The 57,671-nt window shown below is 32.7% G+C and carries 55 protein-coding genes and 3 tRNA genes (2 of these 58 running past the window's edge); 29 read left to right on the top strand and 29 right to left on the bottom strand.

The genetic code is table 11. From position 1 onward, the window contains the following. The 6 genes from ACZ2G2_RS00740 to guaB form a co-directional block, all read left to right on the top strand. Positions 1-636, top strand: partial view of a hydroxymethylglutaryl-CoA lyase gene (locus ACZ2G2_RS00740; RefSeq protein ID WP_090839406.1) — the 3' portion only. The gene continues 228 nt to the left of window position 1, outside the view; 636 of the gene's 864 nt are visible here — the last part of the coding sequence; its start codon lies beyond the left edge, outside the window; its stop codon occupies positions 634-636. 211 nt (positions 637-847) lie between these two features. Then, positions 848-2,056, top strand: coding sequence for a DUF4856 domain-containing protein (locus tag ACZ2G2_RS00735; protein ID WP_470393432.1), 1,209 nt, complete (start codon positions 848-850; stop codon positions 2,054-2,056). Positions 2,057-2,142: 86 nt separating this feature from the next. Beyond that, positions 2,143-3,237, top strand: a complete 1,095-nt coding sequence (locus ACZ2G2_RS00730; protein WP_470393431.1) for an imelysin family protein — start codon at positions 2,143-2,145, stop codon at positions 3,235-3,237. A gap of 60 nt (positions 3,238-3,297) precedes the next feature. Then, positions 3,298-4,662, top strand: coding sequence for an HTTM domain-containing protein (locus tag ACZ2G2_RS00725; RefSeq protein ID WP_470393429.1), 1,365 nt, complete (start codon positions 3,298-3,300; stop codon positions 4,660-4,662). Beyond that, positions 4,643-7,069, top strand: coding sequence for a TonB-dependent receptor domain-containing protein (locus ACZ2G2_RS00720; protein WP_470393428.1), 2,427 nt, complete (start codon positions 4,643-4,645; stop codon positions 7,067-7,069). Before ACZ2G2_RS00725 ends, ACZ2G2_RS00720 begins: the two co-directional genes overlap by 20 nt. 73 nt (positions 7,070-7,142) lie before the next feature. Further along, entirely contained in the window at positions 7,143-8,612 is a 1,470-nt protein-coding gene (guaB, locus tag ACZ2G2_RS00715) for an IMP dehydrogenase (protein ID WP_090839414.1), read from the top strand. 74 nt (positions 8,613-8,686) lie between these two features. On the opposite strand, the gene ACZ2G2_RS00710 is transcribed toward guaB, so the two are convergent. After that, a complete protein-coding gene (locus ACZ2G2_RS00710; protein ID WP_470393426.1) occupies positions 8,687-9,361 on the bottom strand; it encodes a TapB family protein in 675 nt (224 codons plus the stop codon). Between the two features lie 315 nt (positions 9,362-9,676). Here ACZ2G2_RS00710 and ACZ2G2_RS00705 point away from each other — a divergent pair, with 315 nt between their 5' ends. Then, a complete protein-coding gene (locus ACZ2G2_RS00705; protein ID WP_470393424.1) occupies positions 9,677-11,200 on the top strand; it encodes a GH3 family acyl-acid amido synthetase in 1,524 nt (507 codons plus the stop codon). Here ACZ2G2_RS00705 and ACZ2G2_RS00700 read toward each other — a convergent pair. The 9 genes from ACZ2G2_RS00700 to ACZ2G2_RS00660 all read right to left on the bottom strand — a co-directional run bounded on the left by ACZ2G2_RS00700 (position 11,197) and on the right by ACZ2G2_RS00660 (position 17,020). After that, positions 11,197-11,805, bottom strand: a complete 609-nt coding sequence (locus ACZ2G2_RS00700; RefSeq protein WP_470393422.1) for a hypothetical protein — start codon at positions 11,803-11,805, stop codon at positions 11,197-11,199. The genes ACZ2G2_RS00705 and ACZ2G2_RS00700 overlap by 4 nt on opposite strands. Positions 11,806-11,927: 122 nt before the next feature. Beyond that, the gene (locus tag ACZ2G2_RS00695; protein WP_470393420.1) at positions 11,928-12,908 is read right to left on the bottom strand and encodes an alpha/beta fold hydrolase; all 981 of its coding nucleotides are present in this window, start codon (positions 12,906-12,908) and stop codon (positions 11,928-11,930) included. A 67-nt stretch (positions 12,909-12,975) separates the two neighbouring features. Next, complete coding sequence (locus ACZ2G2_RS00690) at positions 12,976-13,722, bottom strand: SDR family NAD(P)-dependent oxidoreductase (RefSeq protein WP_090839422.1); 747 nt, start codon at positions 13,720-13,722, stop codon at positions 12,976-12,978. Positions 13,723-13,801: 79 nt separating this feature from the next. Further along, positions 13,802-14,365, bottom strand: a complete 564-nt coding sequence (locus ACZ2G2_RS00685; protein WP_470393419.1) for a TetR/AcrR family transcriptional regulator — start codon at positions 14,363-14,365, stop codon at positions 13,802-13,804. Between the two features lie 72 nt (positions 14,366-14,437). Beyond that, entirely contained in the window at positions 14,438-15,283 is an 846-nt protein-coding gene (locus ACZ2G2_RS00680; RefSeq protein WP_470393417.1) for an aldo/keto reductase, read from the bottom strand. 118 nt (positions 15,284-15,401) lie between these two features. After that, positions 15,402-15,740, bottom strand: coding sequence for a hypothetical protein (locus ACZ2G2_RS00675; RefSeq protein WP_470393415.1), 339 nt, complete (start codon positions 15,738-15,740; stop codon positions 15,402-15,404). 114 nt (positions 15,741-15,854) lie between these two features. Further along, positions 15,855-16,097 carry a hypothetical protein gene (locus ACZ2G2_RS00670; protein WP_090839430.1) on the bottom strand — a complete coding sequence of 81 codons (243 nt, stop codon included), beginning with the start codon at positions 16,095-16,097 and terminating at the stop codon, positions 15,855-15,857. Further along, a complete protein-coding gene (locus tag ACZ2G2_RS00665) occupies positions 16,084-16,551 on the bottom strand; it encodes an SRPBCC family protein (protein WP_101202918.1) in 468 nt (155 codons plus the stop codon). The genes ACZ2G2_RS00670 and ACZ2G2_RS00665 overlap by 14 nt, the downstream gene beginning before the upstream one ends. Positions 16,552-16,648: 97 nt before the next feature. Continuing rightward, positions 16,649-17,020 (bottom strand): hypothetical protein, encoded by a 372-nt coding sequence (locus ACZ2G2_RS00660; protein ID WP_470393412.1) that lies wholly within the window; start codon positions 17,018-17,020, stop codon positions 16,649-16,651. A gap of 221 nt (positions 17,021-17,241) precedes the next feature. Here ACZ2G2_RS00660 and ACZ2G2_RS00655 point away from each other — a divergent pair, with 221 nt between their 5' ends. The 11 genes from ACZ2G2_RS00655 (at position 17,242) to ACZ2G2_RS00605 (ending at position 32,011) form a co-directional block, all read left to right on the top strand. Further along, complete coding sequence (locus ACZ2G2_RS00655; protein WP_470393410.1) at positions 17,242-19,182, top strand: peptidylprolyl isomerase; 1,941 nt, start codon at positions 17,242-17,244, stop codon at positions 19,180-19,182. Position 19,183: 1 nt separating this feature from the next. Continuing rightward, positions 19,184-20,035 (top strand): peptidyl-prolyl cis-trans isomerase, encoded by an 852-nt coding sequence (locus ACZ2G2_RS00650; protein ID WP_245741121.1) that lies wholly within the window; start codon positions 19,184-19,186, stop codon positions 20,033-20,035. Beyond that, a complete protein-coding gene (locus ACZ2G2_RS00645) occupies positions 20,019-21,449 on the top strand; it encodes a peptidylprolyl isomerase (protein ID WP_345741050.1) in 1,431 nt (476 codons plus the stop codon). The genes ACZ2G2_RS00650 and ACZ2G2_RS00645 overlap by 17 nt, the downstream gene beginning before the upstream one ends. A gap of 6 nt (positions 21,450-21,455) precedes the next feature. Further along, positions 21,456-22,409, top strand: a complete 954-nt coding sequence (locus ACZ2G2_RS00640; RefSeq protein ID WP_090839440.1) for an AAA family ATPase — start codon at positions 21,456-21,458, stop codon at positions 22,407-22,409. A 1-nt stretch (position 22,410) separates the two neighbouring features. Next, positions 22,411-22,599, top strand: coding sequence for a GldL-related protein (locus tag ACZ2G2_RS00635; protein ID WP_090839442.1), 189 nt, complete (start codon positions 22,411-22,413; stop codon positions 22,597-22,599). Between the two features lie 18 nt (positions 22,600-22,617). After that, a complete protein-coding gene (locus tag ACZ2G2_RS00630) occupies positions 22,618-23,763 on the top strand; it encodes an acyltransferase family protein (RefSeq protein ID WP_470393407.1) in 1,146 nt (381 codons plus the stop codon). Positions 23,764-23,995: 232 nt separating this feature from the next. Beyond that, the gene (locus ACZ2G2_RS00625) at positions 23,996-26,776 is read left to right on the top strand and encodes a bifunctional aconitate hydratase 2/2-methylisocitrate dehydratase (RefSeq protein WP_281847457.1); all 2,781 of its coding nucleotides are present in this window, start codon (positions 23,996-23,998) and stop codon (positions 26,774-26,776) included. Positions 26,777-26,962: 186 nt separating this feature from the next. Beyond that, positions 26,963-29,233 carry an aconitate hydratase gene (locus ACZ2G2_RS00620; protein ID WP_281847456.1) on the top strand — a complete coding sequence of 757 codons (2,271 nt, stop codon included), beginning with the start codon at positions 26,963-26,965 and terminating at the stop codon, positions 29,231-29,233. Between the two features lie 133 nt (positions 29,234-29,366). Then, a complete protein-coding gene (locus ACZ2G2_RS00615; protein WP_470393404.1) occupies positions 29,367-30,278 on the top strand; it encodes an anti-sigma factor domain-containing protein in 912 nt (303 codons plus the stop codon). Positions 30,279-30,504: 226 nt separating this feature from the next. Continuing rightward, the gene (locus ACZ2G2_RS00610) at positions 30,505-31,380 is read left to right on the top strand and encodes an anti-sigma factor (RefSeq protein ID WP_470393402.1); all 876 of its coding nucleotides are present in this window, start codon (positions 30,505-30,507) and stop codon (positions 31,378-31,380) included. A gap of 67 nt (positions 31,381-31,447) precedes the next feature. Then, positions 31,448-32,011, top strand: a complete 564-nt coding sequence (locus ACZ2G2_RS00605) for a TlpA family protein disulfide reductase (protein WP_470393400.1) — start codon at positions 31,448-31,450, stop codon at positions 32,009-32,011. Here the strand turns inward: ACZ2G2_RS00605 and ACZ2G2_RS00600 are convergent. The 9 genes from ACZ2G2_RS00600 to ACZ2G2_RS00560 all read right to left on the bottom strand — a co-directional run bounded on the left by ACZ2G2_RS00600 (position 32,008) and on the right by ACZ2G2_RS00560 (position 39,484). Then, entirely contained in the window at positions 32,008-34,209 is a 2,202-nt protein-coding gene (locus ACZ2G2_RS00600) for a prolyl oligopeptidase family serine peptidase (RefSeq protein WP_470393398.1), read from the bottom strand. The two genes, ACZ2G2_RS00605 and ACZ2G2_RS00600, sit on opposite strands and share 4 nt — an antisense overlap. Before the next feature lie 17 nt (positions 34,210-34,226). Continuing rightward, positions 34,227-35,369, bottom strand: coding sequence for a lycopene cyclase family protein (locus ACZ2G2_RS00595; protein ID WP_470393396.1), 1,143 nt, complete (start codon positions 35,367-35,369; stop codon positions 34,227-34,229). Positions 35,370-35,381: 12 nt separating this feature from the next. After that, positions 35,382-35,831 carry a sterol desaturase family protein gene (locus tag ACZ2G2_RS00590; RefSeq protein ID WP_090839456.1) on the bottom strand — a complete coding sequence of 150 codons (450 nt, stop codon included), beginning with the start codon at positions 35,829-35,831 and terminating at the stop codon, positions 35,382-35,384. A gap of 2 nt (positions 35,832-35,833) precedes the next feature. After that, entirely contained in the window at positions 35,834-36,673 is an 840-nt protein-coding gene (locus tag ACZ2G2_RS00585; protein ID WP_101202907.1) for a phytoene/squalene synthase family protein, read from the bottom strand. 2 nt (positions 36,674-36,675) lie between these two features. Next, positions 36,676-38,139: a phytoene desaturase family protein gene (locus tag ACZ2G2_RS00580; RefSeq protein WP_470393395.1), complete on the bottom strand. Its 1,464-nt coding sequence runs from the start codon at positions 38,137-38,139 to the stop codon at positions 36,676-36,678. A 13-nt stretch (positions 38,140-38,152) separates the two neighbouring features. Next, complete coding sequence (locus ACZ2G2_RS00575) at positions 38,153-39,052, bottom strand: MerR family transcriptional regulator (RefSeq protein WP_470393394.1); 900 nt, start codon at positions 39,050-39,052, stop codon at positions 38,153-38,155. Between the two features lie 92 nt (positions 39,053-39,144). After that, a tRNA-Leu gene (locus ACZ2G2_RS00570) sits at positions 39,145-39,229 on the bottom strand. Between the two features lie 53 nt (positions 39,230-39,282). Further along, positions 39,283-39,355 (bottom strand) — tRNA-Lys (locus ACZ2G2_RS00565). A 56-nt stretch (positions 39,356-39,411) separates the two neighbouring features. Further along, a tRNA-Lys gene (locus ACZ2G2_RS00560) sits at positions 39,412-39,484 on the bottom strand. A gap of 124 nt (positions 39,485-39,608) precedes the next feature. Between ACZ2G2_RS00560 and ACZ2G2_RS00555 the strand changes: the two genes are divergently transcribed. Beyond that, positions 39,609-40,124: a shikimate kinase gene (locus ACZ2G2_RS00555; RefSeq protein WP_470393392.1), complete on the top strand. Its 516-nt coding sequence runs from the start codon at positions 39,609-39,611 to the stop codon at positions 40,122-40,124. On the opposite strand, the gene ACZ2G2_RS00550 is transcribed toward ACZ2G2_RS00555, so the two are convergent. Both ACZ2G2_RS00550 and ACZ2G2_RS00545 read right to left on the bottom strand, forming a co-directional pair. Then, positions 40,116-40,619, bottom strand: a complete 504-nt coding sequence (locus ACZ2G2_RS00550; protein ID WP_470393391.1) for a phosphoribosyltransferase family protein — start codon at positions 40,617-40,619, stop codon at positions 40,116-40,118. The genes ACZ2G2_RS00555 and ACZ2G2_RS00550 overlap by 9 nt on opposite strands. Before the next feature lies 1 nt (position 40,620). Then, positions 40,621-40,995 carry an RNA-binding S4 domain-containing protein gene (locus ACZ2G2_RS00545; protein WP_090839464.1) on the bottom strand — a complete coding sequence of 125 codons (375 nt, stop codon included), beginning with the start codon at positions 40,993-40,995 and terminating at the stop codon, positions 40,621-40,623. Between the two features lie 80 nt (positions 40,996-41,075). Between ACZ2G2_RS00545 and ACZ2G2_RS00540 the strand changes: the two genes are divergently transcribed. Then, positions 41,076-42,119 (top strand): FKBP-type peptidyl-prolyl cis-trans isomerase, encoded by a 1,044-nt coding sequence (locus tag ACZ2G2_RS00540; RefSeq protein ID WP_470393389.1) that lies wholly within the window; start codon positions 41,076-41,078, stop codon positions 42,117-42,119. Between the two features lie 69 nt (positions 42,120-42,188). On the opposite strand, the gene ACZ2G2_RS00535 is transcribed toward ACZ2G2_RS00540, so the two are convergent. From ACZ2G2_RS00535 to ACZ2G2_RS00525, 3 genes are all read right to left on the bottom strand, one after another. Continuing rightward, the gene (locus tag ACZ2G2_RS00535; protein ID WP_090839468.1) at positions 42,189-42,779 is read right to left on the bottom strand and encodes a porin family protein; all 591 of its coding nucleotides are present in this window, start codon (positions 42,777-42,779) and stop codon (positions 42,189-42,191) included. Between the two features lie 145 nt (positions 42,780-42,924). After that, positions 42,925-43,878, bottom strand: a complete 954-nt coding sequence (locus tag ACZ2G2_RS00530; RefSeq protein WP_470393388.1) for a transketolase family protein — start codon at positions 43,876-43,878, stop codon at positions 42,925-42,927. Positions 43,879-43,898: 20 nt separating this feature from the next. Next, entirely contained in the window at positions 43,899-44,744 is an 846-nt protein-coding gene (locus ACZ2G2_RS00525; protein ID WP_470393386.1) for a transketolase, read from the bottom strand. A gap of 202 nt (positions 44,745-44,946) precedes the next feature. Here ACZ2G2_RS00525 and tgt point away from each other — a divergent pair, with 202 nt between their 5' ends. From tgt to ACZ2G2_RS00480, 9 genes are all read left to right on the top strand, one after another. Continuing rightward, positions 44,947-46,077: a tRNA guanosine(34) transglycosylase Tgt gene (gene tgt, locus ACZ2G2_RS00520; RefSeq protein ID WP_470393384.1), complete on the top strand. Its 1,131-nt coding sequence runs from the start codon at positions 44,947-44,949 to the stop codon at positions 46,075-46,077. Then, on the top strand, positions 46,078-47,151 hold the full coding sequence (locus ACZ2G2_RS00515) for an LptF/LptG family permease (RefSeq protein ID WP_470393382.1): 1,074 nt from the start codon (positions 46,078-46,080) through the stop codon (positions 47,149-47,151). Continuing rightward, positions 47,138-48,046, top strand: a complete 909-nt coding sequence (locus ACZ2G2_RS00510) for a DMT family transporter (protein ID WP_101202899.1) — start codon at positions 47,138-47,140, stop codon at positions 48,044-48,046. The genes ACZ2G2_RS00515 and ACZ2G2_RS00510 overlap by 14 nt, the downstream gene beginning before the upstream one ends. A gap of 109 nt (positions 48,047-48,155) precedes the next feature. Beyond that, positions 48,156-49,109: an acetyl-CoA carboxylase carboxyltransferase subunit alpha gene (locus tag ACZ2G2_RS00505; RefSeq protein ID WP_090839478.1), complete on the top strand. Its 954-nt coding sequence runs from the start codon at positions 48,156-48,158 to the stop codon at positions 49,107-49,109. Between the two features lie 256 nt (positions 49,110-49,365). Further along, positions 49,366-50,898 (top strand): replicative DNA helicase, encoded by a 1,533-nt coding sequence (gene dnaB / locus ACZ2G2_RS00500; protein ID WP_090839479.1) that lies wholly within the window; start codon positions 49,366-49,368, stop codon positions 50,896-50,898. Positions 50,899-50,919: 21 nt separating this feature from the next. Then, entirely contained in the window at positions 50,920-51,954 is a 1,035-nt protein-coding gene (locus ACZ2G2_RS00495) for an AI-2E family transporter (protein ID WP_090839481.1), read from the top strand. 145 nt (positions 51,955-52,099) lie between these two features. Next, positions 52,100-53,284, top strand: a complete 1,185-nt coding sequence (locus ACZ2G2_RS00490; RefSeq protein WP_090839483.1) for an asparagine synthetase B — start codon at positions 52,100-52,102, stop codon at positions 53,282-53,284. 140 nt (positions 53,285-53,424) lie between these two features. Beyond that, positions 53,425-53,694, top strand: coding sequence for an EF-hand domain-containing protein (locus tag ACZ2G2_RS00485; RefSeq protein WP_090839487.1), 270 nt, complete (start codon positions 53,425-53,427; stop codon positions 53,692-53,694). Between the two features lie 112 nt (positions 53,695-53,806). Further along, entirely contained in the window at positions 53,807-54,802 is a 996-nt protein-coding gene (locus ACZ2G2_RS00480; RefSeq protein ID WP_470393378.1) for an adenylate/guanylate cyclase domain-containing protein, read from the top strand. Between the two features lie 2 nt (positions 54,803-54,804). Here the strand turns inward: ACZ2G2_RS00480 and ACZ2G2_RS00475 are convergent, their stop codons facing one another. The 5 genes from ACZ2G2_RS00475 to thrS all read right to left on the bottom strand — a co-directional run. Next, positions 54,805-55,608: an HAD family hydrolase gene (locus tag ACZ2G2_RS00475; protein ID WP_470393376.1), complete on the bottom strand. Its 804-nt coding sequence runs from the start codon at positions 55,606-55,608 to the stop codon at positions 54,805-54,807. Positions 55,609-55,771: 163 nt separating this feature from the next. Continuing rightward, a complete protein-coding gene (rplT, locus tag ACZ2G2_RS00470) occupies positions 55,772-56,116 on the bottom strand; it encodes a 50S ribosomal protein L20 (RefSeq protein ID WP_090839493.1) in 345 nt (114 codons plus the stop codon). 100 nt (positions 56,117-56,216) lie between these two features. Continuing rightward, positions 56,217-56,414, bottom strand: coding sequence for a 50S ribosomal protein L35 (gene rpmI / locus ACZ2G2_RS00465; RefSeq protein ID WP_090839495.1), 198 nt, complete (start codon positions 56,412-56,414; stop codon positions 56,217-56,219). A gap of 93 nt (positions 56,415-56,507) precedes the next feature. Beyond that, positions 56,508-57,017, bottom strand: a complete 510-nt coding sequence (gene infC, locus ACZ2G2_RS00460; RefSeq protein WP_262496857.1) for a translation initiation factor IF-3 — start codon at positions 57,015-57,017, stop codon at positions 56,508-56,510. Positions 57,018-57,087: 70 nt separating this feature from the next. Further along, a protein-coding gene (gene thrS / locus ACZ2G2_RS00455) for a threonine--tRNA ligase (RefSeq protein WP_090839499.1) crosses the window boundary here: on the bottom strand, positions 57,088-57,671 show its 3' end. The gene runs 1,351 nt beyond the window's last position; only the last 584 of its 1,935 coding nucleotides appear in the window; its start codon lies beyond the right edge, outside the window; its stop codon occupies positions 57,088-57,090.

The raw sequence follows: 57,671 nt of genomic DNA, 5'->3' as shown, positions 1-57,671 counted from the left end.
TCTATTGTAGCAAATTCTCGTGGCGCAGCAGAAGCTTGTAAACATCCCGAAATTGACTATTTAGGCTATCCATTTTCTATCTCAGAAAATTTTCAAATGCGTAATACGCATAAAACTATAGCACAGTCTATAGTATTACTTCAAGATATTTTAAACCAAGCAGATGCAGCTAATAAAGAGGTTGTTGTCTATATATCTATGGGCTTTGGTAATCCTTACGGGGATCCTTGGAATGTTGATATTGTTGGAGAGTGGACTGAGCGTTTAAGCAAAATGGGTGTTAAAATCTTATCTTTAAGTGATACCGTTGGGACTTCTAATCCAGAAAATATAAAGTATTTATTTTCTAATTTAATACCCCATTACAAAGACATCGAGTTTGGAGCACACCTGCATACAACACCAGATACGTGGTTTGAAAAAGTAGATGCAGCATATTTGGCAGGTTGTAAACGTTTTGATGGTGCAATCCAAGGTTTTGGAGGGTGTCCTATGGCAAAAGACGATCTTACAGGTAATATGCCAACAGAGAAAGTATTATCTTATTTAACAGCTAAAAAGGTTAATAATTTAAATGCAATGTCTTTTGAAAGTGCTTATAATGAAGCCTCTAAGATCTTCAAAGCTTACCATTAATTTTTCTTTTATTGTTTCTTTCAATTAAATTGAAAGAATTTTAACGTTACTTAACTTGTAGTCAGTCAATGTGTTAAGTAACTTTTGTGTTTTTTATTTAAATTTAGTCTAAATAAACTTGCGTAAATTAGTTTTGGTTTTTAAATTTGCATCAAAATTACAAACCTATTTGTAATTAGTCTAAATAACAATAAGAACAAAAATACAAAACATGAAAAAATTTGCATTCGGATTAGCAGCATTAGCCACATTAGCTTTAACCTCTTGCTCAAGTGATGATGATGGTGGAAGTACAGTAATAGTAGATAGCGTTACAGCTCCAGATACTTATGTATTTGAAAGAGACGCAGCAAGTACTGTTAGTTTTGGAGGACAAACAACACGTATACAAATGGCTCAAGAAATTGTGTCTGGTTTAGTTAATACTAATAATACAGAATTAGTTTTAGATAATATGTTTGCACATGTAGCTGATGCTAACGATTTTACTGATTCAGATCTTAATGCTTCAGATAAAAGCGTTAGAAGTAAAGTAGCAGCATCAACAGATTATTTTGCAGCTAATACAACAGATGCAAATACAATCAAATCAACAATGGATGGTTATATCCAATCTCAGGTAAATGATGTATTTCCAAATTGGGCAACAACTGCAACATCAGGTGTAGCAGGTCAAATACAACAAGCAGGTGGTGGATCTATCCGTTACGTTAACGCAAAAGGTTTAGAGTATAACCAAGCATTTGCTAAAAGTTTAATTGGCGCTTTAATGGTAGATCAAATTTTAAACAACTATTTAAGTACAGCAGTTTTAGATGCAGGAGATAATGTTGCAAATAACGATGCTGATGTTTTAGATGGTACAAATAGTTATACAACAATGGAACACAAGTGGGATGAAGCTTATGGTTATTTATATGGTAACGAAGACAACCCAGCTGTACCAGTATACGAAGCAGATAAGTTTTTAAGCGAGTATGTTGCTAAAGTAGACGGAGATTCAGATTTTTCTGGAATTGCAATGGATATTTACAACGCATTTAAATTAGGTCGTGCTGCAATTGTTGCTAAAAACTATGACGTACGTGATGCACAAGCTGAAATTATTAAAGCTAAAATTTCTGAAGTAATTGCAGTAAGAGGTATCTACTACTTACAACAAGGTAAAGCTAATTTAGGTACAGATATGGCATCAGCTTTTCATGCTTTATCAGAAGCTTATGGGTTTATCTATAGCTTACAGTTTACAAGAAAGCCAGGTACAACACAACCTTACTTAACAAAAACAGAAGTAGAAGCACTTACAAGTCAGTTAATGACAGGAAATGGTTTCTGGGATGTTACACCAGCAACATTAGATGCTATTTCTGATACAATTTCTGCAGAGTTTGACTTTACAACAGCTCAAGCAGGAAGTTAATAATTAACATATATTTAAATAGAAGACGTTGTGCATTAAACGTCTTCTATTGTTATTTTTGCACATTGAAAAGAAAATTGATAATTATGAAAAAGTTAGTTTACATTTTTACATTAATGTTAGTCGTAGTGGCTTGTACAGAATCTGATGATACAGGTAGTGGTACAAGTAACTCTGATGACTATAATAGGGTTGCAATGCAAACCAATTTAGCAGATAATATAATTATTCCAAGACTTCAAGACTTAAAATCAAGTTTAGAAACCTTGACTACTGTTGGTACTTCTTTTACAGCTGCACCAGATCAGACTAGTTTAGATAATTTAAGAGCTGCTTTTGTTAGTGCTTATAAAGATTGGCAATTAGTGGAGCCTTTTAATATCGGTCAAGCCGAAGTTATGCTTTACGGTTTTCAAATGAATGTGTATCCAACAACAACTGAAGATATTGAAGCAAATATTGCTAATGGTACTTATGATTTGTCAGCGGTTGGAAATAATGATGCAGTAGGTTTTCCTGCGGTAGATTATATGTTACATGGTATAGCTGCTACAGATGCAGATATCTTAATTAAGTATGCGGATGCAAATTACAAAACATACTTAACAGATTTAATTGCACAAATGAATAGTTTAACACAAACCGTGTTATCTGATTGGACTGGTAATTATAGAGATGTATTTGTTAACAGTACAGAAAACACTGTGTCAAGTGCCGTAAATAAGTTTATTAATGACTATATTTTCTATTTTGAAAAAGGGTTACGTGCTAATAAATTTGGTATCCCTGCAGGTGTATTTTCTTCAGGCCCTTTAGCGGATAAAGCAGAAGCTATTTATAACGGAACCATCTCTAGAGATTTAGCAATTATTGCGCTAGATAATGTTCAGAATATCTTTAATGGTCAGGCAACAAATGCGTCTGCAACAGGAGAAGGTTTTTATAAATACCTAGTAGCTTTAGACAGAACAGATTTAGCAACATTAATTAATACAAGAATTGATGATGCTAGACAAAAAATACAAGTTTTAAATGCGGATTTAAAAACGCAAGTAGAAACTGACAATACAAAAATGACTGAAGCTTACGATGCGTTACAACTAGTAGTTGTGTCTTTTAAAGTAGACATGTTACAAGCGTTTAATGTAAGTGTGGATTACGTAGATGCAGACGGAGATTAATATTAAATAACACTAATTTATTAAAGGTTGATTTAAAAGAGTCAACCTTTTTTTTGTATTATGGATTTTAGCTTAAAAACATATCTTAACAAAACTACGGATGCAGCACCTTTAGCTGTGTTCAGGATTGGATTTGGAATAATGATGTGTTATGGTATGATCCGTTATTGGTTAAAAGGATGGATTGAAACGGTATATATCCAACCAAAATTTCATTTTAAATATTACGGTTTTGAATGGGTTAATACCTTAGGTAATTACACTTATTTATTATTTTTAATTTGTGGTGTGTCTGCATTATTTGTAGCTATAGGTTTTAAATACAGACTAGCCATAATTACCTTTTTTATTAGCTTTACTTATATAGAGTTAATGGATAAAACCACCTATTTAAATCATTATTATTTTATAAGCATTCTTAGCTTTTTAATGATTTTTTTACCAGCTAACAAATACTTTTCTATAGATACTTATCGCTCTAAAGTAAGTTATAATACCATCCCTAAATGGACTATTGATGGTATTAAACTACTACTAGGTATTGTTTACTTTTATGCAGGATTGGCAAAAATAAATAGTGATTGGTTATTAAAAGCACAACCTTTAAAAATATGGTTACGCTCTAAATACGATTTGCCACTTATTGGCGAGACTATTATGCAACAAGATTGGTTTCATTATGCTATGAGCTGGTCCGGAATGTTATATGATTTACTAATTCCGTTTTTCTTACTGTACAAACGCACACGATTTGTAGCCTTTATAATGGTTATTTTCTTTCATGTGTTTACCCGTATTTTGTTTCCTATCGGTATGTTTCCGTTTGTTATGATTGTAAGTGCATTAATCTTCTTTGATGCCCCGTTTCATCATAAAATTATAAACAAATTCAAGTCGCTAACCGGCTTTATTTCCGCGAAAGCGAAACCCATAAACTACAAATCCACTTATAAAGTAAGGTTTAGTAAAGTAATACTACCAATACTAGGTGTGTTTTTTGTGCTTCAATTAGTATTACCGTTTAGATATCTATTATATCCAGGGGAGTTGTTTTGGACAGAAGAAGGCTACCGCTTATCATGGCGTGTGATGTTGATGGAGAAAATGGGAAACACAACGTTTAAGATTAAGGATGAAGAAGGACATATGTTTTTAGTAAATAACGCAGACTTTTTAACCCCATTACAGGAAAAACAAATGAGTTTTCAACCTGATTTTATATTAGAATATGCACATTATTTAGGAGACCATTTTACAAAGCAAGGACATAAAGGTGTGCAAGTGTATACTAAAAGTTATGTGGCTTTAAATGGTCGATTAAGTCAATTATTTATTGATGAAAGCGTAAATTTGTACCAAGAAAAAGAATCGTTTAAACATAAACACTGGATTTTACCATTTACAGATGAAATTAAAGGACTATAATCTATTACTATTATTGATGTTATCTGCTTTTAGCATGTTAGCACAACAGCAAATTTCTGGAACGATTACTAATCTTCAGGGCAGTGCGCTGGAAGATGTTGGGGTGTACGATAAAACATCTGGCTTATTAACTAAGTCTGATGCTAACGGTTTTTTTACTTTTGAAACAGAAAAGGAGACTTTAGAGTTAACCTTTTTTGATTACGAATATCAAGTGTTTGAACAAACAGTACTGTCTACCAATGCTAAAAGTTTAAAAATAAAATTAGCGCCTTTAGCAGAAACAACGTTGTCTGAGGTCGAAATTACATTAAGAAAGGCAAAACTGTTTAGTTTAAAACAACTGAATGATGTGGAAGAAACAGCTATTTACGCAGGTAAAAAAACGGAGGTTGTTTTAATAGATCAGTCTATGGCTAACCTTGGGGCAAATAATGCTAGACAATTATATAGTCAAGTAGCTGGATTAAACATTTACCAAAATGATGATGCTGGTTTACAATTAAATATTGGAGGTCGTGGATTAGATCCAAACAGAACAGCTAACTTTAATACGCGTCAAAATGGGTACGATATTAGTGCAGATGTTTTAGGGTATCCAGAGAGTTACTACACACCAACAGCAGAGGCGTTACAAGAAATACAAATAGTTAGAGGTGCCGCATCGTTACAGTACGGAACACAATTTGGTGGTTTGGTTAATTTTAAAATGAAAACGCCAAATAAAGAAAAACCTTTAGAGCTAATTACTAGAAATACCATTGGAAGTAATGGGTTGTACACCAACTTTACTAGCGCTAGTGGTACTAAAGGCAAATTTAGTTATTACACGTTTTTTAACTATAAAAAAGGCGATGGATTTAGAGATAACTCTAATTTCGAGTCTAAAAATTTTTATGCGCATTTAGGGTATCAGTTTAATGATAAAACAAAGCTAGAAGGAGAGGTGACGTACTTAAGGTATTTAGCTAAGCAAGGTGGTGGTTTATCGGATGCTGCTTTTAAGGAAGATCCATACCAAAGTAACAGAGCACGTAACTGGTTTCAGGTAGATTGGTTATTGTATAATTTAAAATTGTCTCATAAATTTTCTGAAAACACAAACTTTACATTTAATGCCTTTGGATTAAATGCGTCTAGAGATGCTTTAGGGTTTAGAACTAACCGTGTGGATCAAGCAGATGATAACGGTGTTAGAGATTTAATTAAGGGACAGTTTGATAATTTTGGTTTTGAAACTAGAGTTTTGACTAACTATAATTTGTTTAATAAAAAAGCAATTGGTCTTTTGGGGGCTAAGTTTTATAAGTCAGAGAACACAGCAGAACAAGGTCCAGGAAGTGATGGTATTGATCCAAATTTTGATTTTCAGTATGATACCTTTCCTAACTATTCTAACCAATCGGATTTTACTTACCCCAATTTAAACGTTGCCATTTTTGGAGAAAACATAGTGTATTTAAATCATGAGGTATCTATAACTCCTGGTTTTAGATTTGAATATATTAACACACAAAGTGATGGTTATTTTAGACGTATAAATACAGATGCTGCTGGAAATGTTATTTTAAATGAAAAAATTGAGGATGACTTAACAAGAGAACGTTCTTTTGTGCTATTAGGTTTAGGTGCAAGTTATAAGCCAAGCACATCTTTTGAGTTATACGGAAACGTGTCTCAAAACTACAGATCAGTAACATTTACAGATATTAGTATTACCAATCCTGCATTTGTAATTAGTCCTGATATTGATGACGAAAGTGGTTTTACTGTAGATGCCGGAGTAAGAGGGCGTGTGTCTAACAAAATATCTTATGATGTTAGTGCGTTTAGTTTATTTTATAACGACCGTATTGGGTTTATACAACGTGGTTTTGCTGATGGAAGTGTTAAGAGCGAAAGAGGTAATGTAGGTGATGCTATGATGTATGGTGTGGAGAGTTTAGTCGAATTTAATTTAGAAAATCTATTACTTAACAATGAAGACTATATTTTTAACTATTATGTTAATATGTCTTTTGTAGACTCTGAGTATACTAAATCTGATGAAAACGGAGTAGAAGGTAATAAGGTAGAATTTATACCTAACTATAATTTTAAAACAGGGATTCGTTTAGGATATAAAGACTTTTTATCTAACATACAATACACATATTTATCGTCTCAATTTACAGATGCTACAAACTCGACAGAAGGAAACTTAAGTGGTGTTACAGGAGAGATTCCCGCATATGATGTTTTAGATGTATCGTTTTCTTACAAGTACAAGCAGTTTAAGTTAGAAGCCGGAGTAAATAACCTTTTAGATAACGCGTATTTTACAAGACGCGCTACAGGATATCCTGGTCCAGGAATTATTCCATCGGCTAACAGAAACTTTTATACAACGTTAGAGATTAAATTTTAACTAACTATACGTTAATTATGCTTTTTGATTAATATTTAAAACGTATCTTTACTCGCAATTAATTCTAATTGCAATGACAGCACACGAAAATAAAATAGTAGGCGAAGGATTAACTTACGACGACGTCCTTTTAGTACCTGCTTTTTCTGAAGTTCTTCCTCGCGAAGTCAACATTCAATCAAAACTTACACGCAACATTACTATCAACGTTCCAATAGTTTCCGCAGCTATGGATACTGTTACAGAAAGTCAAATGGCAATTGCTATGGCTAGAGAAGGTGGTATAGGTGTATTACATAAAAACATGACTATAGAGCAGCAAGCTACTAAAGTGCGTAAAGTAAAACGTGCAGAAAGTGGTATGATCATAGATCCTGTAACGTTACCAATGACTGCAGTAGTTGCAGATGCTAATAACGCAATGCGAGAGCATGGTATTGGAGGTATCCCGATAGTAGACGATAACGGACTGCTAAAAGGAATTGTAACAAATCGTGACTTACGTTTCGAACATGAAAAAAACAGACCAATTGTTGAGGTAATGACTAGCGAGAATCTAGTTACTGCTCCAGTTGGAACGTCTTTAAAAGATGCCGAAAAAATATTACAACAACATAAAATTGAAAAGCTTTTAATTGTTGAAGGCGATAAATTAGAAGGTTTAATAACCTTTAGAGATATTACTAAACTAACGCAAAAGCCAATAGCAAATAAAGATACTTTTGGACGTTTACGTGTTGCAGCAGCAATAGGTGTTACAGGAGACGCAGTAGCGCGTGCCGAAGCATTAGTAAATGCAGGTGTTGATGCCATAGTAATTGATACAGCGCATGGACATACTAAAGGTGTGGTAAATGTGTTAAAAGAAATCAAGAAAAAATTCCCACAATTAGACGTCATTGTTGGTAACATAGCAACAGGAGCAGCAGCTAAGTATTTAGTTGAAGCAGGAGCAGATGCAGTAAAAGTTGGTATTGGACCAGGTTCTATATGTACAACTCGTGTAGTTGCAGGTGTTGGTTTTCCTCAATTTAGTGCAGTGCTAGAAGTCGCAGCAGCAATTAAAGGAAGTGGTGTACCAGTAATAGCAGATGGTGGAATTAGATATACAGGGGATATTCCTAAAGCATTAGCAGCAGGAGCAGACACAGTTATGTTAGGGTCTCTGTTAGCAGGAACAAAAGAAAGTCCTGGTGAAACTATTATATACGAAGGGCGTAAGTTTAAATCGTATAGAGGTATGGGATCAGTAGAAGCTATGAAGCAAGGTAGTAAAGACCGTTACTTCCAAGATGTAGAAGACGACATTAAAAAACTAGTGCCAGAAGGTATTGTTGGACGTGTACCTTACAAAGGAGAACTATATGAAAGCTTACACCAATTTATAGGAGGTTTAAGAGCAGGTATGGGATATTGTGGAGCAAAAGACGTTGCCACTTTACAAGAGACAGGACGCTTTGTTAAAATTACCGCTTCAGGTATTAACGAGAGTCACCCTCATGATGTTACTATTACTAAAGAATCGCCTAACTATTCTAGATAGGTCTTAGGTTTATATAATATAAAAAAAGCACAACCATTGGTTGTGCTTTTTTGGTTTGAACTAAAATCAAACTCTTAATTATTAGTGATTTTTGTTAATTCTCTAGACGATCGTAGTTTTCCTTTTTTGCTATAGTTTTCACTTTTAACAATTCCAATACCTTTAACGTACCATTCTATTCCAGAACCTCTAAATTTTATAATTCCCATTTGAAAAACATAATCAAAGGATACTTTGTAACCATCAAATGTCCCTGCTTTAATCGTTAGAGAATCTTTTGCTAAAATCTTTCGGTTAAGTACTGACATGGTTGCAATGGAAGCCGAATTGTCTTCATCTCCAATAGCTAAATCAATGTTTCCATCTTTTAAAACAGTACCAACTTCCATATTATCCGGAAACTCTAAGAAGTCTCCTGTAGCTTTGATCTTAAAAGCACTATTGTTATCCTTACTTTGAAGTGCTGTATAATTAGACATGTCAACATAAAAATCACCATTAATACATTTTAAAATGTAGTCCTTAGCTTCTTTGTCTTCTACAGATTTGATGTATATAGTTAGATTACCATCTTCGTTTGCTACAGACTCTATAGAATGGCTTTCAACAGATAATTCCTTACCTTTTTTATTATAGTTAGTATATTCTAATGTCATACCTTCTTTATAAGGAGAGGTTTCTTCACACGTTTGTGAAAAGCCATGCTGAGTAAATATTAAAAGTAAAAACAAACTTAGTATTTTAGTCATGATTTTGATATTAAGTGGAACTGTGATTTTATAACGACTTATTGTATTGTTATAGTAACCAAAGTTAATAGGTTTATCTTGAAAATTCAAATGTAAATTATTGATTTTTAGTTTGTTTGATTAAATATTTTGTAAAGTAGAGGTGGTTTTAGATCTCTTAATAAAAAAAGAACCCTCAATTACGTTAGTGTTAATGTTACTATAACGCAATATGTAAAGTATATTATTCTTACTATTTTAATGCTATCAAATTAGTAAAGAGATAAACTCTATGGTAATTTAAATAGTAAATTAATATTAGCAATCGTATTTAGCATGGAAATTATAGGAAACATTATCAAAGGAGCCATTACAATAAAGGAAGCATTAACACCAGACGTTAATCCTATAGAGGCACAAGAGCATGTATTACAACATTTACTATCTACAGCTAAAGACACCTTATTTGGTAAACAGTATAATTTTGAGGCTATCAGTAATGCACAAGATTCTAAAGTGGCATTTGCGAATAGTATTCCCTATTTCGATTATAATCAAATTAATGACAAATGGTGGTCTAAATTACATGAGGGATTAGCGGATGTAACTTGGCCTGGTAATCCATCTTATTTTGCTTTAAGTTCTGGTACAACAGGAAAGACTAGCAAACGTATTCCGGTTACAGATGCTATGTTATCTGCAATTAAACAGGCAGGAATTGACCAAGTAACAGCACTTAGTAATTTTGATTTGCCTGCCGAGTTTTTTAGTAAAGAAGCTATGATGTTGGGTAGCTCTACAGATTTAACCGAAAAAGAGGACCATTTAGAAGGAGAGATTAGTGGTATTACAGCTAGCAATATTCCGTCATGGTTTAAAGGCTTTTATAAACCGGGCGAAGATATAGCCAAAATAGACGATTGGGATAAACGTGTGGCAACAATAGCTAAGCGTGCAAAACAATGGGATATTGGCGCTTTAAGCGGAATTCCATCATGGATGGAACTGATGTTAAAAACAGTTATTGATTACCATGAGGTAGATACTATTCACGATATATGGCCAAACCTTCAAGTATATACTTCTGGTGGTGTTGCTTTTGGACCTTATAAAAAAAGTTTTAATGCTTTATTAGGAAAGCCTGTAACGGTTATTGATACCTATTTAGCTTCAGAAGGATTTTTAGCATTTCAAGCTAGACCAGAAACAGAGGCGATGCAGTTGGTTACAGATGGTGGTATTTATTTTGAATTTGTGCCTTTTAAACCTGAATACATTAATCCGGATGGGTCATTAAAAAATGAAGCTCCAAGCGTCACTTTAAAGGACGTCCAATTAGATCAGGACTACGTAGTCATTATTAGTACCGTAAGTGGTGCTTGGCGTTATTTGATTGGAGATACTATAGAATTTACTGATGTAGAACGTGCGGAAATCAAAATTACTGGTCGTACTAAATTCTTTTTAAATACGGTGGGCTCTCAGTTGTCCGTAAATAAATTAGATGATGCTATCAGACATTTGGAAGAAACATTTAATACTACAATCCCAGAATATACTTTATGTGCTAAACGTTTTGAGGATGGCTTTTACCATAGTTGGTATTTGGGCTCCGAAGGTTTAAAAGAAGATACTTTGACTATTGTAGCTACATTGGACAAATTTTTAAAAGATGCTAATAAAAATTACAGAGTTGCTAGAGGAAAAGCGTTAGAAGGCGTAAAAGTTAAGGTAATAGATCCTCATGTTTTTGCAGAGTGGAGTGGTACTAACAAGAAAAAAGGAGGACAGGTTAAAATGGAACGTGTTATGGGAGAAGATAAGTTTAAAGAATGGGAAGCATTTACTAGTAAACACTAAGACTTAGATAGGTTAGCATCTCTTTGATTTATAATTTCCATAATTTCTTCTGGAGACAAATAGTATTTTTTGATTCTTGCAATATAGGATTGATCAATATTTGCTTGACTTAGTATAAAATCTTTAGTTTTTAAAATGTAGTCTTCCATTCCTGATTGGACAGCATAAGTATCAGCAGACCGTTCGGCAGCTGCAATATGGTTGTCTGATAGTAGATACTTAACACCAAACCACATTAGGTTTAGGTTGCTTCGGTTTTTGTAATCCATAACGTGACCTAACTCGTGACCAATCCAGCCAATAAGTACGTCCTTTGGCATGTCTTTAGTATAATACACTTCGCCAGAAATTTTTACAGTTTCGCTTATAAAAATATTATACGATCGTTTTCCTTTCCGTTTCAAAAAACTGCTAGCAGTTGGTTGTGCTTGCATAGTCGATTTTTTTATATTCTTTTTGAATTCAAAATTAATTGCAGTGTCTTTTAATTCAGGGTAATAAGATAAAGCAGTTTCTACTTCATCTTTAATAGATTCGGGAATTGTAGATTGTGGATATAGTACGTTTACCATTAGTATTAATACAGTTAGTTTAATTAACATCATGTATTTAATATAAAAGATAATAGGTTAGGACAAAACCATTTAACTTTATACTGCTATTTTTTAACAAATAGAAATCAAAAAATAGCACGACGTTTGGATTGTGCTATTATAAAGTAAGATGATTATTTAATTCCGTTTTCATCTAAAAAATGTAATATGTGTGTCGCTATTTCTCTGGTTTTTTCTTCTGCAGCAAAATGTCCGGCATCTAAAAGGTGGAGCTCCGCATTTGGCAAATCTTTTAGGTATGCTTTGGCACCATTAGCATTAAACTTTAAATCCTTTTTGCCCCAAACAATTAGTGTCTTAGGTTGCTCTTTCTTTAGCATGTTTTGCCATGTTGGATAGCTTAATAGATTTGTATTATAATCTTTAAATAACTGTACTTGGATGTTTCGGTCTTTTTCAGAATTTAGAAATGCCAAATCGTGTATCCAAGCATCAGGACTTTGAGTATTTATATTATTACTATCTAAGTCAAATAAATACTGTTTGTTTATTATGGCCTCTTTACTTGTTAAACTGTATAGAAAATCATGCTCTTCTTTAGATTTATCTGTTTGTGCTTTTCTAAAAAAGGCTTGTCTATTTGGTGTTAAACCGTCAAGGTAAGCATTTGCGTTTTGTACAATTAGAGCCTCAATTTTATTTGGGTTGTCTAACATCATTCTGTACCCCACAGGAGCGCCAAAATCTTGCATATACATTACGTAATTATCTATGTTGAGGTGCTCTAAAAGCTTTTGTGTGTAATTAGCTAGTAAGTCAAAAGTGTACTGTGTTGTTTCAGGATTTAAATGCGTACTGTAGCCAGACCCAAGATTATCAGGTGCAATGACATAGTAGTGACTAGATAACATTGGAATCAAGTGTCTATACGAGTGTGATGACGATGGATAACCATGTAATAATACTATAGCGGGATTCTTTTTATCGCCAGACGCTCTGTAAAATAATTTAGCACTATCAATTGTAGCATAATTATATGTAGTTGCTGGTGGTAAAAAATATTGGTTGTCCTTGTTTTTATTGGTCTTTTCTATAGCAGTATTACAGTTAAGTAGTGTCAAGCTTATTACACAAATTAGGAGTAAAGATTTCATTAGAAATGTTTTTAAATTAAAAATAGCGATTTATGTTGTAACACAAACCGCTATAATGTTTTAATAATTAGTTACGTCCTGCCATAACACCACCATCCGTATCCCATATAGCACCTGTAACCCAAGCAGCTTTATCAGATAATAAAAATAAAATACTATTAGAGACATCTGAAGCTTCTCCAAATCGTCCAATAGGATGGAAATCATTAAACCCAACTAATGCTTTATCAGCAGCTTCTTTTCCACCAAAAACACCATGATAAACAGGGGTGTTTACTAAAGCAGGAGAAACCGCATTAACACGGATATTATCTTCTGCTAATTCCATTGCTAAATGTTTAGTTAAGGTATGTAAACCTGCTTTTTGCATAGAGTAGGCTGTAGATGGTGTTGCTTTTACAGCTTGTTTAGCCCACATTGAACCAACATTGACTATAGCGCCTCCTGCTGTTGCTTTCATTTTTTTAGCAGCACTTTGCGTGATAAAAAAGAAACCTCTGTTTAGATCTAAATAGGAGTTGTAGTCTTCCATAGTGTGATCTAAAAAAGGTTTTGGTCCAAAGATACCTGAAGCATTTACTAAATAATCTAAATTATCTAAGGCATCAATACTACCGATTAAGTCTTCTACTTCTGTCGTGTTGGAGATGTTGACGGTGTGCTTTATCAAATTAGGAGCATCATCAATTTTAGTGGTGTTTCGACCTACAACATGTACTGTTGCACCACCTGCTAAAAGCGCATTTGTTGTTGCATTACCAATTCCGCTTGTTCCTCCAATTACTAGAGCAATTTTGTTTTCAAATTCTTTCATTTTTATTTATTTTAATTATTAATTATTAATTATTAATTATAGACAGACAAGTCTGTCTATTGTTGTTTAAATTTTTTTTTTAGTTTAATATTATGGTGCACAGGTTTTTGGACTCTTTAATAGGCCAGTCTGCTTGGTGTAAGTGGCTTTCGCCTACAGCGCTTTCATATAATAAATAGATTTGTCTAGCTAGAGACTCGGTTTGAGTTTTACTCAGTCCTTCTAGGTTAGCTGTGATAAGTGTATTGATTAACTGAATAAAACTATTTTTTTGAGATTGAATCTCTGTTCTAATTCGATCGTTTTCTCTTGGTATTTCTGAAACTGTTTTAATACACCAACAGCCATTAAAATCTTTATCCATAAAAAAGAGGTTCAGAAAATCGAAAATAGCCAATATTTGATCTTTCCCTTTTTGTTTAGTTGCTGTATAGGTTTCAATATCTTTTAAAAAGCTTGTGTTTTTAAATTGAAGGTAGGCTAAACAAATATCTTCTTTAGATTTAAAATGATTGTAAAGTGTAGCTTTAGCAATTCCTGTTTCCGAAATAATCTCATTAATGCCCGTCAAGTTATATCCGTTCTTATAAAATAAGTAGGAGGCGGTTTCAATGATTCTATTTTTTACTTCAGATTGTTTCACAGGGCAAATATATAATAATATTTCTAAAAAGTAGACAGGTCTGTCTACTTTTTAAAAAAGTATAGTTTTTATTTAACTAATACGGTCAGGCCAAAAATTAGGATGCTCTCCACTAAACCCCATTTTTGGTAATGCATTGATAACTTCCATGTCGCTTTGCGATAATTCAAAATCAAAAAGATCTAGGTTTTCTTCCATGCGATTTGGAGAGGTAGACTTTGTTATTATAATTACATTATGCTGAATAACCCAACGTAAGCAAATCTGTGATACTGATTTATTATGCTGTTTAGCAATGTCCTTTAAAACTTGATTGTCAAATACTTTTCCGCGTGCTAGAGGTGACCACGACTCAACGGTTATATTTTTAGCTTTACAATAATCAGTTAATTCTTGTTGCCAATACCCCGGATGGAACTCGATTTGATTAACAGCTGGAATAACTTTAGCTGTTTTAAATAAAGCTTCTAAATGTTCTTGAAAAAAGTTACTTACTCCTATAGACTTGATTTTACCTTCGGCTTGCAATTCTTCCATTGCGCGCCAGCTTTCCGCATTAGCGTGTTGCCAATTATCGTAATTTTTAGCATTAGCAGGCCAATGTATTAGGTATAAATCAATGTAATCTAACTTTAATTTTTCTAGAGATTTATTAAATTCGGCTTTAGCCTCTTTATAATTTAAATGTGTTCTCCATAATTTTGTGGTAATATATAATTGTTCTCGTGCTATACCACTAGCTTCAATACCTTTAGCAACAGCCTCTTCGTTACCATAAATTGCTGCAGTATCAAATAATCGATACCCTTTATTTATGGCGTTTTTTACAGATTGAATCCCTTCTTGGTCAGTACATTTGTACGTTCCAAAACCAATAAGAGGTATTTTAGAGTTGTCGTTTAAGGTAAGGTTTGTCATGATTTTATTTTTATGAAACAATAAAGAACAAGATAAGATTTATCTTAATTTTAGTAAAATACAAGATTGCTTTTAACAGCTTTTTAGCACATAGACCAGTATGCCCGTGTATTGTTAATTATTCTTTGCTTTGGTCCTGAATACAAGTGATGTCTACAATTTGACCAGCCATACAAATACCAACAAGGTCGTTGTTTTTGGTATAGCTAAACGTTATATTTTTGTTAGCGGTCAATGCTATATTAAAGCGTTTAAGATTTGTTGGATTAACTTTTTTGCCATCTTTAAGCTTAATCATCCAACCACAACCATCTAATCCAGTCATGTCAATAAGTGTTCCTTCAACACTATTTATACAGTCTTCTGTTTTTAAGGTAGTCGTTTTAGTATTAACACAAGATGAGGTCACAAACACAAGTGCTAATAGTAAAAGAAGGTGTTGTTTTAGTCTATTCATGTATTAAGTGGATTATCGTAATCAATCTAATATAATTGTTTTGTACAACTGTAAGTTGAGCATTGTAGAGTAAAAAAAACACAACGATTAGGTTGTGCTTTCAAATTTTATTAGTTATTGTTCTGGACTGTAAATTTCACCTCTATGTGGTTTTAAGGCATCACGTACGGGTTTCATTTCAGATTCATTTACAACCATAAATGCAATACTTAACATATCGTTTATTTGCTGAAACCCAGTAATATTTAATTCTGTTTTTTCTATTGCAATATATTCTTTTAGGTGTATTTCGTGGTGTTCGGCAATTTTTAAGGCGTCAGGACCTCTAAAGTCCCATATTAGTTTAAGTTGTCTCATTTTCTTGTTTACTAGTTGTAATGTTTTCAGCAAAATGTTTAAAATCTACTAAATACTTTTTAGATTGTTTTTTAAATGCTTTTGGCATTAATAGTAACATCATTCGTGTTCTAAATCTGGTCGGAGCAAACTCATTATTACTAACCCATTTAGTTGTGTTACTATCTAAAGCTTCAAAATAATTTTCTTGTATGTTGTGCATACCATCCATGTCATAATTAACATGAAATGTTTTTCCTAATTCCTTTTGTGCTATGGTTTCTGTTAAGCTTATTTTTCGCTTACCAAATACATAATTTAATCTCATTTTAGATCCCACTTTTCCTAAATCTCCAGAAACGTGTTCAAAGCTTTCAAGACCGTCTTGCCAGTGTTTTTTAGAGTTGTGGTCTTCAAGTAAGTCAAGGCACTCATATAAAGGCTTATTGATAATTATTTGAGTAGTATATTTCATTGTCATTACTAAATAGGATTCAAAATTATAAAAAAAATAGCGATTGTAAAATTACAATCGCTAAAGGTTTAAATATATTGGTTAAAGCAGTGTTTTGTTATAATACGACTTTTAACGAATGTCTAAATTTTGGAGTTTCAATAACTATAATGCTAATTTGATTTTTTGGTAAGTCTAATGTTTTTCTAAATGTATTAGTAACATCAATGTCTGATAGTCTAAGTATTTCCTTTCCTAAAATAGAGTAGGCCTTTATGGTTACTTTTCCTTTATAGTTTGAAATTAATAATTGGTTTTTGACAATTTTTGCAGAAAAATCTACTGTTTTATTATCTTGTAAGTCTGAAGCATCAATAACTGAAACCATACTATCATAAGTAAGGTTGTTGTTATTAAATGGTGTTGCTTCTTCTGCTAAAGTAGCATTGAAAACAAAAAGCAATAAAATTAAAATGTAGTTTTTAGCCATAATCAATAATCTATTCAAGTAAATGTAATACTTTAATTTAAGTTTTTCTAAAACTTTAATACTATTATAACATTTGTGTATCAATAAATATGCCACTTTAGCGTTTTGTTTTTTACTTCAATAATATAATAAATAGAATCTAGCATCGTTTGTAAAAGTGCTTGTATTATAGTGTAATATTGCTATTTTTGCCGACATTGCTAATAAAAGTGCCCTTTTTTATGAAAATGAACGTTTTACGTACTACTTTAATCGCCTTTATAGTATCTTGTTTTTTTGCTAGTGCGCAAGAAAAAACCGTGTTATTTACGGTAAATGAGGTGCCAGTTTATACCAATGAGTTTAAACGTGTTTACAATAAAAATTTAGATTTAGTAAAAGACGATTCTCAAAAAGACATTGATAATTATTTAGATTTATTTGTAAAATACAAGCTTAAAATAGCGGAAGCTAAGACTTTAGGCTTAGACAAAAAAACATCTTATTTAAGAGAGTTTGGTAATTACAAAGACCAATTAGCTAAAAATTATTTAAATGATAATAAGGTTACAGACCAGTTAGTTGAAGAAGCCTACAATAGACTACAAACAGAGGTTGATGCTAATCATATTTTAGTCAAATTAGAAGAAAATGCAAGCCCTAGGGATTCGCTTTTAGCATTTCAAGAAATCCAAAAATTAAGAATACGTGCTATAAATGAAGGCTTTGATGTTGTAAAAAAGGATATCCATAATGGCCGTACTTTATTTGCAGAAGAGTTAGGTTATTTTACAGCATTTAAAATGGTGTATTCTTTTGAGAATGCAGCTTACAATACGCCTGTTGGAGAATGGTCAGCGCCTTTTAGAACACAATTTGGATATCACGTTGTATTAGTAAAAGATAAGCGTAAAAACAGAGGGGATGTTACAGTAGCACATATTATGCTATTAGACAAAGAGGATAGCGAGGACAATCAAAATCGTATAAACGAAATATATAAACGTATAAAGCAAGGTGAAGATTTTGGAGCCTTAGCAAAACAGTTTTCTGAAGATAAAAGCTCAAGTAGTACCGGTGGGCAACTTAATACGTTTTCTGCGGGGCAATTAAGTTCTAAAACTTTTGAAGATCAGGCATTTGCTTTAGAGCAAGCAAAAGATGTGTCTAAACCGTTTAAATCGGAATTTGGATATCACATTGTTAAGTTAATTGAAAAGCATGGTATCAAATCGTTTTCTGAATTAGCACCTGAATTAAAAAATAAAATCAAACGTGACTCTAGGTCTAAGGTCATTAATGATAAACGTTTGGAAGGATTGTACAACAAATATAATGTGTCTAAAACGACTCCAGATTTAAAACCGATAGTGTCTATTTTGAATGATACTTATTTTAGTAGCAGTTGGAAGATTCCTGCTGATTTTAAAGGAGAAACACAATTGTTTAAGATCGGAAATACAGTTTTTAGCCAACAAGATTTTGCTGAATTTTTGCTAAAAAGCCAACGTAAACGTCAAGCTAAAGTGGCATTAGAAAAGCTAGTAGCAGATAATTATATCTTGTTTGTTGAAAGTAGTTTGAAAATATACCAAGAAGAGAATTTAGAAAATGAAAACGAAGACTATGCTCAAATATTAATGGAGTATAGAGATGGCTTATTGCTATTTGATTTGATGGAAACGGAAATCTGGAATGCAGCAAAACAAGATTCAATAGGTTTACAACAATATTTTGCATTACACCAAGATAACTATTTTTATGATGTTAGGGTGGATGCAATTGTAGCGTCTTCAGCTAAAAAAAGTAGTATAAAAAAGGTGGCAAAGATGCTAAGCTCTAATGTTAGTCCTGATGCAATTAAAGCGCAGTTAAACTCAGAGTCTAAAATTTATGTTAGCTTTATTGAAGACATATTAGATGCTAACCATCAAGCTTTACCAAAAGACTTAAAATTAGAAACAGGAGTATCTGATATTTTTACACATAATGATGCTTACAGTGTTGTTAGGATTAAGTCAGTGATACCTAAAACCTCAAAATCTTTTAAGGAAGCTAAGGGGCATGTTATTGCAGATTTTCAGGAAGAAAAAGAAAAAGAATGGATGTTTGGCTTAGCAAAGAAGTATAAAGTAGTTATTAATCAAGAGGCTTTAAATCAAGTCAAAGAACAACTTAAATAATTTGAGAAAAACCATCTACATATTTGCGTTATTTAGTCTGTTGTGGTCTTGTGACTATTTTAAACCGGTGCCACTAGAAGAAGCTATTGCTAGAGTGGACGATGTGTTTTTATATACAAAGGACCTTAAAAAGGTATTACCCGATAATTTAAGTAAATCGGATAGTGCTATTTTTGCTAATAATTTTATTACTAAATGGGCAACGCAACAATTATTTGTTCAAAATGCTCAAGTTAATTTATCAGACGCTAAACTAGATAAGTTTGACAGGTTAATTAAGCAGTATAAAAATGATCTATACAGTAAAGCTTATGTGGAGGCTTTGGTTGCTAAAAATTTGGATACTGTAGTGTCTAATACAGAGGCAGTCTCTTATTACGATGCCAACAGGGAAGCTTTTAAATTAAATGAAGATTTAATAAAATTTAGATACATCAATGTTGAAGCAAATAGATTAGATCTAGAAAAGGTTAAAACAAAGTTTAAACGTTTTAACACAAAGGACAAAAAGGAATTGGATTCAATCTCAATTCAATTTAAATCCTATTCTTTAAAAGATTCCGTTTGGATAAGAGTAGATCAAGTCATTAAGAAAATAGAAGCTGTAGGTATTGATAATAGAAATGATTTGTTAAAAAAATCTAATTTTATACAACTCAAAGACTCATTAGGATTATATTTGATGCAAATAAATGATGTATTGTTAAGAAACGATACAGCACCATTAGAATACGTAAGACCAACAATTAACCAAATCGTTATTAATAAACGAAAATTGGAATTGATTAAACAATTAGAAAAGGACATTACTAAAGATGCCATTAAAAACGAACAATTTGAAATTTACAATTAAAACTAAAACGTTATCCGCTTTTGCGTTTTTATTATTAGCAAATTTTACTGCTTCAGCGCAAGAAATTATTGACGAAACTGCTCCAGAAACAGTTAAAGATACTACGGTAACTAAAGGAGCAACTAAGGTAGACGGTGTTGCTGCAGTAGTTGGAGATTACATTGTATTGGATAGTGATATTGACAAAATGATTTTACAACTTAAGGCGCAAGGTGCATCTTTACAAGGGGTATCTAACTGTCAACTGTTTGGTAAATTATTAGAAGATAAGCTATATGCACACCATGCTATTCAAGATAGTATCGTGGTTAATGATGCTGAGATAAACTCTAGAGTAGATCAACAAATTGAACAATTCTTGCAACAGACCAAAGGTAACATGGATGAGTTACTAAAGTTTTATAAAAAAGATAGCGAAGCTAGTTTCAGAGAAGAAATGTTTGAAATTAACAAGAGTAATAAATTAGCTTCAGAGATGAAGACTAAAATTATTGACGAGATTGAAGTAACTCCAGAAGAAGTACGTCAGTTTTTTAATAAAATACCAAAAGACGAACGTCCAAGATTTGGAACAGAGCTTAAAGTAGCACAAATTATAATTGAGCCTAAAGTTTCTGAAACTGAAAGACAACGTGTCATTGATCAATTAAAAGAGTATAAGAGAGAAGTAGAAGTAGACGGGAAAAGTTTTAGATCTAGAGCTGCTTTTTATTCTGATGATCCAGGAACAAAAAAATCAGGAGGAAAATTACCTCCAATGAATAGGTCTAACCCAAGAATGGTAAAGGAGTTTAGAGATGTTGCTTTTTCTTTACAAGAAGGAGAAATTTCAGAGCCTTTTGCAACGGACTTTGGGTACCATATTATTTATTTAGAAAAAATTAGAGGACAAGAATATGATGTGAGTCATATCCTTTTAGTTCCAGAAATTTCTGATGAAGAAGTTATGGAAGCTAAGCAAAGAATAGAAAAAATTAGAGACGATATTAATAAAGGAGATTACACGTTTGCTGAAGCTGCTAAAGAATTTAGTGACGAGAAAGAAACTAAAAGTCAAGGCGGACAGCTAATTAATCCACAAACTCAAGATTACAATTTTGAGTTAACTAAAATGGATCCTGAATTATACGGACAACTACAAGGTTTAGAAAACAACACAGTAAGTGATGTTTTAACAGACTCTGACAGACAAGGTAACATCAAGTTTAAGTTAGTTACAGTTACGGATAGAATTGATGAGCATGACGCAGATTACTCTCGTGATTATTTAAAGATTAAAGAATTAGCTTTAAACGAAAAACAATACAATGCTATTGGTGAGTGGCAAGACGAAAAAATTAATGATACTTACATTAAAATTAGCGAATCTCATAGAGATTGCGATTTTAGCAGTAACTGGTTAAAAAACAAATAGATTTATATGTCAGACGTTGCAGCAGTAAAATCTCTAGTAACAAGATACAATGCGTTAAGGCAAGAAGTAGCCAAAGTAATTATAGGACAAGACGATGTAGTTAATCAGATTTTAATCTCGATTTTCTCTGGTGGTCACGCCTTATTAATTGGTGTTCCGGGATTGGCCAAAACATTAATGGTTAATACTATTTCTCAAGCTTTAGGATTGGATTTTAAACGTATACAGTTTACTCCAGATTTAATGCCAAGTGACATTTTAGGAAGCGAAATCCTAGACGAAAGCAGACAATTTAAATTTATTAAAGGACCAATATTTGCTAATATTATTTTAGCAGATGAGATTAACCGTACACCTCCAAAAACGCAAGCAGCCCTGTTAGAAGCGATGCAAGAGCGTTCGGTAACGGTTTCTGGGCACCATTACAAATTAGATTTACCATACTTTGTTTTAGCAACTCAAAACCCAATTGAGCAAGAAGGAACGTATCCACTTCCAGAAGCGCAATTAGATCGTTTTATGTTTGCTATCAATTTAGATTACCCAAGTTTTCAAGAAGAAGTAGATGTTGTAAAAGCAACAACTTCTAATCATAAACCAACGGTTAATGCCTTATTTACTGCGCAAGAAATCGTAGATTTTCAACAGTTAATTAGACGTATTCCTGTAGCTGATAATGTTATAGAATATGCGGTAACTATGGTTGGTAAAACTAGACCAAATAGTGATGCAGCTTCTGATTTGGTAAAGCAATATGTAGATTGGGGAGCAGGTCCAAGAGCTTCTCAAAACTTAATTTTGGCAGCTAAAACACATGCGGCTATAAACGGTAAGTTTTCTCCAGATATAGAAAACGTACAAGCAGTAGCAACTAGTATTTTACGTCATAGAATGATTAAAAACTATAAGGCTGAAGCTGAGGGAGTGACTATTGAGCATATTATTAAAAGTTTATTTTAACATGAAACTGAAACAGTTATTAGTACCATTTATTATCTTATTAATTGGTATTGCAGTAACAGTTGTAGGTGCTGTTTTTAAAATCCAACATTGGACTAATGGAAGTTTAATATTAACTTTGGGTACATTTATTGAGTTTTGTGGTATCTTTTTAGGTATAATTAAGCTTATAAAAATAGCGAGACAATAATATTTAAACTTTTCTATTTTGAAATCTATAACAGCAAAAAAACAAAGAGTATTTGGTTTAGATGTTGTTAGGGCATTAGCAATCCTGCTCATATTATGTTCACATTCTACTATCTTAATTTTTCCGGAGTCGCAGTCCACACTTATTAAAATCATTCGATTTTTTGGCACCATTGGTGTTGATCTTTTTTTTGTGCTTAGCGGTTTTTTAATTGGAGGTATTTTAATCAAACAGATAGAAGCTAAACAAACTAAGTTTAAAAATTTTACCCAGTTTTGGATGCGTCGTTGGTTACGGACATTGCCTAATTATTATTTAGTATTACTAATTAATATAGGATTGTTATTTGTTTTTAATACTGAAGTTCCAAAGCAGATCTATAAATATTTCTTTTTTCTTCAGAATTTTTCAAATAAACAGGCGGATTTTTTCACGGAATCATGGAGCTTAACTATTGAGGAGTTTGCTTATTTAATCGGACCAATTTTATTATTTATTTTAGGTTTAATTTTTAAAAAGAGTGGTAAATGGTTGTTTTTGGCTGTAACACTGCTTGTAATTATTAGCGCCATCTTTCATAGGTTTATTTTTGATGTTAGTATTACTAATAGTCCTTACCACTTCTCATGGAGTAAATCTTTACGTAAAGTTTTAGTGTATAGACTAGATAGTATTTACTATGGCTTCCTAGCTGCGTTTATAGCATACTATTATGCTATGGCTTGGAAACGTTATAAATGGTTAAGTTTTGGTTTTGGTGTCGTTTTGTTCTTGGGTGTTCATGTCTATATTTTTATAAATTCATTAAATCCAGATCATTTTTCAACGTTCTTTAATGTGTATTATTTATCTATAGTGTCAATAAGTATATTACTCACATTTCCTATGTTTTCAAATTGGAGATCAACTTTAAGGTTTCAAAAGGTTGTTACAAACATTAGTTTATGGTCATATTCTATTTATTTAGTAAATTATTCTATAATACTATTAAGTATTAAGCACTATGTTGTTATTTCGGATCTATCCGCTTTAAGTAAATTAGGTGTTCTAGGATTGTATTGGAGTGCTACTTTTGTGGTTTCTTATCTCTTATTTTCCTTTTTTGAATATCCAATTATAAAATTTAGAGATTCTGCACGGTTTAAAGGATGGTTTGCAAATTAGATTTCTTATTAATTTAATATTTTAAGGTGTTAAAAATTATCATTTTACTATTTTGTAAGTAGTATTTGGTCTTTTTATTGAATTTTATTTAGTGATTGTTCTAATATCTTATATATTTTCAAAATACTTCAATTTTTCGTAATTTTGTTTGCGTTAAATAGGCGGTCCAATTAAGCTAAAAGGTTAGCTTAATTGGACGTTTAAGATTTAATATAATCCTTTTAATTACTATATGAACACTTATAAAGATTACCTTAAAGAGATAGAAGACAGGAAAGTACTTGGACTTCATCCTAAACCAATTGATGGTGCTGAATTACTTAGCGATATCATTACTCAAATTATTGATGTAAATAATGAATTTAGAGCGGAGTCTCTTAACTTTTTTATCTATAACGTTTTACCTGGAACAACTAGTGCTGCAGGAGTAAAAGCTAAGTTTTTAAAGGAAATTATTTTAGGTGAAGCTGTAGTTAAAGAAATTACACCTGCTTTTGCTTTTGAGCAATTGTCACACATGAAGGGTGGACCATCTATTGAGGTATTATTGGATTTAGCTTTAGGAAACGATGTTGCTATTGCTACAGAAGCTGCAAAAGTATTAAAGACACAAGTGTTTTTATACGAAGCAGATATGGCACTTTTAGAGAATGCTTTTAAAGCAGGTAATACTATTGCAAAAGAGTTATTAGAGAGTTATGCTAAAGCAGAATTTTTTACAAAACTTCCAGAAGTTGACGAAGAAATAGAAATAGTAACTTTTGTTGCTGGTGTTGGAGATATCTCTACAGATTTATTATCTCCGGGTGCAGATGCACACTCAAGATCAGATCGTGAATTACATGGTCAGTGTATGTTTGAGCATAACAAAGACATGCAGAATCAATTATTAGCTTTAAAAGAGCAACACCCTGATAAACGTGTGATGTTAATCGCAGAGAAAGGAACAATGGGAGTAGGGTCTTCTAGAATGTCTGGTGTAAATAACGTGGCGTTATGGACTGGAGTTCCTTTTAGTAAATATGTTCCTTTTATCAATTTTGCACCAGTAATCGCGGGGACAAATGGTATCGCACCAATTTTTTTAACTACGGTTGGAGTAACTGGAGGTATTGGTATTGATTTAAAAAACTGGGAAAAGCAAAAAGATGCTGACGGAAATACTGTTGTAGATGCAGATGGAGAACCAGTTTTAAAGCAAACCTATTCAGTAGAAACAGGTACAGTATTAACCATTAATACTAAAACTAAAAAATTATATAACGGAGATAAAGAGTTAAAAGATATTTCTGCTGCATTAACGCCACCAAAAATGGAGTTTATTAAAGCAGGTGGATCTTATGCTGTTGTTTTTGGTAAAAAATTACAAACATTAGCTTGTAAAATATTAGAAGTAGAGATTCCGCAAGTATATGCCACTTCAAAAGAAGTATCTATTGATGGACAAGGGCTTACTGCTGTTGAAAAAATCTTCAACAAAAATGCTGTAGGTACAACTCCGGGAAAAACATTACATGCAGGATCTAACGTAAGAGTAGAAGTAAACATTGTTGGGTCTCAAGATACTACGGGTTTAATGACGTCTCAAGAATTAGAGATGATGGCAGCGACTATTATTTCACCAATTGTTGATGCAGGATACCAATCAGGGTGTCATACAGCGTCTGTTTGGGATGACAAGTCTAAGGCTAACATTCCAAGGTTAATGACCTTTATGAATGACTTTGGATTAATTACTGCGCGTGATCCTAAAGGGAAATATCATGCAATGACAGATGTGATCCACAAGGTTTTAAATGACCTTGCTGTGGATGACTGGGATATTATTATTGGAGGAGATTCTCATACACGTATGTCAAAGGGTGTTGCTTTTGGAGCTGATTCAGGAACAGTAGCGTTAGCATTAGCTACAGGAGAAGCTACAATGCCAATTCCAGAATCTGTAAAAGTAACCTTTAAAGGAGAAATGAAATCTTTTATGGATTTCCGTGATGTAGTACATGCTACGCAAGAGCAGATGTTAAATCAGTTTGGTGGAGATAACGTATTCCAAGGTAGAATTATTGAGGTGCACTTAGGGACACTTACGGCTGATCAAGCGTTTACATTTACGGACTGGACTGCCGAAATGAAAGCAAAAGCATCTATCTGTATCTCAGAGGAAGATACATTAATAGAATCTTTAGAAATTGCTAAAGGTCGTATCCAAATCATGATTGATAAGGGAATGGATAACGAAAAGCAAATGCTTAAAGGTTTAGTCGAAAAAGCTAATGCTAGAATCGAAGAATTAAAGTCAGGTGCTAAACCAGCTTTAAAACCAGATGCAGATGCTAATTATTTTGCAGAAGTTGTTGTTGATTTGGATGAAATTGCTGAACCAATGATTGCTGATCCTGATGTAAATAATGAAGACGTATCAAAACGTTATACGCACGATAATATCAGACCGTTATCTTACTACGGAGGAACTAAAACGGTAGATTTAGGGTTTATTGGATCATGTATGATTCATAAAGGGGATATGCAAATTTTAGCGCAAATGTTGAAGAATATTGAAGCGCAGCATGGTAAAGTAGAATTTAATGCACCATTAGTAGTAGCGCCTCCAACTTATAATATTGTTGATGAGTTAAAAGCTGAAGGAGATTGGGATATATTAGTTAAATACTCAGGTTTTGAATTTGACGATAATGCACCTAAAGGTTTAGCACGTACTAAATATGAAAACATGTTGTATTTAGAGCGTCCAGGATGTAACCTTTGTATGGGTAATCAAGAAAAAGCAGAGCCAGGAGATACAGTAATGGCTACATCTACACGTTTATTCCAAGGTAGAGTTGTAAAAGATTCAGGAGAAAAGAAAGGAGAATCTTTATTATCTTCTACACCAGTAGTTGTATTATCTACTATTTTAGGAAGAACGCCTACAATGGCAGAATATGAAGCTGCAGTTGACGGAATCGTATTAACTAGTTTTAAGCCTTCTAAAAAGAAGTTAGTGTTAGCATAATACTTAATAAATATATTAAAAAGCCTGAATCCTAGATTCGGGCTTTTTTATGCGGTAACTTTAAATAGCTGTGACATATAAATAACTTATGTTAGAATCAATCTATACTATTAATGGTGCTTTTAAAGTCTCTCTATATTTCGTACCTTGTAAGGATTAAAGTAGAATCTAAAAAAAATAAAATTTATGGCATTTGATATCGATATGATTAAAGGAGTTTACTCTAAAATGACGGAACGTGTTGATGCAGCACGTAAAGTTGTAGGTAAACCTTTAACACTTTCTGAAAAGATTTTATATTCTCACCTTTGGGATGGAACCCCTGAAAAAGCCTTCACAAGAGGTAAAGACTATGTGGATTTTGCTCCAGATAGAATTGCATGTCAGGATGCTACAGCTCAAATGGCACTATTACAGTTTATGCAAGCTGGAAAAGACAATGTTGCAGTGCCGACAACGGTGCATTGTGATCATTTGATTCAAGCTAAAGATGGTGCTACAACAGATTTAAAGCACGCAAATAGTGTGAGTAGTGAAGTTTTTAACTTTCTAGAATCGGTCTCTAACAAATATGGAATTGGTTTTTGGAAACCAGGAGCAGGAATTATTCATCAAGTAGTTTTAGAAAATTATGCATTTCCAGGAGGAATGATGATTGGTACAGATTCTCACACAGTAAATGCTGGTGGTTTAGGTATGGTAGCTATTGGTGTTGGTGGTGCTGATGCTGTAGATGTAATGGCAGGTATGGCTTGGGAACTTAAATTTCCTAAATTAATAGGTGTAAGACTAACAGGTAAATTATCTGGTTGGACAGCACCAAAAGATGTCATCTTAAAAGTGGCTGGTATTGTTTCTGCTAAAGGAGGAACAGGAGCAATTGTTGAATATTTTGGTGAAGGTGCTAAATCAATGTCTTGTACCGGAAAAGGTACTATTTGTAACATGGGTGCAGAAATAGGAGCAACAACTTCTACTTTTGGATATGACGAGTCTATGGAGCGTTATTTACGTGCTACAGATAGAGCAGATGTTGCTGATGCAGCAAATCAAGTTAAAGACTATTTAACTGCAGATGCAGAGGTATATGCTAATCCAGAAAACTTTTTTGATCAAGTCATAGATATTAACTTATCAGAATTAGGACCATTATTAAATGGGCCTTTTACTCCAGATTTATCAACACCAGTTGGTAAAACTATGGGTGAAAAAGCGACAGCTAACGAATGGCCTTTACAAGTAGAGTGGGGACTTATTGGTTCTTGTACTAACTCATCTTACGAAGATTTATCGCGTGCATCTTCTATTGCACAACAAGCGTTAGATAAGGGTATAAAAATGAAAGCAGAATTGGGTATTAATCCAGGTTCTGAGCAAGTACGTTACACAGCAGATAGAGATGGTATTTTAGGAATCTTTGAAAAATTAGACGCTAAGATATTTACCAATGCTTGTGGTCCATGTATTGGACAATGGGCAAGATATAGTGATCCTAAAAATGCGCCTAAAAATAGTATCGTGCATTCGTTTAACCGAAACTTTGCAAAACGTGCAGATGGTAACCCAAATACACATGCTTTTGTAGCCTCTCCAGAGATTACAGCTGCTATTGCAATTGCGGGTCGTTTAGACTTTAATCCTTTAACGGATTCGTTATTAAACGAAGAGGGCCAAGAAGTAATGTTTGATGAGCCAACAGGATGGGAATTACCTCCAAAAGGTTTTGAAGTAAAAGAAAATGGATACTTAGCGCCCGATGAAGATGGTAGTGGTGTGGAAGTAAAAGTAGCTTCAGATTCTGAAAGACTACAATTATTAACACCATTTACACCTATTGGAAATGATATTTCTGGTGCTAAATTATTAATAAAAGCTTTCGGAAAATGTACGACAGACCATATTAGTATGGCTGGACCATGGTTACGTTTTAGAGGGCATTTAGATAATATTTCTAATAACTGTTTAATTGGTGCTGTTAACGCATTTGGTAAGAAGACAAACTTTGTTAAAAATCAATTAACAGGAGAGTTTGGTGGTGTGCCAGATACAGCAAGAGCTTATAAAGCTGCGGGTGTCAAAACTATAGTTGTTGGAGATCATAACTACGGAGAAGGATCTTCTAGAGAGCATGCAGCTATGGAGCCAAGACATCTTGGTGTAGTAGCGGTAATTGTAAAATCTTTTGCACGTATCCACGAAACAAACCTTAAAAAACAAGGGATGTTAGGGTTAACGTTTAATAATGAAGCAGATTACGATTTAATTTTAGAAGATGATACATTCAACTTTGTAGATTTAAACGAGTTTGCTCCAGGAAAGCCATTAACAATTGAGGTTGTTCATGCCGATGGAAGTAAAGATACAGTAGTAACAAATCATACGTATAACGAAGCACAAATTGCTTGGTATAACGAAGGAAGCGCGCTTAACTTGATTAAAAAAGAGAATAACGCGTAATTAGATTTTAAGTAATATTAAAAACTCCTAATAGTAATTAGGAGTTTTTTTTATAATAGGTGTAAGTTTTTTCCTTGATTACGACTATATTGCACTGATAAAAAAAATGAATTTAACTTTTAAAAAAATAACTATGATTAAAAAAATGATTTTTGCTTCTTTAGCATTAGGTGCACTAGCTACGTCTTGTAGCAGTGATGATGACGCATCAACACCAGCAGTAGTAATCCCAACAAGTACACTAACATTAAACTTTAATGGTTTAGGTAACTTAGGTGATAACTTAGTATATGAAGGATGGATAATGGTAGATGGTGCCCCTCAAACAACAGGTACGTTTACAGTAAATGACGCTGGAGTGGCTTCAAAAACTACTTTTGATATTCCAACGGAAGATTTAGATGCTGCCACAGCATTTGTTTTATCTCTAGAGCCAGCATCAGATTCTGATCCATTACCAAGTGCAACAAAAATTTTATCAGGGTCGTTTGCAGCTAATGCAGCATCTTTAGTAATTAATGACCAAGTTGGTGTGTTTAACTCATCAACGTTACCTTTTTCAGGTTCTTTTATCACAGCAACTCCTACAGATAATACAGGAGGAGTAAATAATGGTAATGATGATATGGGTGTTTGGTTTTTAGATATGCCAGGACCAGTACCAAGTTTAGTAAATCTACCTACTTTAAGTGCAGGTTGGAAATACGAAGGGTGGGTTGTATTTAACAACGGAACGGAAGATGTACCATTATCTATGGGTAAATTCACATCTGCTTCAGGTGTAGATTCTGCATCTCCTTATAGTGGTAACGAGCCAGCTCCTGCTTTTCCAGGGGAGGACTTTCTTTCTTTTTTACCAGCTGATATTGATGGTGTAGTAACAGGTAGACCAGTTGTTATTTCTATTGAGCCAGATGTAGAAGGAACTAATGATACTACTCCTTTCTTTTTTAAGCCAATTAGTGGTACAGAGGGTGTTGCTAGTAATGCTGTTAGCTTAGTGGATAACATTAATGTAACGGTTACAGGTACAGCTACTAGATAATATTTATTACTAAGTTGATATAATATATTTTGTTTTATCGATTTGGCAATACAATAGTTTATATAAAAAGCGCTAATTTAAAAATTAGCGTTTTTTTTTGTTTTTATAATGTTATTGATATTGAGTGTATTATGAATTTTTAATAATTTTTTCAGATAATTTGTAAGTATTTAGTTGATGTAACGACCATTTTAAGAAAATTGTTTAATTAATTAAAACTAAAACTATGATTAGAAAAATGTATTTAGCTGTAATGGCTATGGGATTATTAAGTGTGTCGTGTAGTAATGATGATGATGCTACACCACAAATTGAAACATCAGGATTAACATTAAATCTTACAGGTCTAGAAGCGCTTGGAGATGATTTTGTATATGAAGGATGGGTAATAGTGGATGGAGCACCTGTATCTACAGGACGATTTAGTGATGTCACTTTTCCACAAACATTTCAAGTATTAAGTACACAATTAGCAGCAGCAACAACGTTTGTATTGTCAATAGAGCCTACAGTGGATCCAGATCCGGCTCCAGCCGAAACTAAAGTATTAGCGGGAGATTTTTCAGGGACTTCAGCAAGTGTAAATTCTAATTTAGTTGCAGATTTTTCTACAGTAGCAGGGACGTTTATTTTAGCGACACCTACGGATGCAGATGATACCAACGAAGAAAGTGGTGTTTGGTTTTTAGATAACGCTTCTGGATCAGCAGTAACAGGGTTAAATTTACCAGTACTTTCTGATGGTTGGAAGTATGAAGGATGGGCAGTTATAAACGGTACACCTATAAGTACAGGAACATTTACAGATGCTTCTATGGCGGATGATAATGCAGCAACATCTGTATTTAAAGGAGACACAGGAAATGGACCTGGTTATCCAGGAGAAGATTACTTACAAAATGCACCAGCAGGATTTACATTTCCAACGGATCTAAGAGGAACTACAATAGTAGTGTCTGTAGAGCCAAGTCCTGATAACAGTGCAGCACCATTTACACTAAAACCATTAGCACAAATGGTGGCAACAGATGCAGCAGTACATACTTCTATAACTATGGGAGATGGACCAGTGCAATCTTTAATGGGGACAGTAAATAGATAATTTATAATTGTTTTTTGTTAGATTTGAAGCACCTAATTATGTTAGGTGCTTCTTTTTTTTTAGACTTATGCAAACACCTAAGATTACATTAAAAAATATAGTTTTTGGACTGATTATAGTCTTATTAATTATTCCTGCTAGTAGACAGTTTATTCAAATACAGCTACATAAAGGCTTGGCGTTATTTTCGCCTAGTATTGAAACGCAATCAAACCGAGAACAGATTACCAATTATAATTGGAATTTAGTGGACTTAAATGGTAGCGTGTATAATTTCCGTCAAGCGGAAAACAAAATCGTACTGGTCAGCTTTTGGGCAACTTGGTGTCCACCGTGTATAGCAGAATTACCGAGTATGCAGAAATTATACGAAGCTTATAGCGATAGAATTGAATTTGTATTTGTATCCAACGAAAAAAGTGAAACTATAAAAACATTTATGGATAAAAACGGATATAATTTTAAGGTCTACACGCCTTTAGAAGCTCCAATAATCAATCAATTTAATGTAAGTAGCATTCCGCATACATTTTTAATTGATCAAAAAGGGGCTATCGTAATTGACAAAAACGGAGCAGCTAATTGGAATAGTGATGCGGTAAAGGAGACAATTAATGATTTAATCAATTAATTTTTTTTAAGTTGATACTTGGGATGACCTGTTTGCCAAAGGGCAAAAGTTAAAACATTCCCCCATTCTTCATATGACTTTTTACCATTGCTACCGCTATGTCCTGACTCAAAATCAGCATATAAAAACACTGGTTTTGTTAATAGGTTAGAGTTTTGTAGTCTTGCAGCAAATTTTCCGCTTTCCCAAGGGACAACTCTAGGGTCGTTCATTCCAACGGTTAAATAAGTTGCTGGATAATTTATACTGTCTTTTATATGTAGATATGCATCCATTTCTAGTAAAGCCATACATTCGGTAGAATCTTTTACATTACCAAATTCCCTAATATTAGAACCACCTGCTCCTGGTTGAACTTCCGTTCTAATAGGATTTAATTCACCAACTTCAGATATAATAGCCGCAAATAAATCTGGACGCTCTGTCATTGCTCTTCCAACCATTATTCCTCCGGCACTACTACTATAAATAGCAGTCTTGTTTTTGGAAGTGTACTTATTATCAATAAGATGTTCAACAGCAGCTATTAGATCTTTCCATGTGTTTGGCTTAGTCTTTTTAAATCCACCCTTTCTCCATTCTTCACCTTTTTCTCCTCCCCCTCTAACATGGGGTATGCATAGAACACCACCTTCTTGTACGTAGTATAAAAAGGTTGGGGAGAAAAATGGATTGATACCATCTCCATACGCGCCATAACCGTAAAAGAATGAAGGGTTATTACTATTTCTTTCTATATCTTTATTATAAATAATAGAAATAGGTACTAAAGCCCCATCGTGTGAAGGAATACTAATTTCTTCAATGATTATATTTTTAAATTCAGGATATTCTACTTTATCTGTTAAGTAGTCTTCTGTAAATTTATTTGTTATAGAATTATATTTATAACGCTCGTTAGAGCTTGTCCATCCACTAATAGAAACCCATAAATCATCATAATTAATAGATTTATGGCTTATACTTATGGTTCCAGCTTTTTTAGGTAATTTAATTTGTTTAGTTTCTCCATCTTTTATTTGATAGAGGAATGCTTCAATGCCGTATTTACTTGTCGTTAGATAGATAGCATTATTATTAATCCTAAAGGAGGTTATTACTTCATCTTTCTTTTCTTCAAAAATAATTTGTGGATTTTTAAAATTCAAAGTATTTAAATTTATAGAAGCCAATTTGAAGTTATCAGCATTTGAGCCAGACATAAATACAAATTGGTCTTTAACAATAATACCTTTATTAGTTTTAACTTTATCTTCTTTTGTATACAGTAGCTTCCAATTTAAATTACCTTTTTTAAGGTCTTCGATTTTTGCATAATAAGTGTCCCAAAAATTATCTACTCCAGCGAGGTAACCAATTATGTATTTATCTCTAGCTCCATTTATTTTTGTTAATGGATATTCACTTTTTATAATATTAAACGCAGGGTGAGTTGAATTACCAAATATAAAATTTAATTTTTTTGGATCTTGACCTAAAGTGTATAATACAGATTGACTATTGTTTTTAAAATTGCTTATGTTAGGATCTGGATTGGTGAAATATAAATAAGTAAACCCGCTATTGTCTGGTAACCAGTTTATCCCTAAAAATGAGTTTGGCCAAGCATTGTCTAATATTTGTGGGTGCTGTTTTTGTGTTTTAGTATCAATTATAATTAATTCTGATAATTCTTTTCCTGAATACGATAATGATACCACGACATGCTTTTCATCCCAACTTGGTTTTATATAGTTAATTATATAATCGTTTTTACTATTTGTTTTATACTCTTTTGGATTAAATAATAGTGTTTCACTTGAGTCGTTGACAGCTTTGAAATATAATTTGTAATAGTCTTCTCCAATGTTTTTCTTTAAATAAAAACGATTGTCATTTTCTGTAAGGTGATGCTTTTTTATATAATAAGATTTTCTATTATCGATCTCGTAAGTGTTATCTATAAAAGAGGTCCTATTATTTATATTTTCAATAAAGCTATTGGTGTATTCTGTTTGAGATTTATACCACTTTAAAACAGTGCTGTCTTTGGTGTTTTCAATGTTTCTATAAGGATCATCTATTGTGGTCCCAAAGTAAACATCCCTAACTAGTTGACTTTCTATTTTTGGAGGATTGTATATAATGTCAAGATTGATAGCTTTTTTACAGTTGGATACTAGAAGTGTGATAAGAAGGGAATAGATGATATTTTTCATCAGATAAATATACGCGTTTATAGCGTTTTAAAAAAAGCTTTAATAAAGCTAAAGCTGAATAAAGACCACATAATTTTTAGATCTTCTGCAAAAGTAGATTCTTCATCTAAAAAGCGAAACATTGTATTGATATCGTTTTTACTATAGTATTGCTCAAAAATCCATTCACCTTTATGATTTTCGTCTTTTAAAACCTTTAAAAATATTTTATCGTAGAATTTATATTTTGATATAAATAGATTTTTAGAAGGGGATTGGTTGGTTTTTAAATTAGCAATAACCTTTGTTACTTTTTTCTGAGTATGTTTAAATGAATAACCTGTAGACGGTTTTACCCAGCCTCCAGCAGTTCCTATTTTAGTTATATTAGTGGTGTTATAATCATTAAACGGAAAGGTGGTCATTGGTATAATTCCAGATTCGGTTTCTGTTATGCTGTAGTCTTCAATTTTTAAAAACTCAGAAATGTATTGTTTGATATAACTATCATACGTCGATTCTTCAACTGTGTTTTCTGTAAAATAAGTAAATTCTACTAAAGCTTCAGTCTTAGAAAATGGTAACACATACATAAACGTAGTTTGGTTTCCGTCTTTTAAACGGTAGTCCATCATTGTTATCTGTGTGTCATCAAATACTGGGTGTTCCGTTTTTATAATCCAACCTTTAAAATGTTGTAATAATGTTGTGTGTGTTTTTATTTTAGTTGAAAATTCAGGTGTGACTCTACTATCAAAAACATGATTTGCAGTATAGCTATTCGTTTCGGTTGTTACTGTAACCAAATCTTTTTCTGATACGCTTGTAACCGTATCTGTTATAAAATGAATATTAGGCTTGTGTTTTAAATTCGCTTTAGCGTAATTATAAAAATCTAAGGCGCGTATACTTTTGTAGGTATAAGGAGCGAGGTTTAAATGTATTTGCTTTTTTGAACTATAAATAGTAGCTTTTTGCCAAGTTTTATAAGGCAATGCTCCCCAGTAGTTATCTTCTGTTTCCCAAAAACTCCACGTTTTGTCATTGGCGGATTTTGTATCGGGATCTATTAATGCAATTTGTTTGTCGTTAAAATATGCATCATTTACTAATGCTAAAGCTAGTTGTAGCCCGGCTAATCCATTACCAACTATTATGTAATCATAATGGGGTTTATGCATCTAAATTGTAGATTACTTTTTAAAATATTTAAAAGGAACAAATAACATCCCAAAGCATTCTCCATCACCTTTCCCTAAATGCTTGTGGTGCATTTTGTGCGCACGTCTAACACCTTTAGCGTAAATATTATTTGCGTTTCTAAACAACTTAAAACGTTGGTGTATAAATATATCGTGCACTAAAAAGTATGCTGCGCCGTAAGCCATAATACCAAGACCTATGGGAAGGCAATACCACACACCTTCATAACTCCAAAGGTAAAAGCATGTCATACTAACAATAGCATAAAATATAAAAAATGCATCATTACGCTCAAACCAACTGTCATGATCTTTGTGATGGTGATCTTTGTGTAAGCTCCATAAAAAACCATGCATGACATACTTATGTGTAAACCACGCCATAAATTCCATTGTAGAAAAGGTTCCTAAAAAAACTAATATCCAATATACTGTTTGCATTATTATAATAAATTGAGTTGGTATTTAACATAGCTACGTGTTAGGAGCTCTGCCTTTTTGTAATTAGGCACTCTAATACGTGTGTTTTTAATTTCTAAAGCTGGTGTGTTCTTTAATTTTTTTAATAATTGGTTGTAATATCGGTACGCCATAAATACACCAAATTTAGCTTCGATTGGTAATTGTTTGATTCCCTTTAGACCTTCTTCAAAGTCATGTTCGATATCTTTTATTATTAGCAATTTATCTTCTTCCGTTAAGTTAGTTAAATCTGTATTAGGAAAATAAGTTCTGTCTAATAATTCATGATCTGCTTTTAAATCTCTTAAAAAGTTTACTTTCTGAAAGGCAGAGCCTAAAGACATAGCTGTGTTTTTTAACGATTCGTATTTTTGGTTATCACCTTTAACAAATACTTTTAAGCACATTAGTCCAACGACATCAGCAGACCCGTAAATATAGTCTTTGTATTCCTGATCTGTGGTGTATTTAGTTTTTGATAGGTCTAAACGCATACTTTTCATAAACGAGTCTACCATATGCTTATCTATATTGCATTTGTGATACGTGTGTTGAAAGGCATTTAAAATAGGGTTTAAACTTATCTTTTCTTTTAAAGATAATTCTAAGTCGTTTTCAAAACGGTCAAATAATTCTTGTTTGTTATAGTCGTGAAATGTATCTACAATCTCGTCAGCAAATCTAACAAAACCATATATATTATAAATATCTTGTCTTATAGTATTAGACAACATTTTTGTTGCTAACGAAAATGAAGTACTATAAGAGGTGGTTACCACTTTACTACAATCGTAGGAAACAGCGTCAAATAATGATTTCATCTTTAGTTATTGTGGTGTTTGTTAATTAATTCTGCGACTAGTTTACCAGAAATAAGTGCTGGTGGCACGCCTGGGCCTGGTACAGTTAGTTGTCCTGTAAAATATAAATTATTGACTTTTTTACTTTTTAATTTTGGTCTTAAAAATGCAGTCTGTAATAGGGTGTTAGCCATTCCGTATGCATTTCCTTTATATGAGTTATAATCTTTTATAAAATCCTTAACACAAAAGGACTCTTTAAATATAATGTTATTTTTTACATCTTGTTTTGTTAATTTTTCAAAACGAGTTAAAATTAGGTCTAAATATTGTGCTCTAATTTCAGGTGTGTCTTCAATTCCGGGAGCAATAGGTATTAGGAAAAAGCCAGTTTCGCAGCCTTTGGGTGCCATACTACTGTCTGTTGTCGAAGGGAAATTGGCATAAAACAAAGGGTCTGATGGCCATTGTGGATTATCATAAATTTCTTCAGCATGCGCCTCAAAATTTGTGTCAAAAAACAAATTGTGATGTTGTACGTTATTCAGTTTTTTATCAAATCCGATGTAGAACAATAGGGAGGAAGGGGCGAATGTTTTCTTGCTCCAGTATTTTTCTGAATATTGTCTATGTGTTTTGTCTAATAATGTTTCTGAATGATGATAGTCAGCACCACTTAAAACAACATCAAAATCTAATATTTGATTATTTACGACTATAGACGTTGCTTTTTTATTAGCGACGTTAATTTTAGTAATAGGACTGTTGGTTTTAATGACTACTCCTAAACTTTCTGCAAGCGATTGCATTGCCTTTATAATCTCATACATTCCACCTTTTGGGTGCCATGTACCTAAACCAAAGTCGGCATAATTCATAAAATTATAAAATGAAGGGGTCTTACTAGGTTTTGCACCCAAAAATAATACGGGAAACTCTAAGGTTGAAATTAACTTTGGATTTTTAAAGTTTTTACGAACCTCTCTGCTTATAGTTTTAAAAAACTGATCTACACGAAGTGCTGTTTCTGGTGTTATTAATTCTAAAGGAGAAATACCTGGTTTTAAAACAACTTTGTTAATTGCAATATCATAGTTTTCGCCAGCTTTTTTTATAAACTTTTTAAGCGGAGTTGAGCTACCTGGTTCTATACGTTCAAATTCAGAACATATCTTATCTAAAGTATCACCGATGGTTATATTGTCATCCTTAAAAAATATTTTGTAAGCCGGAGATAATTTATCTAGTTGGTAGTAATCAGATGTTTTTTTACCAAACTCGGCAAAAAACTTGTTGAATATATCTGGCATCCAATACCAACTTGGACCAATATCAAAGGTGAAACCGTCTTTTTTAAATTGTCTGCAACGACCACCAATAGTGTCGTTTTTTTCAAAAATAGAAACAGTGTGTCCAGCTTGCGCTAAATAACAAGAAGCTGAAAGTGCAGAAAATCCGGAGCCTATAATTGCGATGTTTTTACTCATTAATTTATATTAATTATAAACTTTCTAAGACCTCTTTTGTGGTTTTAAAAGCGGCTATTTTAGGGTTTGTTATGTCTTGTAAGTAAGCAGTCATACGACCAGATATTACTAAGTTGCTGTTGCTTTTACTTAAGATGTTTTTATCAAATTCAGCAATATACTTTAAGATATGTTCTTTATCCGGCTTAACGGTAAAACAGGATACAAATGTTATATTCTCAAATTGAGATAATAGATATTGTAAACTTTCAATAGGGACACTTTGACCTAGATATATGGCGTGTGCACCTTGGTTTATGATTTCGTAATTAGTATATAATAGACCTAATTCGTGTACTTCGTTGTCAGGAAGAAATAAAACATAAGTTTTGTCGCTGTTTGAATGCTTAAAGCCACTTAAAGCATTGTCTGTGTTGATTAAAATTTTCTGCTTGATTAATTCAACTATAAAATGCTCGTGCGCTGGTGTTATGGTATCTGTTTGCCATAGTAAACCTATTTTATCTAATAACGGTACAAATATGGTATAGAAAATGTCTTTAAAAGAAAATTCATCTATTAAGTCATTATAGGTCTGATAGAATAACGCTTGATCAAAATTGATCATAGCTAGTTTAAATAAGTTAATGGCGTGAACATTTTCATCACTTTGTTCCGCAATTTCTTTAACTAACAGGGGTACTTCTTCAGATTTTAGATTTGCTATTTTTGATATTTTATACCCATTACTGTTTAAATAACTAATATTTAATATTTTTTGTAAGCTAGCTAAGCTATAATATCTAATATTAGTATCTGTCCTATTAGGTTCAAATAAGTTATAGCGCTTCTCCCATATTCTAATGGTGTGAGCCTTAATGCCTGAGAGATTCTCAAGATCTTTTATGCTGAATTTTGATTTGATATTGTTCATTATTTAGCTAAAATAGTTAAACAAAATGAGTTTTAACCATAAATGATCAAACATTTTGAAATAATTAACAATAAAATATAAATTTGGAAATGTGCGCACGAGAAGACTCGAACTTCCACGATTATAATAACCATTAGCCCCTCAAGCTAACGCGTCTACCAATTCCGCCACGTGCGCAATTTTAAAAAAAGATAAAAAAAAAAGCTAAGCAGTATGCTTAACTTTTTTTGTGACCAGTCTGGGGCTCGAACCCAGGACCCTCTCCTTAAAAGGGAGATGCTCTACCAACTGAGCTAACTGGTCTTGTATTTGTATGTAATATAAGAAAAAGGCAACCAAATACTTGACTTTTAATGTTGTGACCAGTCTGGGGCTCGAACCCAGGACCCTCTCCTTAAAAGGGAGATGCTCTACCAACTGAGCTAACTGGTCTTTTCCGTAACGGGGTGCAAATATATAAGCTTTTATCAAAAATACAAGGCTATTTTCATTTTTTTTTTTGTTTTTTTGCCTAGCATTTATGTATGAATTTAATAATCAATATATAACAACAAAAATGAACTTAATTTTAATTGGATATATGGCGTCTGGGAAATCAACAATTGGTAAAAAAGCAGCAGAATTACTGAATTTTGATTTTGTTGATTTAGATAATTATATAGAAGAAAAAGAAAATTTATCTGTTTCTGAGATTTTTAAATTAAAAGGAGAGATTCATTTTAGAAAATTAGAACAAACCTATTTAAAGGAATTGACTAATAATCTTGATAAAACAATTATTTCCTTAGGAGGTGGTACACCTTGTTTTTATGATACCATGAGTTGGTTAAATAAGTTAGATAACCTCACAACAATTTACCTAAAGGCTAGTTTAGATGTGTTAACTAATAGATTATATAAAGATAGTACTAGGCCTTTAATAGCCCATTTAGATACTAAGGAAGCATTAAAGGACTTTATTGCTAAACATATATTTGAACGTTCTTTCTTTTATAATCAGGCTAATATTGTTGTAAACTCAGTAGATTCTGAAGAGGACACTCTAAGTAATTTAATGGAAAAACTAGTTTAAATAGGCTATCCAATCTTTACCATCTAAATCTACTTGTACGTGCTCATGCAAAGAAGTTGATAAAGAAATTCCTTTGTAGTCTGCCTTTACAGGGAATTTTTTATGATTACGGTTAACAAGTACAGCTGTTTTAAATTGTTTTAAAGGGACATTCAAAAAGTGCTTGACACTATATATTAGCGTAGTTCCAGAATTTAAAACATCATCAATCAAAACCACAGACTTGTCTTGATAGTCTTGAGGCTTTACAGATGTCTTAATTGGTTTTCTTGGGTCTTTTTTATCTATCTCTATTTTGCATAGTACCGGCTTAATTGGAGATATTTTTGAAAGTATGGTTTTTAATTTTTTTGCTAAAATATAACCATTAACATCTATACCTGCTAAAACAACTTCTGTTTCGGTGGTATTAGCCTCATAAATTTGATAAGCTATTCGTCTTAACTTATTATTAATAGCTGTCGCGTCTAAAATTATGTTTTTTGGTAATTCCATATTATTGTTCATTTTCTAATGCTAGATCATCCAAATCTCTTCTATCTTTCTTTGTTGGTCGACCAACCCCTTTTTTTCTGTAATAATCTTTAGCTAATTTAAGCATTTCTTGTGCTTCAAAAGCAGATTTAGGTGTTTTATCAACGCGATATATGTCAACTAACTTAGCACCAACACGGTTAGGAGGTATGTCTAAAACGGTTAAAGTGTAATTGACTTGGTCTTTTCTTAACACAATAGTATCTGTAGGGTAAACATCTCTGCTGGGCTTTGCTACAGTATCATTTACCTTAATATGTCCTTTTTTACAGGCAGTTGTAGCTATGTTTCTAGTTTTAAAATACCTAACACACCACAAATATTTGTCTACTCGCATATAAATTATCTAAAATTGACGTTAACGTTATTGTACAAAATTATATTAAAATGTATCTTGCAACTTCAAAAATAGCAATAATGAAATTAAGAAAAATTACTTTTGGTGTTATATCTATGCTAATGTTAATTACAGCTTGTAATTCTGATGATGATACGACTACAATTTTTGTTGAAAGAGATAGACAAGAAGTATACGATGAGAATATTACAGAAATTGAAGAATATTTAACGACTCACACATACAATTATAGTGACTATGACTTTGCTAATCCATATACTTTAGCAAACGATAGTTTTGAGATTGCATTTGATACCATTAGTGCTGCTAATGGAAATTTAGATGCAATAGCATTAATAGATAGACCTGAATTAAGTAGTAAAATAGTTACTGAAAATGATATAGATCACACATTATACTTTCTAAATATTAGAGAAGGTTTAGGTAATGTTGTTCATCCTTTGGATGCGGTAGGTGTAACTTATGAGGGTATATTACTTGATGGAACTGTTTTTGACGGTGCAGATGTAGTTAATAGTCCTTTTGATTTAACTAGTGCAGGAACTTCTTTTGGAGTTATTACTGGTTTTAGAGAAGCTTTAATAGAATTTAAAACTAGAGATGGTTATAGTGAAAATGGTGATGGTACAACTACAAATCATAATTTTGGTATAGGAGCAGCATTTATACCTTCAGGTATTGCTTATTTCTCATCTAGTACAACTATAATACCTAGTTATTACCCTTTAATTTTCAAATTTGGTGTTCTTACAAGAATTAATACAGATTATGATGGAGATGGGATACCTTCTTATTTAGAAGATTTAGATGCTGATGGTGCTGGAGATGATGAAGATACAGATGGAGATAGTTTTTCCAATTTTGTAGATAGTGACGATGATAACGATGGTGTTTCGACTATAGACGAAATTATCGAAAATGTTTATGTTATTGATACTAATAATGGAGATGTAGAGCCGGTTTATGCGGATAATGAATATGAGACTACTCGAAGTCAAATTTCAGGTGTAATTACTATTAAAACAATTACATTGATGGACTCTGATAACAATGGGATAGCAGATTATTTGGAAGACACGATTTCAATTAATTACGATAATTAGTAATTAAATTATTTAATAAAAAAAGAGCCACTTTTAAAGTGGCTCTTTTTTTTTGTTGTTTAATTAAAATTATAGCATTACAGATAAACTAAGGATTAATTGGTCTGGTCTTGTGTCTAATCTATCGTTATTTACTAATGAGATGTTGTTATTTATTAATGTAGCTTCATTATCACTAAATCCTCTTTCGTATCTAAGGTCAATTCCTATTTTATTAAAACTAACACCGATTCCAAAATTTAGACCTACAGAAAAATCATCTTGAATAGAGTTTATAGTGGCATTTTCAAAATCACTATCTATTATATATTGTAATGATGGGCCAGCAAAAACATGCAAAGGTCCTAATACTTTAAGACCAATTAATAGCGGAACATCTAATTTTTTTAAGTCAAATTCTCCTGCGATATAATCACTTTTAGTAGCTGTGTAAACTAATTCAGGTCTAAAATAGACTTTGGTACCTACTTTTGCAAAAACGCCAATATGGTACCCTAAGTTACGGTCTGGGTTTTGGTAGCTGTTTGTTGCGGATTCAAAATAATCTCCATTACCATTATAGTTTAAACCTCCTTTAATCCCAAAACCACTTTCGGTTTGAGCATAGATACATGTAGAAACTAATAGCGTTGCAATTGATGTTAAAATTAAATTTTTCATAATTGTAGTTTTTTTGATGAACACCATTTATAACGAAAATTGTGCCAAAATATTTTAGATAAGTTGTTATGTCTTTGTCAAGAAAGCAAAAAGGCGTTTAAAACAAATTGTTTTAAACGCCTTTTTTTTAGTCTATATTTTAGATCTATTTTCTTTTTACAACTTTTTCGCAAGCCTTTACGATAGCTTCTGCATTTAAACCGTATTTTTCCATTAATTGAGCAGGTGTACCTGACTCTCCAAATGTATCGTCTGTAGCAACAAACTCTTGAGGTGTTGGTTGATTTTGAGATAGTATTCTAGAAACACTTTCGCCTAAACCACCTAACTTATTGTGTTCTTCTGCAGTAACAACACATTTTGTTTTCTTAACAGACTCAATAATAGCATTAGCATCTAATGGCTTTATAGTGTGGATATTTATAACCTCTGCAGAAATACCTTTTTCGTTTAGAACCTTAGCAGCTTCTAATGCTTCCCAAACTAAGTGTCCAGTCGCAACGATAGTTACATCTGTACCATCTTGCAAATGTAATGCTTTCCCGATTTCAAACTTCTGATCAGCAGGTGTAAAGTTAGCTACTTTTGGACGTCCAAAACGCAAGTAGACAGGACCATCATGGTCTGCAATAGCTATTGTGGCAGCTTTGGTCTGGTTGTAATCACAAGTGTTAATTACAGTCATTCCTGGAAGCATTTTCATTAGTCCAATATCTTCAAGGATTTGGTGTGTTGCACCATCTTCACCTAAAGTTAATCCGGCGTGAGAGGCACAGATTTTTACGTTTTTATCAGAATAAGCAATACTTTGTCTTATTTGATCGTATACACGACCAGTAGAAAAGTTAGCAAATGTACCTGTAAAAGGAATTTTTCCTCCAATAGTTAAACCCGCTGCAATCCCCATCATGTTTGCTTCAGCAATTCCAATTTGAAAAAAACGTTTTGGATTTTCTTCTATAAACTGATTCATTTTTAAAGAACCAATTAAATCTGCGCAAAGTGCTACAACATTAGGGTTTGTTCTACCTAATTCTGTCAATCCGTCTCCAAAACCTGATCTTGTATCTTTACTTCCTGTATTTGTATATGTTTTCATTTTGTCTTAATTCAAGTTGATTAATAATCGCCTAACGTTTCAGGGTTTTGCTCTAATCCAATAGCTAGTTGCTCATCATTAGGTGCTTTTCCATGCCAAGCATGTGTATGCATCATAAAATCTACACCATTACCCATTACTGTTTTTAGTAATACACATACTGGTTTTCCTTTTCCTGTTAAGCTTTTTGCTTCTGCCATACCTTTTAATATAGCATCAATATTGTTACCAGCTTCAATGTCTAAAACAGTCCATCCAAAAGCTTCAAATTTAGCTCTGAAACTTCCCATTGGTAAAACAGTATCTGTAGAACCGTCAATTTGCTGACCATTTAAATCAATAGTTGCAATAATGTTATCTACTTTTTTTCCAGAAGCATACATAATTGCTTCCCAGTTTTGACCTTCTTGCATTTCTCCATCACCATGTAAACTGTACACTAAATGCTTATCACCATTTAATTTTTTAGCTTGGGCAGCACCTAAAGCAACACTTAAACCTTGACCTAAAGATCCAGACGCAATTCTAATACCAGGTAGTCCTTCGTGAGTTGTTGGGTGTCCTTGTAATCTTGTATTTATTAATCTAAAAGTATTTAATTCTTCTACAGGGAAATAACCACTTCTTGCTAATACACTATAAAAGACAGGAGAAATATGACCATTAGATAGAAAAAATAGATCCTCTCCAATACCGTCCATATCAAAACCTTCTTTTCTGTCCATTATGTCTTGATAAAGTGCTACCAGAAATTCTGTGCAACCTAATGAACCTCCTGGGTGTCCAGAATTTACTTTGTGTACCATACGTAAAATATCTCTACGTACTTGAGTAGTTAAATCTTCTAATTGTTGTGTGCTTGCCATGTTGTATGGGTTAATTATTTTGTTTCAAAATTAGTTTTTTAATATGCCTTTACCAAGATTATTGATGACACTTATTAACGAAATGTACCGATTTCTTAACAATTACAATTAATTAGAGTATTCAGAAACAATTTTAGCAACTATTTAGGACCCTTTGTGTTTTTCTTATATATATTTGTTAGCTGAAGATTTAAGAGATATAATGACTTTCGATTTAAAAGCAAAAGACACACAAAGTAACGCAAGAGCAGGAGTAATGACTACGGATCATGGTGTAATAGAAACACCTATTTTTATGCCTGTAGGTACTGTTGGTTCTGTAAAAGGTGTGCACCAAAGAGAATTAAAAGATGATATTAATCCTGATATTATTTTAGGAAATACTTATCACTTGTATTTGAAACCTCAAATTGATGTTTTAGAAAAAGCGGGTGGTTTGCATAAATTTATGAATTGGGATAGAAATATCTTGACAGATTCTGGTGGGTACCAAGTGTACTCTTTATCAGGAAATAATAAAATAAAAGAGGAAGGTGTTAAGTTTAAGTCTCATATTGACGGAAGCTACCATATGTTTACTCCTGAAAATGTTATGGAAATCCAACGTAGTATTGGAGCTGACATTATTATGGCGTTTGACGAATGCACACCTTATCCATGTGACTATAATTACGCAAGACGATCTATGCATATGACGCATCGTTGGTTAGAGCGTTGTATCACACATTTAGAAAAAACACCGTTTAAATACGATTATTCACAATCGTTTTTCCCAATTGTACAAGGAAGCACTTATAAGGATTTGCGTAAACAATCAGCAGAGTATATAGCAGGTGTTGGAGCAGAAGGTAATGCTATTGGTGGATTATCTGTGGGAGAGCCAGCTGAAGAAATGTATGCGATGACAGAGGTTGTTACAGATATACTACCTTGGGATAAACCACGTTATTTAATGGGAGTTGGAACGCCTATAAATATATTAGAAAATATTGCTCTAGGAGTTGATATGTTTGATTGTGTTATGCCAACACGTAATGCCAGAAATGGGATGTTATTTACAGCGTACGGATCAATAAATATTAAAAATCTAAAATGGCGTGAAGATTTTTCGCCAATAGATGAAATGGGAATTACATATGTAGATACCGAATACAGTAAAGCATATTTACGTCACTTGTTTAACGTGAATGAGTTATTAGGAAAACAAATAGCAACCATCCATAATTTAGGGTTTTATTTATGGCTAACTAGAGAAGCTAGAAAGCATATTATTGCAGGAGACTTTAAAGCATGGAAAGATAAAATGGTTAAACAAATGAATAATCGTCTGTAAGTGAAAATATTAGATTGGTACATATTAAAACGTTATTTACTAACTTTTGCAGTTATGCTATTGTTGTTTATACCTATTGGTATAACAGTACATTTGGCTGAGAAAATTGGAAAAATATTAGAAAACAATGTGCCTTTCGGCGAAGTCATGCAGTACCTTTTAGACTTTACCATATATTTTGCCCATTTACTATTTCCTCTATTTTTATTTTTATCGGTTATTTGGTTTACCTCAAAATTAGCTAATAATACAGAAATTGTTGCTTTTTTAAGTTCAGGTGTTTCTTTCTCACGATTTTTAAGGCCTTATTTAATTGGCGCAGTCATTGTTGCTATTATCTCTATAGTTTTAGGTTTATATTTAGCGCCAAACGCAAGTAAAGGATTTAATAATTTTAAGTATAAATACCTCTCTGGCAAGAAAACAACTAATAGTACCAATGTCCTGAAGCAGATTAATGACAATGATATTATTTATGTTACTAGCTTTGATACTAAAAATAAAACAGGTGTTAACTTTACTTTAGAGCATTTTGAAAATAATAAAATGGAGTATAAGATAAGTGCCTCTAATATTAGGTATATAGAAGAGGATTCTGCATTTGTTTTACGTAATTACGTTAAAAGGACAATAGGTGAAGATTCTGATAAGTTGGAGTTACAAAGAAAAAAAGACACACTCTTCAGCTTCGATTTAGAAGATTTAACACCAGAAGATTATATTGCAGAAACACTACGTTATAATGAGCTTGTTAATTTTATTGATAGAGAAGAAAAACGTGGATCAAAATTTATAGGGAGGTACAAATTAGCTAAATATCAAAAATGGAGCTTACCAGTATCAGTCTTTATCCTAACTATTATTGCTGTAGCTGTATCTTCAAGAAAACGAAGAGGAGGTATGGGAGTTAATTTAGCGTTTGGTATCTGTATAGCTATGATATTTGTCTTTTTCGATAAAATTTTCGGTACACTAGCGTCTCAATCAAATTTTTCGCCATTACTAGCAGTATGGTTTCCAAATATTATTTTCGGAATTCTAGCCATAATATTACTGCGAAATGCAAAACGATAAGCTTAAAAATTATTTACACTTACATTTACTAGTATTTATTGCTGGCTTTACTGCTATTATTGGAAAGTTAATAACCTTAAATGCGGTAAGTTTAGTTTGGTATAGGATGCTTATAGCAACCGTTTTGATGTTTGTCTATATAAAAATAGCTAAGATTAATATTTCTATTAACAGAAAAGCGTTTTTTAAATTAGCTATTGCCGGAATTATAATAGCGTTACATTGGATTACATTTTTTGGTTCTATTCAAGTATCTAATGCATCTATAGCATTAGCCATGTTTTCTACAGGTGCTTTTTTTGCGTCATTTATAGAGCCCATTATTTATAAACGAAAAATTATTACCTACGAGATTGTTTTTGGTCTTATTGTGGTTCTAGGTATTTATCTAATTGTTAGAAGCGAATTCAGATATATTGAAGGTATGATTTTAGGTGTTATTTCTGCTTTTTTATCATCATTATTTGCGGTGCTAAATGGTAAATTCTTGGAAGAGCATTCAGCGACCAAAATCTCTTTTTATGAGTTTATTAGTGGTGTGTTTTTTATCACATTATATATCGCGATGTTTGGGGATGGATTTAATGCAAATCATTTTAATGTTTCATTATCAGATTGGTTTTGGTTATTTGTTTTAGCTTCAGTATGCACAGCATATGCCTTTATTGCATCCGTACATGTTATGCGCTTTATTAGTCCATATACAGTTGTATTGACTTATAATTTAGAACCTATTTATGGAATTGGTTTAGCCTTAATTTTATTTCCAGAGTCAGAGACAATGTCGTCTTCGTTTTATATAGGTGCTTTTATTATTCTAGGTGTTGTTTTAAGTAATGGTATTCTTAAAAACTGGAAGAACTTCAAAAAAAACAAGATTAAAGAAACTAATTGATTATCAAAATTTAACGTAAAAAAGCATGTATTTTAATCAAATTCTTAAAATTTGAAATAAAAAATATGTAATTTTGCTAGCTAACAAATAAACAAAACTATCATTCCCTATGGAATATTTAGAATTTGAATTACCGATTAAAGAACTAGAAGAGCAACTAGGAAAGTGTCAAATTATTGGAGAAGAGAGTGATGTAGATGTGACACAGACTTGCAAGCAAATTGAAAAAAAGCTTGTAGCAACAAAAAAAGAAATATACAAAAACCTTACCCCATGGCAACGTGTACAAATGTCACGTCACCCGGATAGACCTTATACCTTAGATTATATTAAATCGCTTTGTGGAGAGTCTTTTTTAGAGCTTCATGGAGACAGAAGTTTTAAGGATGACAAGGCTATGATTGGTGGTTTAGGTAAAATTGGAGATCAAAGCTTTATGTTTATTGGTCAACAAAAAGGGTACAATACAAAAACTAGACAATACCGTAATTTTGGTATGGCTAACCCTGAAGGGTATCGTAAAGCATTACGACTAATGAAATCTGCTGAGAAATTCGGAATTCCGGTTGTAACTTTATTAGATACGCCAGGTGCTTATCCTGGTTTAGAAGCTGAAGAACGTGGACAAGGTGAAGCTATTGCCAGAAACATTTTAGAAATGACACGTTTAAAAGTGCCTATTATTACCATAGTAATTGGTGAAGGTGCTTCAGGAGGTGCTTTAGGTATTGGAGTAGGAGATAAGATCATGATGTTAGAAAACACATGGTATTCTGTTATTTCGCCAGAATCTTGTTCTTCTATATTATGGAGAAGTTGGGAATATAAAGAGTTAGCTGCTGAAGCGTTAAAGTTAACGCCTACAGATATGAAAAAAATGAAAATTGTTGACGAAATCATTAAAGAACCTCTTGGAGGTGCTCATTCTGATAGAGAAACAACGTTTAAAACGGTATCTGAAGCAATCGTTTCTGCTTATGATGAGTTTAAAAACTTATCACCAAAGGATTTAGTAAATAAGCGTATCGAAAAATATTGTGACATGGGAGTTTTTAAGGGTTAATCCTTATAAAACCATTTGCTAACATAAATCTGAAGTTTAGGCTTCAGGTTTTTTTTATGCTTATTAACAAAAAATCAGACTTATTAACACTATAAATGTTGATGACCTGTTAAGATTGAGTAACTTTGTAATTCAATTGTTCTTAACAATTTATTTACTTTCGCTAAGTCTTAAATTAGGTGGTTTTGAACTACTTTTTAATCAATATTTAACCAAAAAATCATTAAGTTTTTTAACTTAAAATTAGAACAAATCAATGAAGCAACCCAATCAAGTAAAAGGCTATCAAGTTGATAGAAGTACCATAATTAACCTTGAAAAAGGGAAGATTCCACCTCAAGCTTTAGATTTAGAGGAGGTAGTACTTGGTGCTATGATGATTGATAAAAAGGGTGTGGATGAAGTAATTGATATTTTAAGTGCTGATGCCTTCTATAAAGAAGCACATCAACACATCTTCGAAGCTATCTTTATGTTGTTCCAGGAAAGTCAACCTATTGACTTATTAACAGTTTCGACGCAATTAAAGACAAATTCGAAATTAGATTTAGCTGGTGGAGATTTTTACTTGATTTCCTTAACGCAAAAAGTATCGTCTTCTGCCCATATCGAGTTTCATGCACGAATTATTTTACAGAAATTTATTCAGCGTAGTTTAATTAAGATTTCTTCAGAGATTATTGAAGAAGCTTATGACGAGACGCAGGATGTTTTTGATTTATTAGATAAAGCAGAATCTCGACTTTACGAAGTAACGCAAGGAAACATTAAAAAATCAAGTGAAACAGCACAAGATCTTGTAATACAAGCCAAAAAGAAAATTGAAGAAATCTCTAAAAAAGAGGGAATGAGTGGAGTGCCTTCTGGTTTTAATAAACTAGATAAACTTACTTCTGGATGGCAAGAAAGTGATTTAATTATTATCGCAGCACGTCCAGGTATGGGTAAAACTGCCTTTACTTTGACAATGGCAAGAAATGTTGCCGTAAATTCAAATATACCGGTTGCCTTTTTCTCTCTAGAGATGGCATCTGTACAATTAATTACACGTTTAATTTCTAGTGAAACTGGATTGTCTTCAGAAAAACTAAGAACAGGAAAATTAGAGAAACACGAGTGGGAACAGCTTAACGTAAAAGTAAAAGCTCTGGAGAAGGCGCCACTATTTATTGATGACACACCTTCGCTTTCTATTTTCGATTTACGTGCAAAAGCGCGTCGTCTAGCTTCACAACATGGTATTAGAATGATCATGATTGATTATTTACAGTTAATGACAGCTGCTGGTTCAGGTGGTAACCGTGAACAAGAAATATCAACTATTTCACGTAACTTAAAAGCATTAGCTAAAGAATTAAGTTTACCTGTAATTGCACTTTCACAATTATCGCGTGCTGTGGAAACACGTGGAGGAAGTAAACGTCCTTTACTATCCGATTTACGTGAATCTGGTGCAATTGAGCAAGATGCCGATATTGTAAGTTTTATTTACAGACCTGAATATTATAAAATTGACGAGTGGGATGATGAAGAGCGTTCTCCTACAGAAGGTCAAGGTGAGTTTATTGTAGCAAAACACCGTAATGGTGGTTTAGAAAGTATTAGACTTAAATTTATCGGACATTTAGGTAAGTTTGATAACTTGGATGATTTTGATACACCTTTTGGTCAAGAGTTTCATAGTAAAATGAATGCTGCCGCAAATGACAATACATTTGCTCCAGATAATTTCCCTTCTGCTAACGATGCTTTTGGTGCACCGGAAGAAGATAATGATGTACCTTTTTAATATAAATTAACTATTACTTTGATGGATAAAATCAAAACTACTAATTACCTACTTTTAATAATTGTAATACCAATTATATTTTATCTGTTAAAAGTGTTGTCTTTTATATTTGTACCATTGGTATTTTCAATGTTTATAGCATTACTATTTTTACCATTGATGCGTTTTTTACGCAAGCGTAAGCTTCCAAAAGCAATTAGTGTTTTAATAGTGCTTTTAGTGATTGCATTAGGTGTTAAGTTAGGAGTTGAGCTAGTTAAATTATCAAGTAAAGAAATTATCGCTTCAGATTCTCAATTTTTTCATAAGGCAGAAGACAAAATCAATCTTTTAATTGATAATACAGAAGCTTTCTTTGGAGTGGACAAAGTAGAAGGTAGTAGATCATTAACTAGACTTTTAAATAAAGACGCACTATTAAGTAATCTATCACCAACCATTAGTTTTATTACTAAATTTTTGACAGCGTTATTAATGACGACGTTCTTTGTTGTGCTTTGGTTGGCGGAATCTATAAATGTAGAGCAGTTAATTAATAAGACCATTCTAAAAAAGAAACATACCTCTATCAAAACCTTCATGAAGATAGAAAAGGACTTAATTAAATTCATTAAAGTTAAGTTTTTAGTAAGCTTCCTGACAGGTGTTTTTACAGGGTTAGCATGTTACTTTTTTGATGTTAGTTTCCCTATCTTTTGGGGTTTATTCGCATTCTTAATCAATTTTGTTCAAATGGTAGGTTCTTTTATAACAGTAATACTATTGTCTCTTTTTGCATTTGTGGAGTTAGAAACGTCTAGTAAACTTCTGTTTTTTGTGCTATCAATTGCAGGTACACAAGTATTATATGGAAGTATTTTAGAGCCTGTATTTATGGGTAAATCTTTTTCTATAAACATTATAGCAGTCTTGGTTATGTTAATGTTTTGGGGCTTTATTTGGGGTATTCCTGGGTTAATTATGGCAATACCAATTACAGTGTTTTTAAAAATTATTTTAGAGCAATTTCCAAGAACAAAGATCATCTCAGATCTGCTTTCTGGGTCTCCTAGTTAATTTAATACTAATCTCTTTTTTTGAAGTCGGTTTTTTAAGTATCTTTCAATTTATAAAACCATCTTTTTAAATGAAAAAAATAGCAATATTTCTATTTCTGTTTCTATTTGCAAACCAATTGTTTGCGTCGTACATCCTTATTCCTATGGATGCGGATACTCAGAAAAATCATTTAAAAGCTTATGGTATTACTTATTGGACGCTAGAAAAAAATGTAAAAGTTAAGTGGCTACTTAACTATAGAGGTGGTGCTTTTTTGTTGCCAGATAGTGCAGAAATTCAGCGAGAATGCCAAATTAGAGGTGTCAGTTTTGAGATTATATCAGATTCTAAAACACAACAAATTCTAGAAGATATTGCTAGTCCAAGTAAAAACATGGAAGCAGTAGTCTTAGAAAAAGCACCAAAAATTGCAGTCTATACACCACAAGGAAAATTACCTTGGGATGATGCAGTTACTATGGTATTAAGTTATGCCGAAATTCCATACGAAACAATCTATGACGAAGGCGTTTTAAAAGACGAATTATTATTATACGATTGGTTGCATTTACACCACGAAGATTTTACAGGACAGTTTGGTAAGTTTTATGCTAGATACCGTCAAGCAGCTTGGTACATCCAAGAAAAAAAGGAAGCAGAAGCTTTAGCTACAAAACTTGGATATTCTAAAGTATCAGAAGAAAAACGTGACGTAGCACTAAAAATTAGAGATTATGTTGTTGGTGGAGGGTTTATGTTCGCCATGTGCAGTGCAACCGAAAGTTTTGATATCGCATTATCTGCTGCAGGTATAGACATATGCGAGCCCATGTTTGATGGAGATGCCAGTGACGCTAACTACCAATCCAAATTAGACTTCTCTAAAACGTTCGCTTTTAAAGATTATACATTAGAGCGTAGTGCGCTAGTCTATGAGTTTTCAAGTATTGATATGACCATGAAACGTAAAATACCCAAACAAACGGACTATTTTTCGTTAATGGATTTCTCAGCTAAATGGGATCCAATTCCTAGTATGTTATGTCAAAATCATACGGCATTAGTTAAAGGGTTTATGGGACAAACAACCTCGTTTACTAGAGACCAAATAAAGTCAAACGTATTAGTCATGGGAGAAAATAAAACAAATGGAGAGGCTAAATACATTCATGGTATAAAAGGAAAAGGCTTTTTTACATTTTATGGTGGCCACGACCCAGAGGACTATACACACCAAGTTGGTGATCCTAAAACCGAATTAGAATTGCATCCAACATCTCCAGGTTACAGATTAATACTTAATAATGTGTTATTCCCTGCAGCAAAAAAGAAAAAACAGAAAACTTAATATTTGGGCGTTACCATAAGGGGCAGGCTCTCAAGGCTCGCACTCTGCGAGGTGCTCAAACAAACCTTTCCATCCTTAACGCATCAGGACAATCGTTAGGTTTAAATTATAAATCAGTATTCATTCAATCTAAAAGTATTATGTCAACAAAAGATCAAATCCTAAAAAAAATAGAAATTTTAATTACTAATCATTTTGATTCTCCTCAAAAAGCTTTTTCGTTTTTTGATAACGATGGTGACAAACAATTATCTAAGTCCGAAATTAAAAACTTATTACAAGAAGCAGAAATTAGTGGATTTATTCGAGGTATAGTATCATCAAAACTTATTGAAGGATATGATAAAGATGGCGATGGTTTAATAAGTTGGTCAGAGTTTCAATTAGCTTTAGAAGAGATTTCTGAATAATTCACTCTACATTTTGAAAAACATTGTATTTCCATTTGTAAGGCTATTAATTGCAACCATTATATTTTGGTCGTTGTCCTTTTGTCTCTTTATTACAGTTCGCTATTATCAAGTGGGTACAGAAGGAGGAAAGGCATTTCAAATAGGGAAAGGACTTCAAGAATTAGATGTGGATGTTGTACCGTTCATTTATTGGTTAGAGTTTGGCCTTTATGCAGGAATTGTAGTGGGGTTTGTATATGCAATTGTAGAGTTTCTCTTTCAAAAATTACATTTAGACAAACTAGCTACAGGTTTAGTTTTATTGCAGAAGTCATTTATTTATCTACTAATGTTGGTGTTGTCAACAAACTTTATTGTTCACTTAATAGAAGTTCAGATTGATAGAAATCTACCTAACGAGTCAGGTTGGTGGATAGAAAATAAGGTGTTTTGGTTAGTGGTTGGTTATTTTGTAATCTGTTCATTAATATTTTCTTTCTTTAAATTAGCAAAAGAAAACTTTGGAAGAGGTGTGTTTTTTAATCAACTTATCGGTAAATATAAAAAACCAAGAGAGGAAAGGCGCATTTTTATGTTTCTAGATCTTCAAGCGTCAACAACTATTGCAGAACAATTAGGGCATTTTAAGTACAGTGAGTTAATTCAAGAGTGTTTTTACGATCTAAATCATGTACTGCCTAATTTTGACGCAGAGATATATCAATATGTCGGAGACGAGGCAGTAATTAGCTGGTCTTTTGATAGAGGAATAAAAGATAATAACTGTGTGGAGTTATTCTATAAATTTCAAGATAGATTGCTTAAAAAGCAAAAATCTTACATCAAAAAATTCGGTTTACTCCCTAAATTTAAAGCAGGATTGCATGGCGGAAAGTTAATTGTAACAGAAGTCGGTTCAATTAAAAAGGAGATTGCATATCATGGTGATGTTATTAATACATCAGCAAGAATACAAGGAGAATGTAATACCTACAGTCAAACTTTACTTATTTCAGAAATACTGCTGCAAAATCTAAAATTGCATAAGTATAAGTTGGAATCTATAGGAAATATATCTCTAAAAGGAAAAGAGCAGGAGGTAAAGCTGTTTTCTATCAATAGGTAAGTTTATTTTAGACTAGCTATTAATTGTTTGATAATGTGTTCTACACCATTGTCATCATTAGTTTTAGTGGTATAATTAGCAATACTTTTTACATTAGGATGCGCATTTTCCATTGCATAGCTAAAATGCGCTAATTTCAGCATTTCTATATCATTATTATAATCGCCAAAAACCATAGTTTCTGCTTCACTTATATTATAAATTTCTTGTATATGCTTTATAGCATAGCCTTTATTAGCGATGTTTTCCGAAATATCTACCCAATGATTTGCAGATACTTTTACTTTAAAATCACTTTCAAGATGTTTTACAGCTGGATAAATATGTTTTTCAGAGCTTTCCTCATGATACAGTGCTATTTTATAAACAGGTTCCTTAATATCATCTAAGCTATCTATTACGTCGTAATTGGAGTAGTATTCACTTAAAAGCGACATCAGTTTTTTAGATTTACTAATAACATACGCTTTGTCTTTTGTGCAAAACACTGGATGGGCATCATGTAATGTCGTAACTAACTTAGCAATACTATTTAAGTTATCCGGATTAAATGTATTCGAAATTATCAACTTATTATTTTCTACCGCTAATCCACCATTCTCAGAGACTATAATAATATCATCTTTTATAGTTGCCAATTTGTCAATCATACTATAGTATGGACGTCCACTAGCAGCAACAAAAAGTATGTTTTTTTCTTTTAATACTTTGTACAATTCAAAAAACTCAGCACTGACTTCGTGGTTTGAGTTTAATAAAGTACCATCTAAGTCAGATACGATTAATTTTATTTGGTTTAAAATCATAAGATAGCATTCTATTTTGTTGTAAAATTAAAGATTACGATTGGTAAAAGACAATTATTAAAGTTAAGTAATAATTAAAAGGCATAAAAAAATCCGATTCAATTAAGAATCGGATTTTCTATGTTATAAGCGAAGTATTGTTATACAATTGGCAAAATGCCTTTTATTTTACTTTGTTCACAATTGCTTCAAAAGCATCTGGATTGTTCATCGCTAAATCAGCTAAAACCTTACGGTTTAATTCGATATTGTTAGCTTTTACTTTCCCCATAAATTGTGAGTAAGTCATTCCATGTAATCTAGCTCCAGCGTTAATACGCGTGATCCATAGTGCACGGAAAGTCCTCTTTTTATTTCTACGGTCTCTGTATGCATATTGCATAGCTTTATCAACCGCATTTTTTGCTACTGTCCAAACGTTTTTACGACGTCCAAAGTAACCTTTTGCTTGTTTAAGCACCTTTTTTCTTCTGGCTCTTTTGGCAACAGAATTTACTGATCTAGGCATAATTTTAATGTATTTTGTAGTAGGCGGTTAATTAATAACACTTTGTATGGGCCTAACTCCAGGGTTTATAAATAATAATTTGTAACCAATTAAGGTAATGTTACTTTAAACGCATCATTACTTTAATGTTGTTCTCATCCGCTTTATGTACTAAACCGTCATGAGTTAACTTAAGCTTACGCTTTTTAGACTTCTTTGTTAAGATGTGACTCTTAAAAGCGTGCTTTCTTTTAATTTTACCAGTACCTGTAAGCTTGAAACGCTTTTTAGCACTAGATTTTGTTTTCATTTTAGGCATTTTGTTTCCTAGTTTTAATTATTTCGCTTATAATATTTTTAGTGCTAAACATGTTTAGCATCTTGATAATCTAGATAGTTAGACTTTTAAAATCTACTTCTTTGGAGCAATAAACATTGTCATACGTTTCCCTTCAAGTCTTGGCATCTGTTCTACTTTACCAATTTCTTCCAAATCTTGGGCTAAACGTAATAATAATATTTGTCCTTGCTCTTTAAACACAATCGATCGTCCCTTAAAGAAAACAAATGCTTTTAGCTTTGCACCTTCTTTTAAGAATTTTTCGGCGTGTTTTTTCTTAAACTCGTAATCATGATCATCTGTTTGTGGTCCAAACCGAATTTCTTTAATTACAACTTTAGTAGCCTTGGATTTTAATGCTTTTTCCCGCTTCTTCTGTTCATAAAGAAACTTCTTGTAATCCATTATTTTACATACAGGTGGAACTGCTTTTGGCGAAATTTCTACCAAGTCAAGTTCTTGCTCTCTTGCAAATTCTCTTGCCTCTTTAGTGGTATAGATTCCTACTTCAACATTCTCTCCAACTAGACGCACTTTTTCTGCTCTAATCTTACCGTTAATGTTGTGCTGATCTTCCTTAATGATTCTTGCCGGACCTCTTGATCTTTTTCTACGTATTGCTATGACTTATATATTTTAGTTAAACTTAATTTTAAAATTGTCTTTTGGTCTTATTTATCTCTGTTTTAACAATCTCTGCAAAGGTATCTACACTAATCGTGCCTAAATCTTCACCGCCATGTTGTCTGACAGATATCATGTTTTCCGCTTCTTCTTGCTCTCCAATGATAATCATATAAGGCGTTTTACTCATTTCAGCCTCTCTAATTTTCTTACCAATGGTCTCACTTCTGTTGTCTACAAGTGCGCGAATCTCGTGATTTTCTAGCAAAGTTAAAACATTTTGACCGTATTTCTCGTATTTCTCACTAAGAGTTAATATAGAAACTTGATTTGGCATTAACCAAAGCGGAAAATTCCCACCAGTATGTTCTAATAAAATGGCTATAAAACGTTCCATACTTCCAAAAGGAGCACGGTGTATCATTACCGGTCTGTGCGATTCATTATCACTACCTTTATAAGATAATTCAAAACGTTCAGGTAAATTATAGTCAACCTGAATAGTTCCTAATTGCCATTGTCTACCTAAAGCATCCTTTACCATAAAGTCTAATTTAGGACCGTAAAAAGCAGCTTCGCCAGTTTCTATAACATAATTTAAGTTTTTATCCT

The sequence above is a fragment of the Olleya sp. KKT75 genome, assembly GCF_055635485.1.
Note: the sequence above shows the minus strand (reverse complement) of the source record. Positions and strands in the feature narration are given on the sequence as shown.

Bases quoted from the DNA above. Each gene is read 5' to 3' on its own strand.
- ACZ2G2_RS00725 (WP_470393429.1), top strand. From the start codon at position 3,298: ATGGATTTTAGCTTAAAAACATATCTTAACAAAACTACGGATGCAGCA.
- ACZ2G2_RS00545 (WP_090839464.1), bottom strand. From the start codon at position 40,995: ATGCGAGTAGACAAATATTTGTGGTGTGTTAGGTATTTTAAAACTAGA.
- ACZ2G2_RS00695 (WP_470393420.1), bottom strand. From the start codon at position 12,908: ATGAAATCTTTACTCCTAATTTGTGTAATAAGCTTGACACTACTTAAC.
- ACZ2G2_RS00620 (WP_281847456.1), top strand. From the start codon at position 26,963: ATGGCATTTGATATCGATATGATTAAAGGAGTTTACTCTAAAATGACG.
- ACZ2G2_RS00525 (WP_470393386.1), bottom strand. From the start codon at position 44,744: ATGGCAAGCACACAACAATTAGAAGATTTAACTACTCAAGTACGTAGA.
- ACZ2G2_RS00575 (WP_470393394.1), bottom strand. From the start codon at position 39,052: ATGAACAATATCAAATCAAAATTCAGCATAAAAGATCTTGAGAATCTC.
- ACZ2G2_RS00580 (WP_470393395.1), bottom strand. From the start codon at position 38,139: ATGAGTAAAAACATCGCAATTATAGGCTCCGGATTTTCTGCACTTTCA.
- ACZ2G2_RS00555 (WP_470393392.1), top strand. From the start codon at position 39,609: ATGAACTTAATTTTAATTGGATATATGGCGTCTGGGAAATCAACAATT.
- guaB (WP_090839414.1), top strand. From the start codon at position 7,143: ATGACAGCACACGAAAATAAAATAGTAGGCGAAGGATTAACTTACGAC.
- ACZ2G2_RS00700 (WP_470393422.1), bottom strand. From the start codon at position 11,805: ATGATGTTAATTAAACTAACTGTATTAATACTAATGGTAAACGTACTA.
- ACZ2G2_RS00690 (WP_090839422.1), bottom strand. From the start codon at position 13,722: ATGAAAGAATTTGAAAACAAAATTGCTCTAGTAATTGGAGGAACAAGC.
- rpmI (WP_090839495.1), bottom strand. From the start codon at position 56,414: ATGCCTAAAATGAAAACAAAATCTAGTGCTAAAAAGCGTTTCAAGCTT.
- ACZ2G2_RS00475 (WP_470393376.1), bottom strand. From the start codon at position 55,608: ATGATTTTAAACCAAATAAAATTAATCGTATCTGACTTAGATGGTACT.
- ACZ2G2_RS00485 (WP_090839487.1), top strand. From the start codon at position 53,425: ATGTCAACAAAAGATCAAATCCTAAAAAAAATAGAAATTTTAATTACT.
- ACZ2G2_RS00530 (WP_470393388.1), bottom strand. From the start codon at position 43,878: ATGAAAACATATACAAATACAGGAAGTAAAGATACAAGATCAGGTTTT.
- ACZ2G2_RS00615 (WP_470393404.1), top strand. From the start codon at position 29,367: ATGATTAAAAAAATGATTTTTGCTTCTTTAGCATTAGGTGCACTAGCT.
- ACZ2G2_RS00670 (WP_090839430.1), bottom strand. From the start codon at position 16,097: ATGAGACAACTTAAACTAATATGGGACTTTAGAGGTCCTGACGCCTTA.
- ACZ2G2_RS00585 (WP_101202907.1), bottom strand. From the start codon at position 36,673: ATGAAATCATTATTTGACGCTGTTTCCTACGATTGTAGTAAAGTGGTA.
- ACZ2G2_RS00665 (WP_101202918.1), bottom strand. From the start codon at position 16,551: ATGAAATATACTACTCAAATAATTATCAATAAGCCTTTATATGAGTGC.
- ACZ2G2_RS00605 (WP_470393400.1), top strand. From the start codon at position 31,448: ATGCAAACACCTAAGATTACATTAAAAAATATAGTTTTTGGACTGATT.
- ACZ2G2_RS00735 (WP_470393432.1), top strand. From the start codon at position 848: ATGAAAAAATTTGCATTCGGATTAGCAGCATTAGCCACATTAGCTTTA.
- ACZ2G2_RS00550 (WP_470393391.1), bottom strand. From the start codon at position 40,619: ATGGAATTACCAAAAAACATAATTTTAGACGCGACAGCTATTAATAAT.
- ACZ2G2_RS00720 (WP_470393428.1), top strand. From the start codon at position 4,643: ATGAAATTAAAGGACTATAATCTATTACTATTATTGATGTTATCTGCT.
- ACZ2G2_RS00660 (WP_470393412.1), bottom strand. From the start codon at position 17,020: ATGGCTAAAAACTACATTTTAATTTTATTGCTTTTTGTTTTCAATGCT.
- ACZ2G2_RS00710 (WP_470393426.1), bottom strand. From the start codon at position 9,361: ATGACTAAAATACTAAGTTTGTTTTTACTTTTAATATTTACTCAGCAT.
- ACZ2G2_RS00680 (WP_470393417.1), bottom strand. From the start codon at position 15,283: ATGACAAACCTTACCTTAAACGACAACTCTAAAATACCTCTTATTGGT.
- ACZ2G2_RS00675 (WP_470393415.1), bottom strand. From the start codon at position 15,740: ATGAATAGACTAAAACAACACCTTCTTTTACTATTAGCACTTGTGTTT.
- ACZ2G2_RS00490 (WP_090839483.1), top strand. From the start codon at position 52,100: ATGGATGCGGATACTCAGAAAAATCATTTAAAAGCTTATGGTATTACT.
- ACZ2G2_RS00510 (WP_101202899.1), top strand. From the start codon at position 47,138: ATGCAAAACGATAAGCTTAAAAATTATTTACACTTACATTTACTAGTA.
- ACZ2G2_RS00505 (WP_090839478.1), top strand. From the start codon at position 48,156: ATGGAATATTTAGAATTTGAATTACCGATTAAAGAACTAGAAGAGCAA.
- ACZ2G2_RS00625 (WP_281847457.1), top strand. From the start codon at position 23,996: ATGAACACTTATAAAGATTACCTTAAAGAGATAGAAGACAGGAAAGTA.
- ACZ2G2_RS00540 (WP_470393389.1), top strand. From the start codon at position 41,076: ATGAAATTAAGAAAAATTACTTTTGGTGTTATATCTATGCTAATGTTA.
- ACZ2G2_RS00590 (WP_090839456.1), bottom strand. From the start codon at position 35,831: ATGCAAACAGTATATTGGATATTAGTTTTTTTAGGAACCTTTTCTACA.
- ACZ2G2_RS00610 (WP_470393402.1), top strand. From the start codon at position 30,505: ATGATTAGAAAAATGTATTTAGCTGTAATGGCTATGGGATTATTAAGT.
- dnaB (WP_090839479.1), top strand. From the start codon at position 49,366: ATGAAGCAACCCAATCAAGTAAAAGGCTATCAAGTTGATAGAAGTACC.
- ACZ2G2_RS00495 (WP_090839481.1), top strand. From the start codon at position 50,920: ATGGATAAAATCAAAACTACTAATTACCTACTTTTAATAATTGTAATA.
- ACZ2G2_RS00595 (WP_470393396.1), bottom strand. From the start codon at position 35,369: ATGCATAAACCCCATTATGATTACATAATAGTTGGTAATGGATTAGCC.
- ACZ2G2_RS00730 (WP_470393431.1), top strand. From the start codon at position 2,143: ATGAAAAAGTTAGTTTACATTTTTACATTAATGTTAGTCGTAGTGGCT.
- ACZ2G2_RS00600 (WP_470393398.1), bottom strand. From the start codon at position 34,209: ATGAAAAATATCATCTATTCCCTTCTTATCACACTTCTAGTATCCAAC.
- ACZ2G2_RS00655 (WP_470393410.1), top strand. From the start codon at position 17,242: ATGAAAATGAACGTTTTACGTACTACTTTAATCGCCTTTATAGTATCT.
- ACZ2G2_RS00640 (WP_090839440.1), top strand. From the start codon at position 21,456: ATGTCAGACGTTGCAGCAGTAAAATCTCTAGTAACAAGATACAATGCG.
- ACZ2G2_RS00705 (WP_470393424.1), top strand. From the start codon at position 9,677: ATGGAAATTATAGGAAACATTATCAAAGGAGCCATTACAATAAAGGAA.
- tgt (WP_470393384.1), top strand. From the start codon at position 44,947: ATGACTTTCGATTTAAAAGCAAAAGACACACAAAGTAACGCAAGAGCA.
- ACZ2G2_RS00635 (WP_090839442.1), top strand. From the start codon at position 22,411: ATGAAACTGAAACAGTTATTAGTACCATTTATTATCTTATTAATTGGT.
- rplT (WP_090839493.1), bottom strand. From the start codon at position 56,116: ATGCCTAGATCAGTAAATTCTGTTGCCAAAAGAGCCAGAAGAAAAAAG.
- ACZ2G2_RS00535 (WP_090839468.1), bottom strand. From the start codon at position 42,779: ATGAAAAATTTAATTTTAACATCAATTGCAACGCTATTAGTTTCTACA.